This window comes from Epilithonimonas lactis, from assembly GCF_900110605.1.
GTDB lineage: Bacteria > Bacteroidota > Bacteroidia > Flavobacteriales > Weeksellaceae > Epilithonimonas > Epilithonimonas lactis.
In genome coordinates this window covers 634,385-692,055 of record NZ_FOFI01000001.1, presented here as the reverse complement: position 1 = coordinate 692,055, position 57,671 = coordinate 634,385, and the positions used below count along the sequence as shown (strand labels likewise).

The window sequence follows — 57,671 nt, the reverse complement described above, 5'->3', positions numbered from 1 at the left end:
CTGCATGGTCTGGAGCGACAGCATCTTTGTAATGCTTCTCAACCACGAGAAGTTTGCCTCCTTTGCCACAAAACCAATTGCCGATACAAAATCAGCCGTAGCAGGACTTTTCTCGCTCTCAGTAGAAAGCACCGAAGAAGTGGACCGCGTCATGGAAAACGGTTTGAAGGCAGGCGGAATAGAGCCCAACGAAATGAGAGATTACGGCTTCATGCAACAGCGAACCATAGAAGATCCAGACGGACATACTTGGGAAATTTTCTACATGGACCTCTCGAAAGTACCTACAGAAAATCCAGAAGGTAATTAAGCCTTTTCTACTTTGACCGTCAAAATTAGCGTATGACCCACCATCCAAAACCAAATCCCTGGAATTTTCACAACACCGATCATGCACTTGTCTCACCAGATCAGCTGTATCAATTGGTCTATTATGACCTGAATGAAATTGCCATGGGCGCACCGCTTGGTGGATTGTGCTATCTTGAAGGTAATGTTGAGAAATTGAAAATTCATGAATGGTGTGGCGGACCTCCGGTTTGGCACAATGAAGGCAAGCTATTGGCCATTCCGATTTGGGAAAGAACTGCTTTGGAAGGTACCGTTCAGAAAATTGGAATCGTAGATCTGGAGCATTTGGAGTTGAAAATATTCGAGAAAACCTTTCGGGTTCTTAATCTTCGTTCCTTTGAGGGAAAAGTTGTGCGTGCTGATTACCAAAATACTGACCTTTCATTTGATATTGAAGCGGAAAAAATTGAAGTTGTCCTTAAACTAAATGAATAAAAGATGGTTTAAGATTTTAAAAGATGCAAAGTGCCACTACAAATACATTTTCGATATTTAGAATGTTCAATTTGGCGTAATTCATGTTTCGGAAAACTCATTAACACAAAAGTATTTCGCAATGAAAACCGTAGCACAAAAGATGGGAATCAAGGAAGGCGCAAGAACCTACTTCGCCAATGCGCCTGAGGATGCGATCTTATCCATAGAACTTCCCAACATTGACCTGATAGAAAAGTTAAGTGGAGAATTTGACTACATCCATTTGTTTGTCATAAAAACAAAGCGAGCAGGCGAAGATCTTTCAAACATTAAAAGAGCACCTGAAACTGTATGGAATGCTGTGGGTCTCGTGGCCAAAAGGCGGACAACTGGAAACCGACCTTTCTCTCCCCAAAGTGATCAAGACCGGTTACGAATTCGGACTGGTGGAAAGTACGTGTCTGAGCATCAATGAAATTTGGTCTGGCATAAAATTCACCCATCCGAAAAAAGGAAAGACGTACAATAATAGTCATGCAGAACTGAAATCCAGAACCACGAATCGCTAGTAAGTTACGCTACTGATCACTTTCGGACTCAAATCTTTTCATAATCACAGATCTCAGACGTTCCTCATTATCGTCGCCCCAATTTCCTAAAACGGAGATCACGGGAATCAAAGATTTTCCAAAATCAGTGAGACTGTACTCCACTTTTGGCGGAACCACGGGATAAATGACTTTCGTAACCAGCTCATGCTCCTCCATTTCCTTAAGTTGAATATTCAAAACGCGTCTGGTCGCATCGGGAATTTTTCGTTGAAGTTCGCTCGGACGCAAATGTCCTTGATCGATAAACCAAAGCAAACGGATTTTCCATTTACCATAGAGCACTTCGCCGATCAGATCGAGGCCACAATTGAGGTTGGGTAAAATCTTTCTCTCATACATAGAAGCAAAATTAAGCCTATGTTCCAAATTGTGCAATAGGGGAAAAATTGTTCCCTATGTGAATCGTATTTCCGTAATTGTGCAATGTTGAAGTATGTCAGAAATTTGTACAAAAATAAAACAATGGTACAAGATCTTAATTTCAACAATGAGTTATCTGGCAAGATCGCCTTGGTAACTGGAGGTACAAAAGGCGCGGGAAAAGCAATTGCAGAAAGACTTCTGAAAGCTGGCGCCACCGTAATAATCTCCGCTAGAAGCAAACCCGAAACGGCGACAGAAAACTTACATTTCATTTCTGCCGACCTCAGCAGATCAGAAGGCACTAAAAAAGTAGCCGAAGAAGTTTTTGCTCAATTTGGAAAACTGGATATTCTCATCAACAATCTTGGTGGCTCGGAAACCAAAGGTGGCGGTTTTTCGGTTTTGACCGATGAAGATTGGGAGCAAAGCATCAATGTTAATCTTTTGGCACCAATCAGATTGGACAGAGAATTCCTACCACAAATGCTCTTGCAAAAAAGTGGCGTGATCATTCACATCGCATCTATCCAAGGAAGATTGCCTTTGTACGATTCAACGTTGCCTTATGCAACCGCAAAAGCTGGTCTCATCAATTACAGCAAAGGACTTTCTAAGGAAGTTTCACCAAAGGGCATTCGGGTTTTGACCGTTTCGCCAGGTTGGATCATGACAGAATCATCTACGAGATTGCTGGAACGCATCTCCGAAAGCTCCAATTCTACCATCGAAGAAGCTAGGAAAAGCGTGATGGATGCTTTGGGCGGAATCCCAATAGGAAGACCAGCCGAGCCAGAGGAAATTGCAGAGTTTGTAGGTTTCCTGGTTTCTCCAAGAGCCAATTATCTCACCGGAACAGAATACATTATCGACGGTGGAACCGTCCCAACAATTTAATTATTTTAAAAATCAAACCTATGAACTTACCAAACGTCATCACAGATCTAGCAAATGCTCAAAACAACTTTGACAGCATTGCTTATGCTAATTGTTTCTCAGAAAGCGCAGAAGTTTTTGATGAAGGAAAAACGCACAACGGAAAAGCAGAGATTCAACAATGGATTGAGAAAGCCAATACAGAATACAAAGCGACTATGAAACCTTTGGAATATTCTGAAGCCGATGAAATTTTGAAAGCTGAAGTTTCAGGGAATTTCCCAGGCAGTCCAATTGTTTTAGCTTATCATTTTAAGTTAAAAGACGGACTGATCGACTCTCTAAAAATCACAGGTTAAAAAATCTCATCCATAAAAAAACCGTTCTATTGAAGAGCGGTTTTTTTTAATTAAACTATTTGAAAATCTGTTGGGCAAATTCATTGAGACAACGTCTCCAAGTCAGCCATTCGTGGTAGGTTCCGGCTGAGTTGTATTGGACGAATGGATATTTGTTTTCATTCAAATAATTAGCTAATATGGTATTATATTCCGCAAACCGCTTGTCTTCTTTTTCGCCAATTCCGATGAAGAAAAATGGTTTTTGTTTTGATCTCAATAGATTTTCCACAGGCAATTCTTTGAAAGGCTGAAGTTCCGTTCCTTCGTAGATCACCGGACTGAATGAGCCAATGGCAGAAAACAATTCAGGATGATTTGCGCCGATGAACATTGCTTGATAGCTTCCTCTGGAAAGGCCTGCGATAGCTTTTTCACCACTCGTTTTATATTTTTTTTCGATGAATGGAATCAGCTCCTGAGTCACCAGCTTGTCTAGATTTTTTGTAGAAAGAACTGTTCTTTGATAATCGTCGGGTAATTTTTCCTGTTCGAGAGTTAGTGCAACGCCATAATCCATCACGACAATCATTTCGGTTGCCTTTTTATCTGCGAAAAGATTATCTAAAATATTTTTGATGTAACCTTGTCTTTCCCAACCAGTAATATCTTCGCCAGTTCCGTGATAGAGGTATAAGACCGGGAATTTCTGCGTGCCATAATTTGGTGGCAAATACACTTTAAAGTTTCGTTTTCCTTTGGTGATCTCAGAATCAAAACTGTCCTCTATAATCTCTCCGTGTTTTACATTTTTCTCAAAAAAGAAATCTTCACCAGACGGAATTTCAATCCCGCTTGTTGGCTGGCCGTAGCCGAAGTAAAGTTCTGTATTCGGGTCATTCGTCCTTTTGCCATCGACATTGAACCAATAGTAATGAAAGCCAATTTCCAATGGCCACGTTGAAAAAGACCAAAATCCATCGGTTCCTTCAGCAGCATCGTAAGAGAGGTTCTGCATTCCGTCTCCACCTTCTATCGTCACAGATTTTGCTTTCGGGAAATAGACTTTGAACTCTGCTTTTCGGTTAGCATCAATTCTAGGAAATTCTTTTCCGTCCTTTGCTGTGACAGACGTTCTAAAGTTTTGAGAAAACAACAGAGCCGAACTGAAAACAAGCGCAGCTGTTATGATTTTTAATTTTTGCATTGGACTATTTGAAAATGTTAGAAAACTATGCAATTTACAAATTCTATAAATTAATAAAACCGATTTAAATTGTCACAATATCCAGTTCCAGATCGTGGTAGAGAAGGATTTTCCACTGTTCTTCCCTCGCCTGTTTTTCCCAAAGCATTCTTTCGTCCCGTGCTTTTTTCCCGTCAAAATCTGTTTTGAAGGCGATCTGATATTTCAGATAACCCATCTGCGGAAGATTGTCTGCGCCATAGAACGCGGTCTCATTATTTTCTTTGATCCAAAAAACCTGATGAAACGGCGTGTGTCCACCTGTCACTTCGTATGAAATTTCGGGTGTGAGGTTTCCTTTGTCGAGATCCATCCAGACGATCTTGGCATTATCGATAATAAAATTCAGAACCTTCAGATCGAATGAGGGATTTCCATCTTTGGAACGGGCAAACTCCAATTCACGTTTTTGAAGATAAACTTCAGCCTCAGGGAAATTGAGCGACCAATGTTCTCCATCCTTATTCACCAATCCGTCGATATGATCTTTGTGCAGATGAGAAAGCAGGACCCTCTTCACATTTTCAGGTTTCAGACCGGCTTTTTCAATATTGAGATGGATCTTAGGAACGCCATTTTCCAGCCAGCCAAGTCCAGCATCCAACATGACCAGATCATCTTTGGTCTCAACAAGAAATGGTTGAATTGCTATTTTGAGGTCCTTCTCGTTTTCGGAATCTTCGAGATAGGTAAAATTTTTGTTTTTATCAACACTGAAATTCCCGTCTTTTAGCGGATGTATTTTCATCTTCAATCTTTTAAATTAAATAATTTTCATTTTTCTCAATGACAAAAAATAAGAAATCAAAACCACAATTCCAAGAAGCAGAATGAAGTAGCTCCAAGATGTGGCGTGGAGAAAGTAGCCGGAACCACTTCCCAAAAGCGCTGACCCAAAATAATAAAACAACCAGTACAAAGACGTGGCTGTACTTTTGGCTTCCTGTGCGTGCAATGCAACCATCTTGCTCGCCATGGTATGTGCACCGAAAAAGCTAAGCGTTAGAAGCGCCAGACCAATCATTACGATGAACAATCTCTGAGAAAGCAAAAGCAAGACCCCAATTAACATCAAAACAATACAGACCTGCAGAATCCTGCGTTGCTCCATTCTTTCTGAAAGTCGACCGACAATGGTTGTTCCCACGACACCTAAAGTGTACATCAAAAATATAAAGGCAATGAAAAGATGATTCATCGAAAATGGTGGCGACTCCAGACGGAATGTCAGGTAATTGTAAATACTCACAAAGGTTCCCATGCTCAGAAAAGCCACAAAATAAAGACGAAGCATATAAGGATCCGAAGCAAAGTTTCTCATCTGTTTTACCTTCAAAGTAAAGTCGATCTTCTGTGGTTGATGAAAACGTGAATCGGGGAAATATTTCCAAAATATCAACGCCAATATCAAGCTTCCCAGTCCAATGATCATGACTGTATTTCGCCAGCCTATTTCGCCATCCAAAACTGTCGCTATCATTCTTCCGCTCATTCCGCCAATCGTGTTTCCGTTCAGATACATACTTATCGCCAATCCAATGACCGAGGCCTGAACCTCTTCTGTAATATATGCCAATGCAACCGCTGAAACACCCGCTATCACAAAACCTTTCACAACTCCCATTGCAATCAAAAGTGGTAAACTTTCTATCCACGCCGAGGCGATGGTGAGACAAGATGACGTCAGCAATGCAAACAACATCTGCTTTTTCCTGGAAAAACTATCCGATTGGAAAGCAAAAAAGAAAAGACCCAAAGCCATTCCCAAGGTGGAAGAAGAAACCAGCCAAGAACTGTCACCAATGGAAGTTTTAAAATCTTTCGCAACGGTCGGCAACAACGGCTGGAACAGATAAAGCTGTGCAAAGACAGACAATCCTGAAAGAAATATCGTCAGCTGTATATTTCTGAATCTGCGACTCTTTTTGTCCGCTTTGTGATCGATGTCTGAAATGATAACTGAACTACTGATTGATCCCATAGATATAGCCGAAGCCTTTTTGTCCGTCTTCCAGTTCATATCCAGCGAGAATTCGGCGGTAGCCATCGCCTTCAAATTCGTCGAGAGAATACCAGTGGTTGCTCAAGTCATCAGAAAATAAAACATAGCAAGAAATATCTATCTGTTCATTTTCCGGCGCTGAGACAAATCCATTAAAACCCAGGTCGGCGCCCCAACCTTTGCTTTCTAATTTTCCGCCTTTCAATATTGCGGATTTCCATTCACCTTGGATATGACTTATTTTGTGATGATTGGGTTTTCCTGGAGCGAGTGTTCCGTAGATAATAAGTTTGTTCTCTGGTCGGTATTCTTCAAAAAAAACTCTCTGGTCGGCCGTAAGCTCATATTGGTCCAATGTTTCAACTTTAATATCTGCAATTTTAAGTTTTTGGTTCAAAGCTGAAAGGTCTGTTAATAAACTCATTCTTAAATCATTTTTCAATTGATGATACAAATTTCGGAATATATTCTAAATTTGTAAAACGCTTTATTTCGATAAAAACCATCGATAAAACCGATTTAGAATATGGAATTACGACAGCTCAAATACTTTCTCAAAGCAAAGGAACTTCTGAACTTCACTGAAGCTTCAAAACATCTAAATATCAGCCAAAGCACACTCTCCCAACAGATCAAACAGTTGGAAGAGGAAATTGGAATTCCGCTTTTCAACCGCATCGGAAAACGAATAACCTTGACGGAAGCTGGTCTGTTATTTTCTGAATTTGCCTTTCAAAGTGTTCAAAAATCCAATGAAGGTCTTATGATGATGAAGGATCTGAACAAGCTCAATTCCGGAAGTCTTTCCATCGGGATCACCTACGCATTGCGCCATCTTCTTACCAAAGCATTGATCGCCTTTTCCCGACAATATCCAAAGATCAAAATCAATATTGTCTTCGGAACGACCTCTGAACTGATAGAAAAGTTAAATACGACCGAACTGGATTTCATTCTCACCTTCAAAGAAAGCGATGAATCCGACTATGACTACCGTTCTCTATTTTTCTCGCCAATGACATTGGTCGTGGCCAAAGATTCGGAGTTTTCAAAACTTTCGTCCATCGCTTTGAAAGATATTATGAAGTTACCATTAGCCCTGCCAGCAAAGGGATACAGCACGATTCAATTTATCAAAGGCATCCTGAAGAAGGAAAAATTAGAACCGAATGTTTTGATTGAGATCAATGACATCCCAACTCTACTAGAACTCGTAAAAACCGGTAATTGGAATACGATATTGACTCAGGTCAGCGTGGACGATCCAGACTTGGCAACTATTAAGATCAGGGGTAAAAATATGTTGCGTGAAGCGACCATCATCTCGCTAAAAAATATGTATCAAAAAAAATCGGTCAAGATCTTTCAGGAATTTCTTTAAAAATTTATCGTCCTTAAATAACAAAAACCGCCCTTTGCTAGAGCGGTTTTATTAATTTAAAAAAGTTTGTTTAATATTTTCCTTCGTCCTGAACTTCCTTAGCCTGATATTCCTGAACCAATTCTATGGCATTCGTGATCACGTCGCTGAGCGCTGTGATGAATGTTCCTTCTTCGGCCAGACTCATCGCGTGTTTCAAAGCATCGATCTCTTTTGGGATGCATTCGTAGCTGATGTCTCGATTGGCTTCCTGGATTCCTTCGATGATGAGTCCATTGATCTCCTCTTCTGGTCTTCCTCGCAGATGTTTTTCGTTTCTGATGATGATGTGATCGAACATTCTTCCCGCAATTTTCCCGATCTCGCGGATGTCGCCATCTCTTCTATCGCCAACACCTGAGATGATTCCAATCTTCTTATTGGCTTCCACGCTTTTCAAGAAATCCTCGATTGCTTCATAACCAGCAGGATTATGTGCGAAATCGATCATCACTTTGAAGTTTTTGAAGTTGAAGATATTCAGTCGTCCAGGTGTCAATTGCGCACTTGGGATAAACGTTGTCAGTGCCAAAGCAATGTTTGGAATTTCGAAACCGTAAACGTAAGCGGCCAATGACGCTGCCAAAACGTTGGCAATCATAAACTTCGCTTTGCCTTCCATCGTTATTGGGATATTTTTCACCCTTTCGATGCGGATCTTCCATTCGCCTTTTTTGATGGTCACATATCCATCTTCATAAACGCAGGTAATTCTACCCTCTTTAGCAAAGCGTTTGATGTGCGGATTGTTCTCATCCAAACTAAACAAGGCCACTTTTGATTTGAGATCATCGACCAATCTCATAGAATATTCGTCATCAGCATTCAGGATACACCAGCCATCTTTTTTGACGCTGTCCAGAACCACACGTTTAACGCGCGTCAAATCCTTAAGATTATGAATATCGCTGATTCCCAAATGATCTTCTTTGATATTGGTCAAAACACCAATATCACAAGTTCCGAAACCTAACCCAGAACGCAGAATTCCACCTCTCGCCGTTTCCAGAACAGCAAATTCCACGGTTGGATCCTTTAAGATAAATTCGGCAGATTGTGGTCCGGTCGTATCGCCTTTTTGAAGCAATGTATTTTGGATGTAGATGCCGTCAGATGTCGTGAAACCTACTCTTTTTCCGTTGTTCTTAACAATGTGCGCAAGGATTCGCGTGGTCGTCGTTTTTCCATTCGTTCCCGTCAAAGCAATGATTGGAATCCTGAATTCTTTTCCTGGTGGATAAAGCATATCTACAACCGGCGCTGCAACATTTCTTGGCAAACCTTCGCTTGGCGCAAGGTGCATTCTGAAACCTGGTGCTGCGTTGACCTCCAAGATCGCGCCGCCGCTTTCCTTCAAAGGTTGCGTCAGGTTTTCTGCCATAATATCAATCCCACAAACATCTAATCCGATAATTCTGGAAACACGTTCTGCCATCTGAACATTCTCTGGATGGATCATATCGGTCACATCAATGGATGTTCCGCCAGTAGATAAATTCGCAGTTGATTTTAGATACACGATTTCTCCTTTTTGAGGAATGGTCTCTAAAGTATAATTTAATTTTTCAAGAAGTTCGTTAGTGTCTTTGTCCACATCAATTTCGGTCAAGACATTCTCGTGTCCATAACCTCTTCTTGGATCCGTATTTTCTTTATCGATGAGTTCTTGGATGTTCAACTCGCCATCGCCAACCACGTGAGCTGGAACCCTTCTCGCCGCTGCCACCATTTTATGATTGATGACCAAAACTCGGAAATCGAAACCTGTGATATATTTTTCAACAATTACTTTTCTGGAATATTGTTGCGCGTGTGTCAGCCCAACCACAGCTGTCTCATAATCATTCACATTGATGGAAGCACCTTTCCCGTGATTGCCATCTAATGGTTTGATCACTATCGGATAACCTATTTTTCTGATTGCAAGATCCAAACCTTCCTCGTCAACTACCAAACTTCCGGAAGGAACAGGAATTGCGGCATCTTCCAACATCTTTTTCGTCAGTTCTTTGTTGCAGGCGATGTCTACGGCAATGCTACTCGTGTTACCTGTAATCGTTGCCTGAAATCTCTGTTGATTGATCCCATAACCCAATTGAACCAAAGAGTTTTTCCCCAATCGGATCCACGGAATTCTTCTGGAAACGGCCTCTTCAACGATACTGCCTGTAGATGGTCCCAATCTTTCGCTTTCACGGAGTTCTTTCAGATTATGGATACATTTGTCGATATCATATTTTGTTGCAGCCATCAACGCCTCGGCGATCTTTACGGATTCTTCCGCAGCGTAAATCCCGGCCTGCTCTTCTCTATAATTGAAAACCACGTTGTACACGCCTGGTGTTTTGGTTTCGCGGGTTCTTCCAAATCCTACGTCCATTCCAGCCAGCGTTTGGATCTCCAAAGCGATATGCTCGATCACGTGCCCCATCCAAGTTCCCATCTCCACACGTTTGAAGAATCCGCCAACGCAGCCTTCGGAACATCTGTGGGAGATCAATGATGGAAGCAATTGTTCGATTCTTTCTCGGAAACCATCTATCTTATTGGTTGGGAAATGTTCTGTTTCTTCCAGATCCAAACGCATCTGTATCAATTTTTTTCTAGTGATGCTCCAGATATTCGGACCTCTTAGAACCTGTATTTTTTCGATTTTCATATTTAAAAAGTAGTTGTTAGATATTAGATTTCAGTAATTGGTCTTAAAATCAATGCTTTGAAATTTTATAATGAGTGACCTCAGACAATCAAAAACACTTACCAAAGCCGTTCCTAAATTCTAGTTTTATCAAAGATAATAGAAAAGCATTTAAATCAAGAAAATTTAGAAATAAATATTTTGTTATAAAACAGATTCTTTATCATTTTTATAAAATAATTAATGATTTGTTAATTTAAATCCGATTTTTACATTAAATAAATATTTAATAATTAAAACTTTAAATGTGAGTTCCTGATTTTAACCTTCTAAATATGACGTATATTCTATTATGATTTATTATTTTTGTTAACTATGAAATCAAAAGGAAAACTAGTCATCATTGGAGGCGCTGTAAACAAAGGTAGTTTTACAGAGACCAGTTTTGACCAAAACGTCGAAAAAAACCTCAACTTTTTTGAACGAGGAATCCTCAGAAAGATCATCGATGAATCTAAAAACAAAGAAGATTCTGTCATCGAAGTGATTACTACAGCTTCTCAGATCCCAGACATTGTGGGACCAGAATATAAAAAGGCGTTCGAGTATCTTGGCATTAAAAACTGTAACATCCTAGACATCCAAAACCGTGAACAGGCGAATAGTGACGCCATCGTTGCAAGAGCCAACGCAGCTGATGTTGTGATGTTCACTGGCGGCGACCAGTTGCGCTTGACCTCAATTCTTGGTGGAACGCGATTCCACGATGCGATCTTAACAAAATATCAGACCGAAGATTTCATCTACGCGGGAACCTCTGCCGGTGCTGCTGCCGCTTCTGAAAATATGATCTACCAAGGTTCCAGTTCTGAAGCCTTGTTGAAAGGCGAGATCAAAACCACGCAAGGTCTTGGATTTATAGAAAATGTGATCATCGATACGCATTTCGTGCAGCGAGGACGAATTGGAAGATTGTTTCAGGCCGTTGTCAACAATCCGAGAACATTAGGAATTGGTCTTGGTGAAGATACAGGTTTATTTATCGAGGATGATACAATGACCGCGATCGGTTCTGGTCTGGTCATCATTGTGGATGGACTTCAAATCAAAGATACCAACTTGACCAATATTGACCTCGGACAACCAATTTCCATTAAAAACTTGGTTGTGGACGTCCTTTCTATGAATGATACTTTTGATTTGAAATCCAGAGAAATGACGATTGTGAATTCACAGTACAACCCGATTCCGCAGGTGATTCCGAGTAATTATACGAGCGATTAAAAACTCTTCGACTCCGCTCAGTGTGACAAATTTTAGAATTTAAGATTGTCAGTCTGATGCGAAGTTTATCCTGAGCCTGATGAAGGGAAAACATATAAAAAATTCTTTTGTCAGTCTGAGGCTCTCGAAGACATAAAAAACTAAAATTCCATTTATGAAAATAATCATCCACGGCGGATTCTTTTCCGAAAGCAACCAAAGCCATGAAGTGAAAGTTGCCAAGCAAGATTCTCTGAAAGCCATTGCGAAAAAGTCCTACGATTTCCTACAAAACAATTCGGCTTTTGATACCGTTGCTTATGCCGTTTCACTGTTGGAAGACGATGATCTTTACAACGCTGGCATTGGTTCTCAGATCCAAAGTGACGGAATCATCAGAATGAGCGCGGCAATCATGGATGGAGAAACGCAGAAGATGAGCGGCGTCATCAATATCCAGAATGTGAAGAATCCAATCTTTGTGGCTAAGGAATTGATGAAAGAAGACGACCGCGTTCTCGGCGGAAATGGTGCGAAAAAATACGCCAATGAAAATGGTTTTGGAGATTTCTCAACCGAAATCCCACAGCGAAGAAAAGAATACGAAGAAAAACTGAAAACCGGCGGAAAAGGAACCGTTGGCGCAGTTGCTCTGGATAAACATGGAAAATTAGCTGTTGCTACTTCTACTGGTGGAAAAGGTTTTGAAATCCCGGGAAGAATCTCAGATTCTGCGACGGTTGCCGGCAATTATGCCAACCAATTTTGTGCGGTAAGCTGTACTGGTGTTGGCGAAGACATTGTGAGCAATGCGACCTCGGCAAAAATCGTTACGCGAGTGACAGACGGACTGACGATAGAAAATGCCTTCGACAGAACTTTTGAAGAGTTGAAAGAAATTGACGGTTTTGCGGGCGCCATTGGAATTGATTCTGAGGGAAATGTGTTCCATCAGGATTCTTATCCTACGATGGTTTTCGCAAGTTTTGATGGGGTGGATTTTGAGGTTTTTGGGTAATTTTATTATTAATCTCAGAAGATCTTCTATGAAAAATATCTTTCTTTTAGCATTTCTAATTTCATCGATGTCAACGGCACAAAATAGAGATCATAGCATTGATGTTTTGGTAAATGAAATGTGCACTAATTTTAAAGAGAATAAAAATCTCACAGATTCTACTCGAATAAAAATCCTAAACGAAAAATTCATTTGGCCTACTTTGAAGAATCAATCTGAAGACAACGCGTCTGAGATTGGTAATCAGATTTATTTTAGATTGCAGAAAAACTGTCAAGAATTCAGAGAATACTTATATCGAGTAGATCCTCCAAAGGATGATAATTGGATTCGACTTGATGCAAAGCCTTCAATTGAAATTACTGATAAACAAATTGAAACATTTAAAAAAACAAGTAAATTTTATTACTATGAATATGCTGGTGAAATAACAAAAGTTCAAACAGACAATAAATATTGGACTGAAACTTTCTCAGACGGAACTTTTTCAAAGCTCAATTATAATTGGATTACTACTAATTCATTTGAGTTGATTTTTGTTGAAAGTAATAACAAAACACGAAAAAACTTTAGTAAAAAAGGTGATCGATATAATTATCAAGTTATTAGCAAAGAAGATAATTATTATTGGGTACTAGTTGAAATTCCGAATCAATCCGAATTATTAAAGTTTAAATTATTTACCGAAGATTAAATCTTTGCTTAAGGTCAAAATACTGGTCGAAGAATATTTGAATTGAAAAGATGATCCATAAAAACCAAGAGCTCAAAAATGCAATCAGGATTGTCTGGCAAATTTCAGCAATTCTATCTATCGCAATTTTATTGGTTTTATTTTTTGTGGATGAGAAGATCATCCTTTCTACAGTTCCGATTTGTGAATACAAGGCTAATGGCGAGGAATGCTTTCTGTGCGGATCAACTCACGCTTTTATCGAACTTAAAAAACTGAATTTCAGTGGTGCTTTTGCAATAAATAAGCTAAGTCCATTTATATTTATTTTATTAATCATAAATTCGCTTGTATTTCTAAAATATCTGTTCAAAAACTATAAAACTAAACTATGAAAACATTAAGTCTTGTCTTTGGAATTCTAGCAATTTGCGGAATGTTCCTCGGATTCATTCCATGTTTGGGAGCGTTCAACTGGATCAATATCCCTTTCGCAGGAATTGGATTGATCATTAGCATCATTGCTTACGTCAAAGAAGATAATCTACCAAAGGGAAATGCCTTGGCAGGAATCCTCATGTGTGGTGCAGCCGCATTTTTTGGACTCATCCGATTATTTTTAGGCGGCGGAATCTTTTAGATTCAGAACCAACTATTATAAAAAAACAAAAAAAACCGTCCTGCAAAACAAGACGGTTTTTTTATTTATCGCTGATCATGTATTGTTGATCGTTAGTCTAGCCAACCCATTTCCTGCATCCAATCATCGTTGTAGATCTTTCCTACGTAACGGCTTCCATGATCATGTAGCAGAACGACGATGATATCATCTTTCGTGAACTGATCTTTAATCTGAACCAAAGCCGACATCGCACTTCCGGCAGAATAACCGCAAAAGATCCCTTCCTCTTTCGCCAGTCTTCTTGCATAGATTGCGCCGTCTTTGTCCGTCACTTTTTCGAAATGGTCGATGACACTCATATCGTAATTCTCCGGCAGAATATCTTCGCCAATTCCTTCTGTAATGTAAGTGTATGCGTGATTCAAATGGATCTCTCCTGTTTCGTGGATCTCTTTCAAGATAGAACCGTAGGTATCCACACCGATCACTTTGATGTCTTTATTTTTTTCTTTGAAGAATGTTCCACAGCCTGTAACCGTTCCGCCTGTTCCGGCACCTGCGACGAAGTGTGTCAGTTTACCTTCAGTTTGTTCCCAGATCTCTGGCGCGGTGCTTTCGTAATGGGCAAGCCTGTTGGAAAGATTGTCGTATTGGTTCACGTACCAACCATTCTCAGTCTCCGCAGCCAACCGTTTGGAAACCGAATAGTAAGAACGTGGATCCGTAGGCTTCACATCGGTTGGGCAGACGATCACTTCTGCACCAACGGCGCGGAGAATGTCACATTTTTCTTTGGATTGCTTGGAGTTGGTCACGAAAATACATTTGTAACCTTTTTGAATGGCGACCAAAGCCAATCCCATCCCTGTGTTTCCAGAAGTTCCTTCGATGATGGTTCCGCCTGGTTTTAGACGGCCGTCTTTCTCGGCATCCTCGATCATCTTGAGAGCCATTCTGTCTTTTACGGAATTTCCTGGATTCGTTGTTTCAACTTTTGCCAAGACCAAAGCTGGGAAATCTTCTCCCAAAACTCTGTTTATTTTGACCAATGGTGTGTTACCAATTGTTTCTACGATGTTGTTGTAATATTTCATAATTGTATAATTGATGATTGATAGTTGATAAATGATCGACGATGATTGAAGAATCGCTTAATAACTATCTGATATTTTTAATTGTGTTTTATATTTTTAATTGTAACTGGTTCTAAATGATGACAAAACCTTGTATTTATCTTGGATCTGCAGCCCGACTTGAGTGGAGCTCTTTTTTTGCATTGGGAAAAGCCTTGGCAAAAAAAAGCGGGAACGGAAGGCGGAAAAGCTGCCCAAATTACAATAATTTTTTAACTGTACTTGATGGCTCTTACTGGTGATATTTTACTGATGAGATAACTTGGCAAGATCATCGCAATCCCTGATACAATAAAGATGCCGACGGAAACCGCAATGATGTAAAGCGGATTGAGATCCACCGGAACTGTGCTGATAAAGTAATTCTCCGGATCCAACTTGATAAATCCTGTATATTTTTGGATCAACAACAAGCCTAATCCAATGATGTTTCCCGCCACCAGACCTGGAACCATGATTAGCAAAGTGTAATTGATAAAAATGGACCTGATCTGTGCGTTGGATGCGCCCATGGTCTTCAAAACACCGATGGAATTCGTTCTTTCGATGATAAGGATCAGCAGGATCATAATGACATTGATGACCACAACGATGAGCATAATGGCAATGATCAAGGAGATGTTCTGGTTGAAGATGTTGATCCAATCCAAGATCTGTGGATACTTTTCCGTGACCTTCTCGGCGTAGTTTTTATAACCGATGTATTTTTCGATCTCTGGGAAAACGTGGTCGATCTGGTCTGTATCATCCAAGAAAATATCGAGTCCGCCGACTTGCTTGTCCTCCATGTTCATCACTTTTCGGACGTGGTTGATATCGCCAATGATGTAGAGGTCATCCACAAGTTTGATATCGGTCTTGTAGATCCCTTTGACAACAAATTTTCTGTAAATCGGTTTTTGGTCTTCTTTTGAGAAAATAGTGACAATACTGTCATTCGGTTTCAGGGAAAGGTCGTTTGCGATTTTTTCTGAGAGGATGATCTCATTATTATAACCGTCTTCCTTATAATCTGGAATTGAACCCGAAATCATAAATGGCTGGAATCTGGCTTTGTCAAAATCTTTGCCTACACCTTTCAGAATAATGCCTGCGAAGTTGGTCTCAGTTCTCAGGATCCCACTTACTGAAGCGTAAGATTGCAAACCAGCAACGCCAGGAATCTTTTTCACAGCGTTGATGTCCAAACCCTGCGTTTCCAAAACGGAGGAATTGTAGGAGGAATTGGAACGTGTGGATTTCACAGAAATATCTCCGCTGAAATTTGAGATTCGGTCTTCTATGGCCTTTTTGGAACCAAGACCAGTTGATATCGTAATCAAAGAAACAATGATGCCCAACGCTACGGAAAGTCTGCCGATGTAGACGATGACCTTCGAGAGATTATTTTTGTTATCTTTGGAAAACGCTATCTTTTTCGAGAAATATAACGGAAAATTCAAATCAATGATTTTAAGCCTCAAAAATAAAACTTTAGTTTTTATCCTGCTAATTTATTTTAGTTCAATCACTTTAATGCGTTCTCAGAATGCTGCAAAAGAGCGGTTTGCGACAGCTGCCGACAGACCAGAACTGTATCTTCCACTTTTGAAGAATAAAAATGTGATCATCGCAGCCAACCAGACCAGTCTTTTGAAAGATAAAAAACATCTGGTGGACTTTTTGGTCGAGAATAAGGTCAAGATCAAATCCATCTTCGCACCAGAACATGGCTTCCGTGGAACTGCCGACGCAGGCGAACACGTGAAAAGCGGCGTGGATACAAAAACAGGATTACCAATCGTTTCCCTCTACGGCGACAACAAGAAGCCAAAAGCAGAGTATCTGAAAGGTGCAGACGTGATCTTGTTTGATATCCAAGATGTGGGCGTGAGGTTTTACACTTATATTTCGACTTTGACTTACATCATGGAAGCGGCGGCTGAAAATAATATCGAGGTCATCGTCCTCGACAGACCAAATCCACACGACGGCTACACAGATGGCCCGATGATGCGAAACCAATGGAAAAGCTTTATCGGACTTCACAATGTTCCTGTCGTTTACGGACTCACAATCGGAGAATATGGAAACATGGTGAACGGTGAAAAGTGGCTAAGGAATAATGTGACCGCAAAATATACTGTGATCCCGATGCTGAATTATCACAAGCAAAAACGATATGGCGTATTGGATAAGCCGTCTCCAAACCTACCTAATGACAAATCCATCAATCTCTATCCAAGTCTTTGTTTCTTCGAAGGCACGCAGGTTTCTGTTGGACGCGGAACGGAATTACCTTTCCAGATCTATGGAAGTCCTTGGACGAAAAGTTTTGATTATCAATTCACGCCGAAACCAACTTCTGGCGCCAAAGACCCTTTCCTCAATGGAAAACTTTGCTATGGAGAAAACCTCAGCAATTACGACAAAGACCTACGCAGTTTGAACCTCGAGTGGCTTTTAAAATCGTATAAAGATTATAAAAATCCGCAGCAAAATTATTTCCTAAAAAATCTCTTCTTCGATAAGTTAGCTGGAAGTGACGAATTGCGAAAGCAAATGATCGGTGGAAAATCTGAAAAAGAAATACGCGAAAGCTGGAAAAAAGATCTAGAAAATTTTGAAAAGATAAGACAGAAATATATTTCTTATCCAAACTAAAAAAAACCTCGCGAGTTGCGAGGTTTTTGTTTTTTATCATTCTATTATTTCAAGAAAACTGAAATACCAGCGTTTACACCGAAAGTGTTTGTTTGTACTTTCACATCGCTGTCATCATCGTACTTCCCGTTAGTTCCCATGTAAGAAACCCCAAGGTCGATACCGATTGAAGGTGTGATAAGAAAAACAATTCCACCTTTTCCTTTCCAAGCAAATCCGTTCAGGTTATCTTCGTAATTGTTAGACCCTGTTCCAGTCTGTGTGAATTTTTCTTTAGAAGTAGAATATCCTGCACTAGCACCTAAATAAGGTAAAACTTTAGAGTCTGATTTAAAGTAGTAAGTTGCAGTTGGCAAGATAGAAAATGTGGACAATGTGGTTTTTGCAGAGTAATTTGTCCCCATAAAAGTGTCCTCCATTTTTGTAGTAAGTGATGTGTAACCTAAATCAATACCAATAGCTAATTTATCGATCACAAAGTAACCCGCTGAAGGTGTGATTGTAAAAGTTGATACTTTTGGTCCATCTGTGGAGTTGTTATCATACTTATACTTTGTGTTGGCGGAATTAAATCCTAAGGTAGTAGAACCACCTACAACCCATGATCCTTTTTCTGTTTGAGCGTTCATTGCTCCGAAAAGTGCAATCGCACCTAGAACTAATAATTTTTTCATAGTTTGTTAAATTTTAGGGTGCAAAAGTATTAAAATTTATTAATACTCCAAATATTCAACAAAAAAAATGATAAAAAATTATGTATATGAAAATCAATTCTCCTCGGCTAACCATTCACCGTAGGAATTTTCGGTCTCGTGAAGTTTGAGATAGGCCAACTGCACATGGCTTGGAAGTTTTGATTTGATCTTGGAAGCAATCTCGTACAGCATATTCTCGCAAGTTGGCTGGTAATCACAGAAGATCACTTTATGACCTTGATCTTGGAGACTTTCACCAAGTGTTTTGTGCGGAGAAGCGCCATTCACCAAAACCGAATGATCCCACAAATCCACGATCTCATCCTTTACAATTTTCTTGATATCACCAAAATCCACAACCATCCCGTTCTTCTGGTTTTCCAGATCGTCAATCGGTTCTCCTTTGACCGTGACAAATAATTTATACGAATGGCCATGCATATTTTTGCATTTCCCATCATAATTGTAAAGCACGTGAGCGGTCTCGAAAGTGAAGATCTTGGTTATCCTTATCATTCTGCAAAGATAATCAAAAATCCGTTTTATTATTTTGGTAAAAGATTTGCCTTCATCTCTGCAATTGCCTATTTTTGTAACTCAAAACACAACCTATAAAATGAAAAAAACAATTTTCTTCCTAAGCTTACTTTCCTCCGTTTACTTTTATTCACAAGATTTCTCCGGCATCAATAAGATCCTTGAAAAAATCGAGGAGAAAGGCAAAAAATTAAAAGATGCTAGCAGCTACGACCTCAAAGGGAAAAAGTTCGTTTTGGTAGAAGATTTCGAAGATCACGGTGAGCGTCATGTTTTGGAATTCAATGCTGATGGAAGTTTGACATTGATCGAATTGATCGATGACAAATCAAGTGGTCAAAGTTTTTCTAATATTTTCAGTGGCGATTACATCCGTAAGAAAAATGCAGTTTCTGTCAATGCCAACTTTCTAGAAGGAAAAAAAATTGCGATGCCCTTGGTATACAATCTTTACATTATGAATGCTGGTGACATTTGGTATCTAAAAGATATCAACACCAACAAACGCTGGATCGAGAACAACAACTTGATCAAAAAGAAGAAATAATTTTTTTAATAATTCAGGGGTAAAGTTTTAGGACTTTAGAAAATCAATACACATTTCAACGGCTTCATCTAATTCCTTGGGTAAAATATCACTTTCCCATGGTTCTTTTGCGCCAAAAGTATGACCGGTTTTTTCTATCATTTTGAACTGTGAATCCTTTGTCCAATGATGTAGATTTTCGGAATGGTCGATTGCAACCGCTTCGTCATCAGTTCCGTGAATGAATAAAGCCGAAATTTTCAGATTTTTACAAGATTCTTCAATATCAAATCTTTCCCTATTATTTTCATAATCTTTGTAGAATTGAAAGTAATGAGGCATTTTTTGCTTGGTTCTGGCATTTTCGATGAAATATACGCCATCTCTTTTCCAGTTTTCAAAGGCTTCATCTTTTGGAAATCTGTCAAGCGTCGAAACACTTGCAAGCGTCATTAATTTGGTAATGCTTTTATTTTCTGAAGCTTTAACAATCGAACTTCCGCCACCTCGGCTGTGACCCAACAACGTTATATTTTCAGCGTCAACTTCTTTTTGATTTTTGAAATGATCGATGACAATTTCCAGATCATCTAATTCTTTGGAATAATTATTTTGTCCAAAAGCTTCCAGATCGCCAAAGTTGTTTGGGTCTTCGATCGTGGTTCCATTATGCGACATATTGAATTTCACAAAATAAAATCCTGCATTCGCCAACTTCTCTCCCATCAATTTCCAAGTTCCCCAATCCTTGTAGCCTTTGTAACCATGAACAAATATTATTAGTGGAAGCTTTTCTTCTGATTCCGGAAAAAAGGCATCCGCCAAGAATTCTCTTTCACCTTTTAGAACAATATTTTTTTGTTTGATCAAGTTCATTTTGAGATTGAATTAAAATAAAAAAGGAAGTTAATGAAAACTTCCTTTAAATGCTATATCGTCATCGAAAAAATCCGTGTTTCCGGTTTATTTCTCAACATTCTGAGGTCAAAGACCATCGCGACATTTCTCGTGAAAGCTCTTCCTTTTTCCGTGATCTTAATTTGATTTTTCGAAATTTCTACCAATCCATCAGATTCCATTTCTTTCAGTTTTTCAATGGAGTTTTCAATCTCTGGGAAAGAATTCTGCAGATTCCAACTGGTTTCCAGCTGACACATCAGATTTAAAATATGTTTTCTGATATTCAGATCCTCTGCATCCAAAATATGGCCTCGGAAAACAGGAATTTGTCCTTCTTCCACCAATTTCTGATATTCCTCCACCGTTTTAACGTTCTGAGCAAACGCGTACCAGGAATCTGAAATCGCGGACATTCCCAAACCAACCATCAGCTGGGTTTTGCTGGACGTGTAACCCATAAAATTACGGTGCAGTTTTTTCTGGATTTGAGATTGATAAAGATCATCATGTTCCAAAGAGAAATGATCCATCCCAATTTCTATGTATCCAAGATCTTCCAATAATTTTTTTCCGTCTTCGTAAAGTCTTCGTTTTTCGTCGCCACTTGGCAAATCATTTTCATCGAAACCACGTTGTCCAACGCCTTTTACCCACGGCACGTGCGCATAAGAATAAAATGCCAATCGGTCTGGTTTCAATTCCATTGTTTTACGGATCGTGAATTCCATGGCTTCCCAAGTCTGATGTGGCAATCCGAAGATCAAATCGTGACTCACGCCTTTGTAGCCAATTTCTCTTGCCCAATTGGTCACATTTTCGACATTTTCGAAAGGCTGAATTCTGTTGATCGCCTTCTGAACTTTCGGATCATAATCCTGAACACCAAAACTAACTCTCGTAAATCCTAAATCAAACAAGGTTTGAAGATGTTCACGAGTTGTATTATTCGGATGACCTTCAAAGCTGAATTCCTGATCTTCGGCAATTTCTACAGTATCAAAAATGCCTTGTAAAAGTGTTCTCAAATTTTCTGGTGAGAAGAAAGTCGGAGTTCCACCTCCAAGATGAAGTTCTTTCAGTTTTGGTTTGTGATCGAACAATTGCAAGTACAATTTCCACTCCTTCAAAACGCTTTCCAGATATGGAACTTCTACCGAATGTTGCTTTGTGATTCTCTTGTGACACGCACAAAACGTACAAAGCGCCTCACAAAAAGGCAGGTGAATATAAATGGAAATCCCTTCCTCAGAATTGCTTTCCGAGAAAGATCTTATTACTGATTTTTTCCAAAGATCTGCGGTAAAACCTTCCTCATTCCAATAAGGAACAGTCGGGTAAGAGGTGTAACGCGGACCAGGAATATTGTATTTGTCAACTAAAGAATTCATTGGAGCAAAGTTACAAAATTTGAGTTTGGAATGAATTTGAATTAGGATGACTTTTGATTGGTAGTTTCTATAACGGATGTCCAAATTTCTATAAAACGACAAAGTCCATAGCCCCGATAGGAACGGCATCCTTTTTTGCTTTTTGGTACAAACTTTCTTTTGATTACAAAATATGTAAAAGCAAAAAAGATATAGTGGATAGCGGGATCAAGCTCCTAAAAAGTTTTTAAAGAAAAAACCCAGCCATAATTGGAAACTATGACTGGGTTTTTATATATATCTAAGATTTTTTTATTTTATCTCAATTCTGCGTTCAATTCTTTTGTGAAGGACTTGATGAGCGAGTTCATTACTTCTGTGATGTCTTTGTCTTCCAAGGTTTTCTCCTCGTTCAAGAGTTCGAAACTCATTGCGTAGGACTTCTTGCCTTCTGGAAGATTTTTGCCTTCGTAAACATCGAAAAGGTTAATCTTCTTGAGGAAAGGCGACTTGTTCTTCTTCGCCAACTCGTACAATTCTGAGTAAGAAATCGTCTTATCCACCAACAACGCAAGGTCTCTTCTGATCTTGTTGAATTTTGGAATATCGACAAATTTCAGGTTTTCGTTGCTTCTGAAAGACTGGCAATTTTCCAGTTCGATCTCTGCGTAGAAAACGTCTTGGCTGATGTCGAAATCCCTCAACAATTGTGGGGAAACCTTCCCTAATCTTGCCAAAGTTTTGCCTTCTGCCGAGATTTCCAAAGCGTCGGAGAAACGTGGATCTTCCAAAGCGGATTCGTGAAGGTCAAGGTTTAATTTTTCCAAAAGAATTTTCACATAAGCTTTCAAATGGTAGAAATCTGTCGCGCTTTTTGGCTGAAGCCAGTTCTCTGCAACTTCTCTCCCAGTCGTCAAAATTGCTAACTGTTTTCTCTCTTCGTACTTTTTTTCCCTTTGGTCAAGATACGCTTCGCTTGATTCTTTTTTATGATAAATTTTCCCTAATTCGAAAAACTTGATGTCGGCTGATTTTCTGTTGATATTGTAGATCGCATTTCCCAAAAGTCCTTCTAACAAAGACTTTCTCATAAATGCCAGATCGTTGCTCAATGGATTCAACAACTTTACTGCATCCGTCTCGTCTTTCACAGAAGTCAGTGAATTGTTCATCACCTCGTTGAAGCCGTTTCCTTGTAAAGTCCTTGCCCAAGCGTTTTCCAAAGCGTCCTGATCTTCAAAATCCAATTTCACAGGCGTGAAGGAGATTTTCTTTGGTGCTTCGATCTTGTTGTAACCGTAGATTCTTAGAACTTCTTCGATGACGTCAATTTCTCTTGTGACATCGGCTCTGTAAACTGGAATCGATAATTCTAGTCCGTTTTGAATCTCATTAAGAATTGTAATTTCCAAAGACTTTAAAATCTCTTTGATCTTTTCTCTGTGAATTTTAGTTCCAAGAATCTGATCGATCTTCGAATATCTGAAAACGACGTAATGGTCTTTGATCTTCTCTGGATAACTTTCCAAGATTTCGCCAACCAATTTTCCGCCAGCCAATTCCTCGATCAACCGGATCGCGTGTGTCAAAGCGGTTCTTGCATTGTTCGGATCCACACCTCTTTCGAAACGGAAAGATGCGTCGGTATTGAGTCCGTGGAATTTCGAAGCTTTTCTGATTGCCACCGGATTGAAGTAAGCGCTTTCCAAAAATATCGTTTTTGTCTCAAAAGAAACGCCACTTTCACTTCCGCCAAAAACGCCGGCGATGCAAAGCGGATTGTCTTTTCCATCTTTGATGATGATTTCGGAACCGTTTAAAGTTCTTTCCACACCATCCAAAGTTTTGAATTTTGTTCCTTCCTGAACTGTTCCAACTTTCACGACCTTGTCTGCAATTTTGTCTGCGTCAAAAGCGTGAAGCGGTTGTCCAAGGCCGTGAAGGATATAATTGGTAATATCTACCACATTATTGATCGGCGAAAGTCCGATGGCTTTCAATCTTGCTTTCAACCAATCTGGAGAAGTCTTCACTTCTACATTTTCAATTACTGCACCCAAATATCTTGGTGTAAGTTCAGAGTTTTCTATTTGTAATTTGAAATCGTGAGAACCTTCGATATTTAAAACTTTGGATTCGATTTTTGTGAATTCTGATTTCAGGTTATTGGAAACCAAGAAAGCCTGCAAGTCTCTGGCAACGCCGTAATGTGACATTGCGTCGGTTCTGTTGGGCGTCAATCCGATCTCGTAAACCTCATCGTTTGTCAATTCAAAATAGTCTGCGAAATTCTTTCCAACTTCGAATTTTTCTGAATCCAAAACCATAATTCCGCCGTGATCATCGCTTAAACCCAATTCGTCTTCTGCGCAGATCATCCCTTCGGAAACTTCGCCACGGATCTTTGCTTTTTTGATATCGAAAGAAGTGCCGTCTTTTGCATAGATCTTAGTTCCAACCACTGCCACGGGAACGGTTTGTCCTTCAGCCACATTTGGTGCGCCACAAACAATCTCTAAAATTTTTCCGCCAACATCGACGGTTGTTTTGTTGAGTTTATCTGCATTTGGATGTTTTTCGCAAGTCAAAACTTTGCCAACAACGATTCCTTCCAAGCTACCTTTTACGCTTTCGAATTTATCCACGCCTTCCACTTCCAGACCGATGTCTGTAAGATACGCACTGATCTTCTCCGTAGAAAGTTCAGTTTTGATATAATCCTTAAGCCAATTATTTGAGATTTTCATTTGATTGATTTGAAATTTGAGGTTTGAAATTCAAAATTCCAGAACCTTTAAGCTTGCAAATATCGTGATTTTTTGAGAAACTGAAAAGCTAAAATTTCCACAAATACTATACTGAAAAATGATTTAATTTTATTATTTCAAGAATGTTTTATAAATTACAAAACTATTCAAAACTATAACACAAATGCTTTATTACATACACATTCAAGAAACAATTGGGGATTTTAACGAATCAATAATTTGGTTAAGAAATGTAGATTATGAGGAAGCTGTTGAACTAATCCAAAATAATTCTCCTGCATTTTGCAACAATATTTCTTTTTCAATTCCCTATCATCTTGAACCAACTATTATAACAAATGACTTAACATTAAGCCTACTATTTAGGAATGCGTTTGATTTGAACGAATTTATAAGTTATTGTGGATTAGTAATAGAGAACACAGACCGTAGACCCTTTTATTATCAACAAACAAATTTCAATTCTAAATATTCAAGATTTATCATTCAAGCAATTAATCAAATTTTAATTGGAAATTATTCCTTTGCAAGTTTAAATACTCAAAAAATTCTTTCATTCTTAGGAGATTGTGATGATGAAGAAACTCTAGATATAAATTCCTTAATTTTTAATGGTGTTTGGCTTGATAAGAATGAAAGTGAATTTAATTTTTCTGAAGATGATATTTATTTTAATAATCTATGGGAAGAGTTACCCTTAAATTGGAAAAAACTCATTATAAGTCCTTTGGGAGGTATATTTAATAATTATCAAACAACTAAAGAATTAACAAAGTCTATTTTTCAAACTGATATTTTAGATTTTGATAAACTAGAAATGGTGTATAATTCAGAATTAGATATAAATTATCTAAAATTTTTCAGTAAGCTTAAAAGTTTAATTATAAAAAGAAAGAATATTATTAACGCTCGCTATATTGAAAATTTAGAGAATTTAGAAACGATAAATTTATCAAGCTCTACTATTGATGATATTTCTTTTATAAAAAGTCTAAAAAATTTAAAAAAATTAGATTTATCCGAAGTAATAATCAGAAACCAAAATATCTTTAATGACACAAATTTTAATATGGATAAACTCGAATATTTAGACATCTCCAAATGCAATTTTGAGTCATACAACTTCTTAAAAAATTTTAAAAATTTAAGAGTTTTAAAAATTCATAAAACCAATTTCAAAGATTTTAACATACTTTTAAATTTCACAAAATTAGAAGAGTTAGATATTTCATTTACAGCTTTTAACAACTATGAATTTATCAAAAACTCTTCAAAATTAAAAACACTTGACTTATATGCTACTGAAATCACAAGTACGGAAGGACTTAGTAATTTTAAAGAATTGTCATATCTTAACATTGGTAAAACACAAATCGAAAGCATACTTCCTTTATATACAAATGATAATTTAGAAACATTAATTTGTTGTGATTGTAAATTAAAGTCATTAACACCTATGAAAAGCTTAAAAATATTTGATATGCGATTTAATAATGATATTGATACCGATGAAATATTAAATTATGAAAAATTGATTGGATATAAAATATTAGATTTTCAATGGCTATGAAAATTCAAGAATACGGTAACAAAGAAATTAAAAATGCAATTATCAAATCCTTTTTAGAAAAAGACCCAAAATATTTTATTCCATTTATACTTTCTAAAAATGTTTTTGTAGACTATTGGAATAAAACAAAATTCTATGAAGCTTTTAAATATGAAATTTTAAAATTGGAGATGAAGGATGGATTTAGAGAAATCAAACTTGAAAAACAATATTGGGATTATTATGATGACTATACCCAACTAAATATTTATGATAATTACCATCTAGCTCCTAGATTTACAATTCTATTTAAAGATGAAAATGAAAAAATATATTTAGAATTTGATCCTTTTTAAAAGTAAAAATAAAACTGGATTGAGATTCCTACGGAATGACAAATATTGCTATAAATGTATCGAAAAATAAAAATGCGACTTGAAAACTCAAATCGCATTTTTTATTTATAAAATTGATAAATAATCATTCATCAATTATCGTTTATTACTTATAAACCAATCACTGGCATTGACAGCATCAGGATACTTTCGTTCTCTTCCAATCCGTCAACTGGTTCTACGATTCCTGGTCTGTTTGGCTGAGACATTTTCATCGTCACATCGTCAGAAGCTAAAACGGATAACATCTCTGTCAGGAATTTTGAACTGAAACCGATGTTGATATCATCACCGTTGTAGTCGCAAGGAATCTGCATATCTGCCTTATTTGCGTATTCTGTATCTTCTGCATGAAGGTGAAGCACGTTTCCAGACAATTTGAATCTTACCTGATTGGTCGATTTGTTTGACATAATGGACGCTCTACGGATAGAACTCAAAAGCAGACCTCTGTTGATGGTCAAAACGTTTGGATTCTCTTTCGGGATAACAGCGTTGTAGTTCGGATATTTTCCATCAATCAAACGACAGATCCAAGTGTTGTTTCCAAAGGTGAATTTCGCCATATTGTCGCTGAACTCGATCAACACATCTTCCGTTGAATTGTTCAGGATATTTTTGAAGATCGCCAATGGTTTTTTCGGCATAATGAATTCCAAAGTCTCAGGATGCGTAACATCTGTTCTTTTGTAAACCACCAATCTGTGAGAATCTGTGGACACAAAATTGGTCTCATCTTCTTTGAATTGAAACAAAACACCCGTCATCACTGGACGAAGAGAATCGTTACTCGTCGCAAACAAAGTGTTCGCCAAAGCTTCTGCCAAAACGCCACCAGAGATGGACACTTTCTGAGACGCATCGAATTCCGGCAATTCCGGATAATCGTCCGCATTGTCTAGCGCTACTGCAAAGTTATCTTTCTCATCCAAGATCTCCAGCACGCTCCCGTTTCCGTCTTCGGAATCTTTCACGGCCAAAGTCAAAGGTTGCTCGCCGTAAGTCTTCAAGAAATCCTGAAAGATCTTCCCGGGAACTGCTATTTTTCCTTTGTCATCTGACTTCACTTCCAAAGAAGTGATTAGCGTTGTTTCGCCGTCTGATGCGGTAACAGTCAACAAGTTCTGATCTAACTCGAAAAGAAAATTCTCCAAAATCGGTCTGGACTGTGAACCGGAAATCACACCGCTAACGGTCTGTAAAGCTTTTTGCAAATCGCCACTGGCAACAATAAATCTCATAAACTGTATTTATTTCAATTCTACAAAGATAATGAATTTGATGTGATTTTAAAAGCTGTATTTATTTAGTTATTAACAATTTTTAGATTTATCTATCTTTGTTGATATTATTCCAATGAAAAAACCGCCATTTCATAAAAGCGTTCAGTTCACAATCCGTGGGATCCTGTGGATTTTGAAGAACGAGCGTAATTTCCAGATCCATATTTTGGGATTGACCATTAATCTTTTTCTGATCGTTTATTTTGGACTTTCAAATTTTGAAAGTGCGTTAATCATTCTGGTTTCGTTCTTCGTCTTGGTGACGGAAACTTTGAATACTTGTGTTGAGAAGATCTGCGATTATATCCAGCCGGAATTTGATCTGAGAATTGGAATTGTTAAGGATTTGGCTGGCGGAGCGGTTTTGCTGGCGACTATTTCTGCAATCTGTGTTGGGGCTTTGGTTTATTGGCCTTATTTGAAGTTGTATTTTTATTGATATAAATTTGTTTAACACAAAGGCACAATATTCTTTTAACATTTTACTGCTTTTAAGGCACGAGGAAAATCAGAGATTTTTATTTAATGAAATTAAACTTTGTGCCTTAAATAAATCAATAATTATAAATGATCTTGTGCCTTTGTTTTTTTTTTGATTTCATATTAAGTTTATATTTTAAAAATTAGAAAAGATTTAATCCTATTTTCTACATAAAATTTTTACATTTGTTTTCAATATAATTCTAGAATGAGCAAAAAAAACATCGCCGTCGTAATGGGCGGATATTCTGATGAATACAAAGTTTCTCTAAAAAGTGGACAATTGATTTTCGATTCTTTGGACCGTGAAATCTATAATGTTTACAAAGTGGTCATCCTGAAAGATGAGTGGTATTTCCTCGATGAAAACGATCAAAAAAAACCAATCAACAAAGCTGATTTTTCTGCCGATCTAGGAAATAGAGAAAGTCTGAAATTCGATGCTTGTTTCAATATCATCCACGGAACGCCTGGCGAAAACGGAATCCTACAAGCTTATTGGGACGCAGTTGGACAAAAATATACTGGCTGTGATTTCTATCAAAGTGCCTTGACCTTTAACAAAAAAGATACTTTAGCGGTTCTTTCAAAATACGGAATTCCATCAGCAAAAAGTATTTACTTAAGAAAAGGCGAAGATATTTCTGATGACAAAATCGTGGAAGAACTAGGACTGCCACTTTTCGTGAAGCCCAATCAAAGCGGTTCTTCACTCGGAATTTCCAAGGTCAAAGAAAAAAATGAACTGAAAACTGCACTAGAAATAGCTTATAAAGAAGATGACGAAATCCTTATTGAAAGCGCTTTAAACGGAACCGAGGTTTCTGTGGGTGTTTTGGATTACAAAGGTGAAGTCATCGTGCTTGGAATTACGGAGATCATCCCGGACAAAGAATTCTTCGATTATGAAGCCAAATATGAAGGCGCTTCTCAGGAGATCACCCCTGCAAGAATTGACGAAGAGACGACAAAGAAGGTGGAAGAGATTTCCATCAAAGCTTATAAATCACTTGGAATGAGTGGATTCTCGAGGTCAGAATTCATCATTGTAGACGGAATTCCTTATCTTTTGGAAATGAATACAAATCCTGGATTTTCGCCGGCAAGTATCCTTCCGCAACAAGCGAAAATCTATGGAATCTCCATCAAAGACCTTTGTGGAAGCGAAGTTGAGAAAGCTTTAAATAAATAATTATAAATTAGCCAGAGAAAAGTCTTTGGCTTAATTTTTTTTAAATCTGAAATAAATGAAAATTGCTGTTTTTCCCGGATCGTTCGATCCCATCACACTTGGACATTACGATATCGTAGAGCGCGCCGTTCCGCTTTTTGACAAGATCATCATCGCCATCGGAAAGAATTCTCAGAAAAAATATATGTTCTCTCTCGAGCAACGCAAGGAATTCATCAGAAAAACTTTTGAAAAATTTCCTAATGTGGAAGTCGATGATTTTGAAGGATTGACCATCGATTACTGTAAAAGTAAAAACGTGAATTTCATTTTGAGAGGCTTGCGAAATCCAGCCGATTTTGAATTTGAAAAGTCAATTGCCCAAACCAACCGAGCTTTGACAAGAGAAAACACCATTGAAACAATTTTCCTTCTGACATCTTCAGGCAAATCATACATCAGCAGTAGCATTGTTCGAGAAATCATCTCTTATGGCGGAAACTATCAGATCATGGTTCCGGATGCGGTGAGAGTGTAATTAAATTTAATTCAGAAAAAATCCACCTTTAGTCTTTTACAATCTCATAACTCAGTCAAAACTGATGGTGAGATTTGCGCAATGTGTTAGAAAATTTATTTAAGATTTTAGAAATATTCAATTGACATTTACATTGTCAAATCATATTGCGATTCAATGATTTATCAAAAAAAACATCATAATTATTTTTTATAATATTCCTTCTAATTGTTTGAAGATCGGGATGAGTGCATTTCCTTTTTCCGTAAGGTAATATTCGATGTGTAACGGCTTCTGTCGGATCACCACTTTTTTCAACAGATCTTCTTCTTCCAATTCTTTCAGGGCAATTGACAGCGACTGTTTGTTTGCGCCTTTTATTTCACGTAATATACTATTGAAGCGCAATGTTGACCTGGTCGCCAGGCTGAATATCTCCGGTTTCAATTTTCCCGAGAGCAATTTCAACAGCTTTTGTGCGGGACACATTTCTTCGTTCTCTACCGAATTAGCGGTAGTCTTCTTTTCTTGACTCATTGTGTTTTTTATTAAAAAAATGCATATTTGGAAACTACAAACAATGCATTTAATTTTTACAAATTTAGTCATTATTGATAATTTTAAGCAACAATTTATAAAACCATATGAATAAATAAAACGTATCCTTCTTCAAAACTTAAAAAGACTCACACGAAACAAAAAACACAATTATGAAAAAAAATTCTCTGCTATGCACCATGGCAGCAATGTCTTTTGCTGTATCCATTCGTGCAAATTCGAGCTCACCAACCGACACGCACAATCTGATGCGCACTGTTTGGGGCAAAATTATCGGGCACAAAAATCCTAATATTGAAAAATCAATTGATCACTTAGGTAATTTTGACACTTTGAAACTGAAATCCAATCAACAGTTACGGTCGGACTTGACGGTAAACATTGGACAAAAGAAAACGATTGAAGATTGGACCAAAGCACCTAACAGCTACATTTTCACAGGAAAAGATGATGAAGGAAATGACGCCGATGGATTGTACATTCCTGTAAAAAAGGCTTATAAGATGTGGCAAAACGACCAACTCATGGGGAATTCTGCCATCCCAACAGGAACTGTCACTGCCGATGTTTATTGGGAAGACGTTCCAGGATTGATAAAATCTGGAGAAAGCTATAGTCTTGCCATCAACGGTTCCGGAGAAGATGCAACCATAGAAGTTCCTATCAATAAGATCAAGAAAGGCAATGCTGTGATTGCTTTTAAAGTGGATGGAATCATCTATTGGTCTTGGCATGTTTGGGTGACCGACGATCCTACGAATGGACCAACCTACAAAAGCTTTGATGCTCTTAAAAGAAGAAAAAATGATGGAACCGTAGAACTCATCCCAGAATCCGATTGGAAATGGATGGACAGAAATCTGGGAGCAACCGGAAGCTCTATCACCTCTGGCAATTGGATCAAAAATGGAGGCCTCCTCTACCAATGGGGAAGAAAAGATCCCATGCCACCATTGCAATATAAAGGCAATGATTTTTATGAAGTTTCTGGATCTGTAGGCCGTGTAAGACATCCTGGCTTTATAGACCATACGAACACTGTCGTTTCACAGAAATTCAATACGTTCTATAAATATGTAAAATTATCCGAAGCCACTGTTCAAAATAATTTGCGATTGTCTGTCAAAAATCCTTTGAGCCTTTTGTACGTCAACAAAGAAGATAATTCGGGACAGGCTTACTACAAAATCCTCAATACAAATACAGATAATTTGAATTGGGCCGTCAATTGGTTCGGAGACATTCCGGGAAGCAATCCTGCCAAATTAAGCGAGCTGAACCTGTGGTCGGACAATTCTATGGGATTGGTCACAGGCCCAAATTACAACGACGATTCCAACGCAGCGCCGTATCGCAACAAATCTCCTTATGACCCATGCCCGAATGGATGGCGAATCCCTTCTATGCTAATAGCAAATCTGGGTGATGACAGAAGACTGGATTTCAGTCCGTACGGTATTAAGAATGACATTAAGCTGAATCAACTGGATTTTATTCCCAATGCTCCAGGATCTACAACTGGAACTTATCTGCATATCATAAAACCAAACGACAACAATACAGCGAATTACCTCAAAGGCTTCAAAGTATATTCCAACTTTGGAGTGGACATGACCAATGTCGGCGGTTACTATATGGGCATGTTTCCAGGTACAGGCGCAATCCTTCGAAAGTACCACGGCGGAAATTATACAGACCAGCACCATACTGGATTGTGGACCTCCACGATGTTGAAATTTGCGGATAATGATCAAGCACCTTCAATCTCTGCTGGTTTACTCTCATTGATACCAGACAAAGGACAATCATCTATTCCTGATCCAAGTTTACCGAACGTTAGCGGACAGTTCTACTACAATCCATTATCTGGAGGTATCACATCAGATGCTGCAGGTTGCAGATGTATCAAAGATCCGCTCCATATTGTAAATGATTACAATTTCCCGACACAATTTATGTATGAAGATTCCTACACGATTGGTGTCAACAATCCGAATAGCTACAATGTTGTAAAGGCTACAACCGAGACCGAGATCAGCATTCCCATCAGCAAAGCATTTTCTGTTCAAAGCCAGTTATTAGGGAACAAGGAGATTCTTTTGCCATCCAATTTCAATGATCTGAAAGTGAATATTCTTTGGAGTGACCGCAATGGTTTGATATCAAAAGTATCCCTTTCCAATCCGAATCCTGGTTCTTTGGCAGATATCTCCCACACCAATATCCTTGTAAAAGTAGCGGCCAATCAAAGCGGTAATGCGTTGGTGACTTTGCATAACGGTAGTACTTCAAATCCGGTTTACTGGAGTTGGCACATTTGGGTATCCAACACACCGTTGACCAGCGTGAATTATAACACTGAATTACCGGTAGCAGAAGCGCCGAATTATGTTAATTATATTAAGCAAGGATTTGTTTTAAAGACAGAGATCATGGATAGAAATCTAGGTGCTCAAGACCAATTTCCAGCGGTTGTAGGAACGCCTAACGCAAGTGACCTCGCTAAAATTAGAGCTTCCGGAGGTCTGCATTACCAATGGGGAAGAAAAGATCCAATCCCTCCTTTTTTCAATATTGGGCAAGGCACGTATAATATTCTCCTAGGAAGTGTAGCCGCTGACGGATCCGTGACCTATCCTACCCAGGTAACTCCAGCAGCTTACAATACCAATTATGTTGTCGAATCAAATGTTTACAGAGATCCATCTAATGCTAATGTATTAGCGGCAGACAAGATCTCTGATAAAATAGCAAAGGTGCTGGCATATTCCGTGGCCAAGCCTTTGGTCTTTATGAAACCAAGCAGCAAACAAATATACAAAGGCGGACAAACGACAGGAACAGATTGGATAAGCACAGAGGCCAATATGGCTGGAGACAGATGGGGACGCGGCGAGAACAAATCTCCTTTTGACCCTTGCCCCGAAGGCTGGAAAATCCCAGACGTTACATCGACATATTTGGCAAATACAAATTATGGCTACACACCTTTCTACAAAAAAGCGGTTAATGAGTCGGCGTACGGAAGTGTTACCGATACATTTCTTGGCCGAGTGTTTAATTACAGCGGGCATTGGGCATTCATCTATGACAACACTGCTTATAAAATCGGCAATTATCCCATTGCAGGCGTAAGGGGAATGAGGCCGGTGAGCATCAATCCTAACAGTACGATCAACTCAACGGTCGATATCGGTTTTTACAAGATCTGGATGGCAGGCCTTTCTGGTGGATACGGAAGACCTATTACGATGGCTGCCAATGTAAGCAGCAGACTTACGCAAACCTATGAAGATGATGCAGATCCCTATTTCGGTGCAAGTTGTAGATGTGTCAAAATCAAAATAGGAGACAACGGAAATGAGCAGGGAGCCATTCCAAAACTGCCCGTAACAGCTGATGGCAATGGACCACCAGATACCTTGACAGCACAAGATGTGAGCGATATGGCTAATAATAAATTAATTATTTTCCCTAATCCCGTAAAGAACTTGCTAAGTTTGGATGCAAAGGATAATAAAGAATACCATTATCAGATCTATAATATGGCTGGACAATTGATCAAGAACGGAAAGTTCAACAATAAGCAAACCGACCTTTCCGACCTTTCAACAGGAAATTATCTTATCAGGATCAATAATTCGGAACATATAATTAAGATCATAAAGCAGTAGGGCAAATAGACAAACTAAAAAAGAGCGGATCAAAACCCGCTCTTTTTATTTTACTTTAAATCTAATATTTCTAATATAAACAAAAAAACCGCCTGAAGTTAGACGGTTTTAAGTGGTTTCTCCAGGGATCGAACCAGGGACACATGGATTTTCAATCCATTGCTCTACCAACTGAGCTAAGAAACCATTGTTTTTTTGAGCAATGAACTCATTTATTAGTTTCAAAATGTCAATTGTAAAAATCAACATCTTATTGTGGTTTCTCCAGGGATCGAACCAGGGACACATGGATTTTCAATCCATTGCTCTACCAACTGAGCTAAGAAACCATCACTCGCATTGTTATTTTGAGTGGTGCAAAAATATAGTCTTTATCCTTACGATGCAAATTATATTGAAAATTAGTCAATATTTGTATGAAAATTACTGATTTTCAGACGATTTTTTTTCAGTTTGTGCTTTGAAAAAATCGCTCAACTCTTCCAAAACTGGTTTTATCGTGTCCTCCGGCAAATCACTGATTCGGATATACATCAATCCATCAATCGCATCGTTGAAGTTTGGATCCACATTAAAGGCGATCATTTTCGCATTTTGCTTAATATATTTCTTGATCAAAACTGGCAATCTAAGCTCTGGCTCCAGGTCATCAATGATCTTATCCAACTTATTAAGGTCAGCATCCATATCTTCAAAAAACAAAGCCTTATCGCGCTCTTTCATCACCACTTTGAATTCATTTTTTGGATGAATGTACTGCGCCACAGCAGAATCGTAATAATGGGAACGCATAAATTCTATCATCAATGACTTCGAAAATTCTGAAAACTTGTTGCTAATACTCACGCCGCCCATCAGGAATTTGTGTTCCGGATTTCTCAAACAGACGTGTACAATTCCTCTCCAAAGCAAGAATAAAGGAAAAGGTTTTTGTTGATATCCTACAGAAACGTAGGCGCGTCCCATCTCGATCACTTTTCGGAAAAACGGTTGAAGCTCTGGATCATACTCAAAGAGTGAACTGGTGTAGAATCCATCGATCCCAAACTTCTTCATCACCTCTGAACCCAAAGCCATCCTGTACGCACCAACCAGTTTTTTTGCGGCATTGTCCCACATAAAAAGATGGTGGTAATGGTTGTCATATTCATCCAGGTCAAAAGGCAGATTGGTACCTTCTCCAATTGCTCGGAAAGTGAGTTCTCTCTGTCGCCCGATCTCCCTCATGATGGAAGGGATCTCTTCTGATTTTGTGAAAAACACGTCGTAATCTCCGTGGGAAAAGAGCTTTTTGTTTTCTGCAGCTTTCAGGATCTCTATTTCTCTTATCAGATCCTCGGTTGGCGTTTCATCAATAATATTCTGAACGATATTATTTTGCTTCACCAATGGATTTTTGAGCGACATATTTGGGAGTTTCAGCTTTTCGGTAATGCTTTTTCTTTTTTCATAATAAGATTTGAGCATATAGACTTTGTTGTAAAGATAATCGCCCAATTCTTCTATGCTTTCCTCTTCCTGCAGCTGTTTTACAGATATAGCTTTCCCAATTCTGATCCTGATCGGTTTATCTCTCTTTCGCATCATTTCTGTCGGCAGCATCAGGGTTTGTAGGTCTGGATGCAGCTTGGCGACATTATAAAAGATTTTGCTGTTGGTCGCATGGAAATACATCGGAACCACAGGCACTTTTGCTTTCTTGATGATCTTCAAAGCGGTTTTGCCCCAAGGTCTGTCTAGGATTTCACCGTATTCATTATTTTTATTGGAGACTTCACCCGCGGGGAAAATTCCGAGACAACCACCTTCTGACAAATGTCTGAAAGTCTCTCTCATCCCGGTTGAGCTGCTGTACGCATCTTTTCTTTCTTCAAATGGATTGACGGAGATCACAAAAGGATCCATCGGTTTTATCTTAGACAGGAGAAAATTTCCCATCACTTTGAAATCTGGACGAACGCGCAAGATGATTTTGCACATCAAAATCCCATCCAATGCGCCTAGCGGATGATTGGAAACAATGATGAACGGTCCGGTTTTAGGAATTTTTGCAAGATCTTCTTCGAAGACGATGTAACTCAGTTCTTGTTCTCTTACAAATTCATCAAAAAACTCGACGCCTTTTGTATGAATCAATTTGTTATAAAGTGCATTGACCTCATTTATTTTTGTAAGATTCATGATCGCGGACGCAACGGGTCTCTTGAGAAAACCAATTTTATCGAGTCCGGCTGCTTTTATCAAGTCTTCTTTGGAAATTAAGCTCATAGTGTTTTTACATGGTTACCATTTGGAAGGTTTTTTTCGAGATCTGCTCCAGAAGTACTTTTTTGTCTTTGTAGAATTTCTCCAACTTGTCCAGTTCCGCATTTCTTACGGTGAACAAGGATACATTTTTCGTCATTTGAGTGATGAAACTCTGTTGCAATTCTTCATTGAATTCATTCGCCGTTCCAAATTTGTCTTCCAAACATAAAGCTAATGAAATTGCCGAATTCTGCATCAAAGAAACTTTAATTTTATATTTAGCCAAAAGTGTAAAGATCAAACTGATGTGATCCTCGGCTATGAAAGAAAAATCTCTCGTTTCAACATTCAGCAAAGTTTGATTTTCCTTGAGGATGTAACTTTCCACAGATTCGTTCTCTGCAGAGTTCCCCACTTTGGTTCCCGGTTCCTTTGGTTCTACAAAAGATTTTACAAAGAATGGAATATTTTTCTGTTTAAGCGGCTGCAAAGTTTTTGGGTGAATGACGGATGCACCGTAATAAGCCATCTCGATTGCCTCTTCGTAAGAAATGAAGGACAACAATTCCACGTTATCAAATTTCCTAGGATCGCCGGTCATCACACCTGGAACATCTTTCCAGATCGTCATCTCGTCTGCATTAAGGCAATAAGCGAAAATCGCAGCGGTGTAATCGGAACCTTCTCTTCCTAAAGTAACTGTGAAATTATTGGTTTCAGAACCGATAAATCCCTGAGTGACATAACAATTGATCTTATCCAACTTGGAAATATTCTGTTCAGTTTCCTGCCAGTTCACGATTCCTTCTCTGTAATTGCTGTCGGTTTTGATGTAATCTCTCGCATCCAACCAATGGTTAAAGAATTGAATTTCATTAAGATATTCGCTTAATATTTTAGAAGAGATCATCTCCCCACAACTTACAACCTGATCGTAAACGAAATTGTAATTCGGTGATTTGTTTCTTCTAAGGAAAGAGTCGATGTCATCAAAAAATAATGAGATCTCGCCAAAAACCTGATGATTCTCAGAAAATAAACCTTTGGCGATGGCGATGTGGTCGTTCTTTATCAGTTCGATCTCCTTCTGGTAATCCTGTTTCTTGAAGTAATACTCCACGACTTTTTCCAAAGCATTCGTGGTCTTTCCCATGGCAGAAACTACCAACAGACATTTTTCAAACCCTTGCGTTTCCAGAACCAAGGCCACATTTTTCACACCTTCTGCATCTTTTACAGATGCACCCCCAAATTTGTAGATTTTCATTAGATTTTTTAACCGTTAAATCAATTATAATAAGATAAAAAGACTGTTAAATTTTTATTAACCCACAAAAATATTAATAATGAACGAAATATAAAAATTGCACCTTGCTTTTTTTAATGACTCAAAATGAAACATTAAACCATATTAATAGGATTATGATAATTATCATCAATTAGTGATAAATTTTGTTTCATTTAATTAAAAAATATGATAGTTTTGTAAATCTCAAAAATAAATCCATGTCAAAACAAGCTTTGCAAACTTTAGGAGAATTCATCATCGATAAACAAGATGATTTCAAATATTCCACCGGAGAACTTTCCCGTCTTATCAGTTCTATCAGAATTGCGACCAAAATCGTTAACCGCGAAGTGAACAAAGCCGGAATTGCAGACATCATCGGGAACGTTGGAAACATGAATATCCAAGGTGAAGATCAGCAAAAGTTGGATGTTTTGGCCAATGATATCTTCATCGCCGCGCTTTCCCAAAGAGAAGTTGTATGCGGCATCGCATCAGAAGAAAGTGATGATTTCATCGAGGTGAAATGCACAGAAAATGCCCACCTTAGCAAATATGTTGTTTTGATCGATCCTTTGGACGGTTCTTCCAACATCGACGTGAACGTTTCTGTGGGAACGATTTTCTCTATTTACAGAAGAGTGTCCGATCCAGGAAGCCCAGTAGAATTGAGAGATTTCTTACAAAAAGGTGTGAATCAGGTGGCTGCAGGCTATGTGGTTTACGGTTCTTCTACAATGATCGTCTACACGACAGGAAATGGCGTGAATGGATTTACTTTGGATCCCTCTATCGGAACTTATTATTTATCTCACGAGAACATCAAATTCCCAACGATGGGAAAGATCTATTCCATCAATGAAGGAAATTATGCCAAATTTCCTCAAGGTGTGAAAGATTACATCAAATATTGTCAGGAAGAAGAAGGCGACAGACCTTATACTTCAAGATATATTGGATCTTTGGTTTCAGATTTTCACAGAAATATGTTGAAAGGTGGAATCTACATCTATCCGCAAACTTCACATTCACCAAATGGAAAATTGCGATTGCTCTACGAGGCCAATCCAATGGCTTTCTTAGCAGAACAGGCTGGCGGAAAATGTAGCGACGGTTTCAAAAGGATCATGGAGATCGAGCCAACAGAATTGCATCAGCGTGTTCCGTTTTTCTGCGGAAGTGCCGCAATGGTGACGCAGGCTGAGGAATTTATGGCAAAAGCTGTCAGCAAAAATTAGAATTAAAATTTTAAACTATACAAAAGACCGATTTTCTCGGTCTTTTCTTATTTTTGTAGGATGAAGACTGCGACATTCAACCAATACATTCTTAATTTCAAACAGCCAAGTGGAACCTCGCGAGGTATTTTGAATACGAAAGAAACTTATTTCATAGAAATTACCGAAGACGACAAAAAAGGAATTGGAGAATGTGCACTTTTCCGAGGATTGAGTTTTGATGACGACGAAGATTACGAAGCCGCTTTGGAATGGGCTTGTCGGAACATCAATTTGAGTTTGGAAGAATTGAAGGAAGAATTGGTGAATCATCCATCAATTATTTTTGGGATAGAACAAGCGCTTGCCAATTTGAAACACCAAGGCAATCTTTATTTCCCGAGTGATTTTACTGAAGGTAAAGATTCAATTAAAATCAATGGTTTGATCTGGATGGGAAATGCAGCGTTTATGCAATCTCAAATTCAAGAAAAATTAAAAGATCATTTCACTTGTATCAAACTGAAGATCGGCGTGGACTGGCAATCGGAAAAAGAAGTGATCAAATCAATAAGAAATAAATTCCCGAAAGAACAAATCGAACTTCGTGTGGACGCAAACGGTGCTTTCTCTCCGGAACAGGCAAAATTGGTTTTGGAAGAATTGGCAGAGTTAGAAATCCATTCTATAGAACAGCCAATACAAGCCGGAAACTGGAAAGCGATGGCCGAACTTTGTAAAAATACACCAACGCCAATTGCTCTCGATGAGGAATTAATAGGCGTTCTAAATATCGAATCAAAAAAAGAACTTCTGAAGGCGATCAAACCTCAATACATTATTTTGAAGCCAAGTTTGATCGGTGGTTTTTCCGGTTCAGATGAATGGATCGATTTGGCAGAAAAAAACAACATCGATTGGTGGATCACTTCCGCCTTGGAAAGCAATATCGGACTGAACGCCATCGCACAATATACTTACAACAAAAAGAATCCAATGCCGCAAGGTCTGGGAACTGGCGGATTATTTACCAATAATTTTCCAAGTCCACTGATTCTAAAAGGCGAAAATCTGTGGTTTAAAAATTGATTTTGCAAACAAAACAGCAATAAGCCTTTTCCTTTTCAAATTTTATAGTAACTATTTCTTAAATTTGATGACATATAATTTTATTAGTCATTAATTTTTCGGAAATGAAATTAAAAGTTTTAGGTCTTCTATTTGCCAGTGTTTTTGTTGGTGCTCAAAATATTCAAAACAATCCTGGGAGCAATCACGGGAATAAGTTTGAACAACTCGGCACAATCCTTCCAACGCCAAATACTTACAGGACGGCTTCTGGTGCGCCAGGAAATCAATATTGGCAGCAACGTGCGGACTACGATATTTCCGCCTATTTGGACGAAGACAAAAGAAATCTTAAAGGTTCCGAAACGATTACTTATTATAATAATTCTCCCGACACTTTAGAATACCTGTGGCTTCAACTGGATGAGAATCAGCAATCTTCTGTAAAAAATGCAGATTACCCTTCCTCTTCCACTCTACCCAAAGCAGCAAACATCGATAGATTAAAAACATCTGAACTTCCTGCAAAAGACGATGGCTACGGTGTAAATCTAGAAAAAGTGACCGACGCCAACAGTTCGCCGATCAAATATGTCGTGAACAAAACGATGATGCGGATCGACCTGGCAAAACCTTTGAAAGCTGGAGAGAAATTCACCTTCAAAGTGGACTGGAACTACAACATCCCGAACCGAATGGAAAAAGGCGGTCGTGGTGGTTACGAAAACTTCCCGGAAGATGGCAATGACCTTTACACGATGACACAATGGTATCCGAGAATGTGCGTTTACAGCGATTTCCACGGTTGGCAAAACCATCAATTTACAGGTCGTGGCGAGTTCGCATTGGTTTTTGGAAACTTCAAAGTTTCTATGAATGTTCCAGCGGATCACATCATTGGAGGAACTGGTGTTTGCAAAAATTATGACCAAGTTTTGACTTCGGCTCAATTGGCAAGATACAGACAAGCTGAAAATTCTAATGAGCCCATCGAAATCGTAACACTTGATGAAGCTAAAAAAGCAGAAAAGAACAAATCCAAGGAAAGAAAAACCTGGAAATTCGAGGCGGAAAATGTGCGTGACTTTGCTTGGGGTTCATCAAGAAAATTCGTTTGGGACGGCATGAAAGTTTTGATCCCAGAAAACAACAATAAGGTGATGGCGATGAGTTTCTACGGAAAAGAAGCTTACGGACTTTACAGAAAATTCTCTACGAAAGCGGTGGCTCACACCATCAAAACCTATTCAGAATTCACGATTCCTTATCCATATCCAGTGGCGCAGTCTGTTGAGGCTTCCAACGGAATGGAATATCCGATGATCTGTTTCAATTATGGACGAACTGAAAAAGACGGAACCTATTCTGAAGCCATCAAAAACGGAATGTTGGGCGTGATCATCCACGAAGTTGGACACAACTTTTTCCCAATGATCATCAACTCAGACGAGAGACAATGGTCTTGGATGGATGAAGGTCTTAATACTTTTGTTGAATATTTGACCGAGGAGAAATGGGACAATAAATTCCCTTCGAAACGTGGACCAGCTTGGACCATCGTAGATTACATGAAACTTCCGAAAGACGAATTGGAACCGATTATGACCAACTCAGAAAACATCGCTCGTTTTGGACCAAACGCATATTCCAAACCAGCCACTGGATTGAATATCCTTCGTGAAACCATTATGGGCAGAGAACTTTTTGATAAAGCCTTCAAAACTTACGCGCAAAGATGGGCATTCCGCCATCCAGAACCTGCAGACCTTTTCCGAACAATGGAAGATGCGAGCGGCGAAGACCTGGATTGGTTTTGGAGAGGTTGGTTCTACAGCACAGACCCTGTAGATATCGCTATTGACAAAGTTTCTATCGCAACACCAGATTACGATGCAACGCCAAAAGAAGCAACGGAAGTAAAATATAAAACCGATGCGCCAGCGCTTAACGAGTTTGAAGACATCTCGAAAGTTAGAAACAGAGATGAGAAGATCAAATTCTATGTGGATGGCGACAAAGAGGTTCAGGATTTCTATTACAGATATGACCGAGGCGAGGAAAAAGTGGATACATCTAAAGAGTATACTTTAAAAGCTCCAGCTACTGACAAACTATCACCTCAGGATAAGTCTCAAGGAATCAAAAATAATATCACTGCTTATCAAATCGATTTTAAGAACAAAGGCGGATTGGTAATGCCGATCATTCTGGAGTTCACTTTTGAAGATGGCTCCAAATTGAATGACAAAATCAATGTTCAGATCTGGAGATCCAATGAGCAGAAAGTTTCTAAAACTTATTATTTCGGAAAAAAAGTAAAATCCATCCAATTGGATCCAATGAAAGAAACCGCTGATATTGACACTTCCAACAATTATTGGGCAGCAACGTCATCCACAGAAGCACCTTCGAAGTTTCAGATTTTCAAACAAGCTCAAAGAGAGACCGCAAGAGGCGGCGCGAGCGGGAAGGTGAATCCGATGCAGGCTGCAGGAAAGAAAAATTAATTCATTAAAACTTAAAAAAGTCATTCAAAACCGAATGACTTTTTTTCTGCCAAAATTTCAGCATCAAGAATAAAACTCTGCCAAATAGAACATCCATCTTCCAACTTCCAACTTCCTTCATCATTGGCACATTCTTGGAGATGTAGGAATGAGAATAAATATTAAAAAATCAAATATAATTATGTCAGTAAATTTCAAACCATTAGCGGACAGAGTTTTGGTAGAACCAACACCTGCAGAAACTAAAACAGCATCAGGAATCATCATCCCAGACACTGCAAAAGAAAAACCTCAGGAAGGAACAGTTGTAGCAGTTGGTCCAGGAAAAGTAGATGAGCCAACCACTGTAAAAGTTGGTGACAAAGTGCTTTATGGAAAATATTCAGGAACAGAACTTAAGTTTGAAGGGAAAGATTATCTTATCGTGAAAGAGGGAGATCTACTTGGAATTATTGGGTAAAAAATTTGTAAAAAGTAAAATGTATTTACGAAAAATGATTTAAATTTTCGTGAATACAACATTCATTAATACATTGTACAAAGTACATTAATACAACAAAAAATGGCAAAAGAAATTAAATTCGATATTGAATCAAGAGACGCTTTGAAAAGAGGTGTTGACGCATTGGCAAATGCAGTTAAAGTAACTTTAGGACCAAAAGGTAGAAATGTTGTCATCGAAAAATCTTTCGGTGCGCCACACGTTACAAAAGATGGTGTGACCGTTGCAAAAGAGATCGAACTGGAAGACAGAGTAGAAAATATGGGTGCTCAAATGGTGAAAGAAGTTGCTTCTAAAACCAATGACATCGCTGGAGACGGTACAACGACCGCTACAGTGCTTGCTCAGGCTATCGTAAGAGAAGGTCTTAAAAACGTTGCCGCTGGTGCAAATCCAATGGACTTGAAGAGAGGAATCGACAAAGCTGTTTTGGCAGTGGTTGAAAACCTTAAATCTCAGTCTCAGGAAGTGGGGAACAACTCAGAAAAAATCAAACAAGTGGCTTCTATCTCTGCAAACAATGATGATACGATCGGTTCATTGATCGCTGAAGCTTTTGGAAAAGTTGGGAAAGAAGGTGTGATCACTGTTGAGGAAGCAAAAGGAACGGATACAACTGTAGATGTTGTAGAAGGAATGCAGTTTGACAGAGGTTTCCAGTCTCCATATTTCGTGACAAATCCTGAGAAAATGGTAGTTGAATTGGAAAATCCTTATATCTTGTTGGTTGAGAAAAAAATCTCTTCGATGAAAGAATTATTGCCAGTTCTTGAGCCAGTTGCTCAAGGTGGAAAATCGCTTTTGATCATCTCTGAAGAAGTTGAAGGTGAAGCTTTGGCAACTTTGGTAGTGAACAAATTGAGAGGTTCTCTTAAAATTGCGGCTGTGAAAGCGCCAGGATTTGGTGACAGAAGAAAAGCAATGTTGGAAGATATCGCAATCTTAACTGGTGGAACTGTAATCTCTGAAGAAAGAGGTTTCAACATGGAAAACATTACCATCGATATGTTGGGAACTGCTGAGAAAGTAGTGATCGACAAAGACAATACAACCCTTGTAAATGGTGGTGGCGAAGAAGCTCAGATCAAAGGAAGAGTTTCTCAGATCAAAGCTCAGATGGAGACAACGACTTCTGACTATGACAGAGAAAAACTTCAGGAGAGATTGGCTAAATTGGCTGGTGGTGTTGCTGTACTTTATGTAGGTGCTGCTTCTGAAGTAGAAATGAAAGAGAAAAAAGACAGAGTTGATGATGCATTGCACGCAACTAGAGCTGCTGTTGAGGAAGGAATCGTTGCCGGTGGTGGTGTTGCTCTGGTAAGAGCGGTTGCTGCCCTTAACTTCGAAGGTTCAAATGCTGACGAAACGACTGGTATCAAGATCATCAAAAGAGCGATCGAAGAGCCATTGAGACAGATCGTGACCAATGCTGGAGGCGAAGGTTCTGTGATCGTTGCGAAAGTAGCGGAAGGAACTGGAGATTTCGGTTACAACGCGAAAACTGACGAATACGTGAATATGCTTGAAGCTGGAATCATCGATCCAACTAAAGTAACAAGAGTTGCTTTGGAAAACGCAGCTTCTGTTTCTGGAATGCTATTGACAACTGAATGTGTGATCACTGAAGTGAAAAGTGCTGAACCTGCAATGCCAATGGGCGGCGGGATGCCAGGAATGATGTAGTAGTCAACGACAACTAAATATATAAAACCGTTCAGATTTTTCTGAGCGGTTTTTTTTGTTCTAATGATAAAATTAATTTGTAATTAAATTCACAAAATATTCGGGAGTTTTCAGCAGATTTTTTATTTTTATTAAAAATTAATAACCAATTAAATTCCTATGCTGATTCAAACTTCAAATGATTTTCGGAAAAAAGGTCAAGCCGCCATTTTTTCTATCATTCTATTCGTTATTGTTTACATCTTACTTTTCATTTCCGCTATTGCGTTGACGGCTGCTTGCGTGACTGGCGGAATCATGTTGATTGCGGCAAAACCCATGTTTTTCACTTTGATGATCGGACTTGGACTTGCCAGTTTCGGATTGCTCATCTTCTATTTCTTGATCAAATTCCTTTTCAAAAAACACATCAACGATAGAAGTTATCTCACAGAGATCACCCAAAAAGATGAACCCGAACTTTTTGCCATGATCAGCGAAATTGTGAAAGAAACGGAAACTGATTTTCCGAAAAAAGTTTACCTGAGTTATGATGTCAATGCGAGTGTTTTCTACGATTCCAATTTTTGGAGCATGTTTTTACCCATCAAGAAAAATCTGACGATTGGAATCGGACTTGTGAATGTTTGTACAAAACAGGAACTGAAAGCAATCCTTGCCCACGAGTTCGGACACTTTTCCCAACGGTCGATGAAAGTCGGAAGTTATGTTTACAACGTGAATCAAATTATTTTTAATTTGGTGAATGACGACGAATCTTACAGAAACACGATTCAAAGTTGGGCCAGCGCAAGTGGTTATTTTGCGATCTTCGCAGAGCTGGCACTGAAGTTTACCAGAGGAATCCAATGGATCCTGGCCAAGATGTATTCTTATGTCAACATCCGTCACATGGCACTTTCCAGAGAGATGGAGTTCCATGCGGATGAAGTTGCGGCCAATATTGCGGGATCAATAGCTTTGGAAGAATCACTGCTGAGAATGGATCTGGCAGATAATTCTTACAATAATGTTCTTAATTTCTACGATGCCAAGATCCAGGAAAACAAAGCCAGCAAAAATATTTACAAGGAACAGGCTTTCGTCATGGGATTTTTGGCCAAGGAAAGTGAATTGGAAATGAAACATGATCTTCCAGTCGTAAAACTTGAGGAAGCAGGAATTTTCAACAAATCCAAACTGAATATAGAAAACCAATGGGCGTCGCATCCATCCACAGAAGACCGCGTTGCCAGACTTAGAAAACTGAATATCCAAAAAGAATCTGATAATGTTCCAGCAAGGTCATTATTCAAAAACTTTGAACAAACCGAGGAGAAGTTGACCCAAAAATTATTCTCAAATGTGCAGTACGAAAGCGAACGATCCAATTTGGAATTTGATCACTTCAAAGAAGAATTTGAAGCGAATTACAACAAAGATACTTTTGACAAGATTTTCAACAACTATTACGACAACAAAAGTCCGGACCGTTTTGATCTGGAAACATCCAATCCTTCCAATGAAAATCTAAGTTTCGAAGAACTTTTTGGCAAAGACAAAGTTGAAATTGCGTACAATTTGATAGCGTTGGAAAATGACAAAAGCACGATCGAGGCCATCTCAAAAAAAGAATTGGACATTAAAACATTCGATTACGACGGGACAAAATACAAAGCTTCCGAAGCCAAAAATCTGATTCCAAAACTGGAAAGTGAGATCGCATCTTTGAAGGAAGAAGTGACTGAGAATGACATCAATATCTACCATTATTTTCTCAAGCTTTCGAAAGATCAGAACAGCGAATATGAATTCCGAACGCGCTATTCAGACTTTGCAAACTATGAAAAATCCTATGAAGACCGATTCAAATTGTATCTGGAGCTCAATGAGGCATTTTCTTTTGTAAGTATCACAACACCTTTTGATCAGATCAAAAAGAATTTTAGAAAGCACCAGCCTTTAGAATCAAAACTAAAAGAAGAGATCAAACAGATCTTGGCGGATCCTAATTTCGAGACCGAGATCACTGAGCAAAGCCGAAAAGACCTGGATTATTATTCCAAAAACGATTTGATCTATTTTAACAACAACGAATACTTCAATGATAATCTGCAGCATCTTTTTTTCGCGATCAACAATTATCAGTATTACCTCGGAAGAAATTTTTTCCTGCTGAAAAAAAAGCTCATCGACCAAATGTCTGGCTTGGAAAAGAAAAGAGTTCAGCCTGAGATTTCATCACTTTAAATTTCAAAAACCGTTCAATGATTCTGGGCGGTTTTTTTGTAGATTTTCGTCTCCGAAATAAAATCGATAATTTTAGAGTCATCATTGATCTAATTAAAAATAAAACTACCAGTTTTTTTATAATTCAATAACCAAAACTGACATTAATGAAAAAACTAAACACCAATACCATCTTCGCTTCCACAATTGCTTTGCTTGCTTGGTTTTGCGTGATACTCCAATTCTACATCACAGAGGGAACTTTTTCGAATGTGATAAGTTATTTTACAATTTTAAGCAATCTATTGGTTGCGCTTAGTTTGACTTTTTCAACATTTTTCCACGGAACGAAACTGGGAAATTTTTTCGCCAGCCTTTCCGTCAAAACAGCAATCGCGCTCTACATTTTCGTCGTTTTTGTAGTTTATAATATCGTTTTGCGTGGCATTTGGAAACCCACCGGCTGGCAATTGTTCTTGGATAATATGCTGCACGTCGTCATTCCGATTTCATATATTTTGTTTTGGATACTCTTTGTCAAAAAACAAAAATTGCGTTGGAAGCACGGATTTTTTTGGTTGATCTTTCCATTAATTTATTTGATCTATTCTCTGATCCGTGGTGCCATCGTGCATTGGTATCCCTACCCTTTTTTGGATGCTCAGAAACTTGGTTATGAACAGGTCAGTATCAATATTGTGTTGATGCTTTTCGTATTTTTAGCCAGCGGATCTGCGCTCATTGCTATTAACAATAGATTTGAAAAACATTAATTAATTTAAATTTCATCAAAATGAAAAAGAAAGATCTGGAAAAATACATTAAGAATATCGGTAATCCAAACGAATATTCTGATAGCAAATATCTCGTTTACGTCGAGCTTTACAAGGCGGACAAAAAGCTGAAGAAGATAATATCGGAACATTGCAAAGTCATCAAAGAACTGGAATTTGGATATTTGTGCGAGGCCAACCTGCAGGCGATTCCGGAAATCACAAAATCTTTGTCTCTGAAAAATCACGCGGTCTATCAGATCGTGAGATTGGTGAAACTTTCTTGATATTTAAAATCAATCTTAATGAAAAAATGATTTTGAAAATTGAAAAACGTCTTAAAAAACAAATGATCATAAATTAAAAATTACAATTTTTCTTTTTATAAAACCACCACAACTTCCAATATTCTAGCAATTTGAGAGAAAATATTTAATCAAAACCAACAATCCAGCGTTTTCTGCAGTTGCGACTTTGGATATTTTTTATTATATTGAAATTCAAAAATAAATCAAATTATGCCGAGAAGTACGAAAATCCTGCTGTTATGCTGTCTGTCAATATTTTTATTTTCCTGCAAGGAGAACGAACGCGAAAAACAGCTGGATGCAAGGGAAAAACTCTTGTCTGAAAAAGAAAATGTCTTCTCGCAAAAGGAAGCAGAATTTGATGCGCTGTTGAAAATGCGAGACAGTCTCTACGCAAAAAAAGTAGATTCCATCGTGATCCCGACTTGGCCAGAAGACATTCTCGGGAAATGGACCGGAAAGGTGATCTGCACGGAATCCAACTGCTCCGACTACGTGATCGGCGACCAGAGAACGGACATCTGGGAATTTGTGAATGATTCTTTGCAAACTTCGGTCAACGTGTACAGCAAAAACAATCTCGTGCGAACCTACGCCGGAAAGCTGGAAAACAACGAGATCAAACTCAATTTCAAAACCGATTCTACCTCTTCCAAATTGGTTGATATGAACATTTTGCTTAATGAGATCTCGCCCGAAAAGATTCGCGGCAAGAGAACGATCACCGTCAACAACAACTGTTCTGCTGTATTTTCTGTAGAATTGGTACGTCCAAAATAAAAAACACACAAATGCTTTTAAGTATTCACAACCTCAGTCTTCCATTGGAAGATCCCGTTCTGAAGTTTTTGGTGGTTCTCATCATCATTCTCAGCGCGCCATTATTACTCAACAAAATCAAAGTTCCACATCTTCTCGGACTCATCATCGCAGGCGCCATCATTGGACCAAACGGCTTCAATGTACTCTCTCGAGATAGTAGTATTGTGGTGACTGGAACTACAGGATTACTCTATATTATGTTTCTAGCCGGTCTGGAGATCGATATGGGCGACTTCAAAAAGAACAAATGGAAAAGTTTGACCTTTGGACTTTACACCTTCGTGGTTCCCTTTGTGCTTGGATTTCTGGGAGGCTATTATATTTTAGGATTTTCACTTTTAACTTCAGTCCTTTTTGCCAGTCTCTTTTCATCACACACTTTGATCGCTTACCCGCTTGTTAGCAAGTTGGGCGTTGCGAAGAATCTCTCTGTAAACATCACCGTTGGCGGAACGATGATCACCGATGTGCTTGCCCTATTGGTTTTGGCGGTTGTCGTTGGAATGTCGCAGGGTGAAGTTGGGAGCGAATTTTGGATCAAGCTTTCCGCTTCGGTTTTAGCTTTCGGATTGGTGGTTTTATTAATATTTCCAATCATCGGCAGATGGTTTTTCAAGAAAGTGGATGATAAGATCTCGCAGTATATTTTTGTATTGGTAATGATCTACCTGGCGGCACTTTTGGCAGAATTAGCGGGCGTTGAAGCCATTATCGGCGCGTTCTTGGCGGGATTGGCATTAAACCGATTGATTCCGCACACTTCTTCATTGATGAATCGGGTCGAGTTCGTCGGGAACGCGATTTTCATTCCTTTCTTTTTGATCAGCGTTGGAATGTTGATCGATTTCAAAGTCTTTTTCAAAAGTTGGGAAACTCTGCAAGTCGCGTCTATCATGTTGGTGGCTTCCATTTTAGGAAAATATGTTGCGGCCGTTCTGACCCAGAAAACATTTCGATTAACAAAGCATGAAGGAAAATTGATCTTTGGATTAAGTTCCGCCTCGGCTGCTGCAACTCTGGCCGCAGTAATGGTTGGTTATAACATAATCCTCTTTGAGAACGAAGCGGGTGAACCTGTCAGATTATTGAACGAACACGTTTTGAACGGCAGTATTTTATTAATATTGATTTCGTGTACCATTTCATCTTTCATCTCGATGGCAAGCGCGGAAAAGATCGCAGAAGCAGAAAATGAAGATACACTCACCGGAAACAATCACGAGCAGGAAAATATCCTTTTGGCGCTAAATTATGAGGGAATGGTTGATAAGACCGTCAACCTTGGATTATTGGTTAAAAATCACGCGAACACAGAGAATATGTTCGGACTGAATGTCATTAATGAAGATAAAAATGATTCCTCTATCAAAAACGCTGAGAAGATCCTGAGCTATGCCGTGAACACCGCTTCTGCAGCAGATGTCAAATTAAAACCATTGACACGCTATGACAATGATGTGATCAACGGAATCAATAATGTGGTGAAAGAACAGAAGATCACGGATCTTATTATTGGTTTGGAAGATGAGAAAGGTTTCTCCGCGTCATTCGCAGACAATCTTTATAATGGTTATCTGCAGAACAATGATATCAATATCTTCGTTTACCACGCCGCACAACCACTTTCTACAGTGAAACGTTATTTGGTGATGATTCCGGAGAATGCACATTTGGAATCTGGATTTTTCCATTCTCTGGCAAGAGTTTGGAATATTGGAAAAAACTCTGGTGCTGTGATCAGTTTCTATGCGCCTGAAAACATCATCAATGTCTTGAAAAAGATCATCAAAAAAGTCAATATTGAGGCAGATTTCATCATCACCGATTCTTGGGCAGATGCAGAGAAAAAAGCGGAAAAGATAAAGGACAATGAAGGCTTGATCTTGATCTTGGCCAAACGTGGAATGACGTCGTACTTTCCGAAGATGCGATACATTCCGGATTTCCTCAACTCAAAACTTCCGAACAAGAATTATCTGCTGATCTATCCGTATTCAAAGGTTGATGAAGAAAACACAGAGATACGGTCTGTACGAAACCACGATGACTTCGTAGAGATCGGGAATATCATCAAGAAGATTTTCAGATAGGATTCGAATCCATCTCATACCAACTAAAAAAGCCATCCGGATCGGATGGCTTTTAAACTTTAAAATAAGTTGGATCTTAGTCGATAATTTCGTATTCGATTGCGATGGTCCCTTTTCTGGTGTCGCCTATCGAATCAAATGCAGCTTTCGAGAGATCAAAGGCTCTAGATGAGTGGTATGGTCCTCTGTCGTTAACTCTAACTACAACACTTTTCCCAGAGATCAAATTTGTAATTTTTACTTCTGTCCCGAAAGGAAGTGTTTTATTCGCAGCGGTAAGTGCTTTGTTGCTGAAAATTTCCCCGCTTGCTGTTTTTCTACCGTTAAACTTATCGTGGTAGAACGATGCAAAACTTGTTTTGGCATCTGTGGCATAACTCTTGAAAGAATAAATACCAAGTGTTGAAATCATCATTATGATTACAAGAAGAATTCTTTTTATCATGTTGGATTTTTATTGGTTTTGACTCCGCAAAGATACCAGGAATGGCATTCCGAACCTCACATTCTGCGAAACCACGCATGAATCGGGCATTTTCCAAATTTTCAATCTTCTACAACTACTTACTGTAAGTCAATCGCAAGATTTGTTAAAATATGTTAATTTAATTCATATTTTGTTAATTACATACAACATGATAGTAACACTTTAAATATATAAAACGCTATATAACAGGAAATTAAGTAAATTAAGCCAATTTACAATCAATGCTTTAATTTCATATTTAATAATTCTGAATGTTTTTTAGCTAAAATAAATTAATAATTAATCATAATTGATAGTATTATAATTATACAAAAGTGATATTAATATCAAATCAATATTAATTTATACAAAAGCTTAATTAGAAGTGGTCATTATATTATAAATAATTCATTTTCAATACGTTAAATGAAAACGTCTAAAATTTTAACAGAAAACAAAAAAGCCTTCAAGATTTGAAGGCTTAATTATTAGTTAAAATTGCATTTATACTAGCTCTCCGTACAAATCAAAATCTTCTGCCGAAGTAATTTTCACGTTTGCAAATTCTCCAATGGAAATATAAACATCTTTTGCAGGAACCAAAACAGTGTTATCTACATCCGGCGAATCGTACTCCGTTCTACCGACGAAATAATCACCTTCTTTTCTATCAAAGATACATTTGAAGGTCTTTCCGATTTTCTCCTGATTCTTTTCCCAAGAGATCTGTTGCTGGATCTCCATGATCTGCTCTACTCTACTTTGCTTTTCTTCGTCAGAAATAATATCTTCCAAAACGTAAGCCGTCGTATTTTCTTCGTGAGAATAAGTGAAACAACCCAAACGGTCAAATCTCTGATCTCTCACCCATTGTTTCAACTCTTCGAACTTCTCTTCTGTCTCGCCTGGGAAACCAACGATCAATGTTGTTCTGATCGCCATATCTGGCACTTTCTCACGGAACTTATCAAGAAGTGCGTTCGTTTTTTCGAACGTCGTTCCACGTTTCATCGCCTTCAAAAGTTCTGTATTGATGTGCTGAAGCGGAATATCGATGTAGTTACAGATCTTAGGCTCAGTTCTGATGATATCCAAAACATCCTCTGGAAAGCCTGTTGGGAAAGCATAATGAAGTCTGATCCACTCGATGCCTTCTACTTTTATCAATTCCTGAAGTAATTCACCTAAAGCTCTTTTCTTATAAATATCAAGACCGTAGAAAGTCAGATCTTGAGCGATAAGAATTAATTCCTTCACGCCCTTCTTCGCCAGTTTTTGAGTCTCGATGACCAATTTTTCGATTGGCGTAGAGATGTGATTCCCTCTCATCAAAGGGATTGCGCAGAAAGAACAAGGTCTGTCACAACCTTCGGAAATTTTGAGGTAAGCGTAATGCTTTGGTGTGGTCGTCAATCTCTCGCCAACCAACTCATGTTTGTAGTCAGCACCAAGATGTTTCAACAAAATCGGAAGATCTCGTGTTCCAAAATATTGGTCTACATCCGGAATCTCACGAATAAGATCCGGCTTGTACCTTTCGGAAAGACAACCTGTCACGAATACTTTTTCTACAACACCCTGATTCTTGAGGTCTACATATTCCAGAATCGTGTTGATACTTTCTTCTTTTGCATTATCAATAAATCCACAAGTATTGATAACCACAATATCGCCTTTTTCCTCGTGCACCACTTTTTTGCCATTGGCTTCCAGCTGACCCATGAGGACTTCTGAGTCATAGACATTTTTGGAACATCCAAGGGTGACGATATTAATTTTTTTCTTACCTGTTGATTTAGTACGCATTCATAAAAATTTGAGGTTGCAAATTTAGTAATAAAAAAAGGAATCAAAATTTTGATTCCTTATATATTATATTAAAAATTTTCTTCCTTGAAAGTTGGACCAATCCTGTCTTTGTCGGATAGTACGACGTCGTCAGCTGGTAGTTGCCAGTCAATATTGAGATCTGGGTCATTCCATAGAACACTTCCCTCTGATTGTTTGTTGTAAAAATTATCACATTTGTAGGTAAAGGTCGCATTTTCACTCAGGACCACAAATCCGTGTGCAAAGCCTCTTGGAACATACAACTGCAATTTGTTTTCGCCTGTAAGTTCTATTCCAAACCATTTACCGAATGTTGGTGACTCCTTTCTTAGGTCAAGTGCAACGTCGTAAACACTGCCTTCTAAGCAAGAAACTAATTTGGCCTGTGCATGTTCTCCCTTCTGCAAATGCAATCCGCGCAACACGCCATATGTTGACCTGGAAACATTATCTTGTACAAAATGGCCATTGAAACCCGTCAATTCCTCAAATCTCCTCTCGTTATATTTCTCAAAGAAATAGCCTCTATCATCATCATAAATCGTAGGTTCTACAATATAACAATCCTTCAGCGGCGTCTCCTTTAATTTCATAAATTATTTTCTGTTTAATTTTTCTAATTCTTGGTCAAAAACAGCTTTTTTAAGTGCGGAGCTTGAGAATCTATGGTCTCTTTTGTTGTAATATATTTGAATGCCTTTCTCCTCACAATATTCTTTTCCGGTAAAATTGACATCTTTATAATCATCTCCAATGATTCTAACATCTATTACAAATGATTTCAGAATATCCATCAGATCTTCTTCTGTATTATACGGAATGATCTCATCTACGGATCGGCAAGCCTTTAATTGGATATACCTTTCAACAACGGATTGGGTGGGCCTGTTTTTAAATGGCCTATCAATGGTAGGATCGATCTGCAATCCAACGATCAAATGATCACAAATCGTCTTTGCTTCCTCGAGCATCTTGATATGTCCAGCATGCAACAGGTCAAATGCAGAAAAAGTAATCCCAATTTTGTCAGTTTTCATGATAAAAGGCTTTAGTTACTGTTCATGGTCATTACAACTTTGATGGTACGAAGAAGAATTTCGATATCCAATCTTGGCGAATAGTTTTTGATGTAATAAAGGTCATATTCTAACTTTTTCAAGTTATCATCTGGCGTAGCTTTCGGAAGATTGACCTGTGCCCAACCGGTAACACCTGGCTTGATCACGTGTCTGAGGTCGAAGTAAGCATTTTCCTCATTGGACAGATCCACAAACTCCGGTCTTTCTGGTCTAGGACCTATTAGACTCATGTCACCTCGCAAAATATTGTACAGCTGTGGTAATTCATCAATCTTGGACAATCTCAAAAATTTTCCAACGATTGTAATTCTGTCATCATTGGACGTGGTGTATCCTCCGTTATGCTTGGATTTCATCGTTCGGATCTTGTAGATCTTGAATTTCTTGGAACCCACTCCGATTCTCTCTTGGACAAAGAGTACATTTCCCGAAGATGACAACAGTGTAAGCAAGCAACCAAGGACAACAAGAGGCAAGGCAACTGGCAATATGGACAATACCACCAACAGATCGATAATCCTTTTGGATGACAATCCAGAATGGTGTTTTAGACCGATGGAAAAGATATCATCGGCTAAATATTCGTTAGAACTTAGTTTTACGAGCGGTATCCGTCTGTTGACGATCTCGTAAAATTCCTGCGCATCAAAAACCCTTACCCCACTAAGCCTTGCATCGATAATATCGTTTGTTAAGTTTTCTGGCAAATGATTCAAATTTGAAGTTTCGATTACAATTGTCTTGATATTCAAACGGTTCACATATTCCAAAATACTTTTTGTGTTGATTTCGGAATTATATCTAATCACTTTAAATGACCTTCTCAGCTTCGTCCCTCGGAAAAGTTTCAGAGAGATATCACTTACATTTATGAAAAGGCATCTTTGTACAGGATTGGATACTTTCAAATAAGTTTTCACTATCATAAAACTTTTATTAAATAATCGAATCCTAAGTTGTTAGTTTTTTGTTTCATTACTCTCACTTGTATTTTGTCTGCAAATATATTATTTTTTTAACAGTTATTCTAAATAATACATCTTGAACTTTATGCACTCAATAGTTTGATCAAAAGAATCTATCATCAATATTGATAAAAAAATCACTTAAGATTATTTTTTTTCCGATATTAGTTAAAAACAAGTCATGTTAGTAATAAATCTGCATTTTTTGAGTTCATTTTTAAATTACACAAATATTAGTGGTTTGCTTCTTCGTAGAGTGAAAAATAATTGTTGTACATCTGATCAATTGTAAAATGACTTTCATAAGTGTCCCTAGCATTTGCGCAAAATTGTTCATATCTGCCTTCGTCCAGGAGAACATGCTTTATTTTCTCTACGAACAAATCCGCATCATTTTCTAAAGCAAAGCCATTTTTCCCGTTAAGAATTTCTGAAACACCTCCAACATTGGAGGCAATCACTGGTTTTCTATACGCTAATGATTCTATGATCGAAATCGGAAGCCCTTCATAATTACTTGGTAAGATAAACAGATCGGCGTAACGTAAATAATCTTTTGCATCTGAGATCTCGCCAAGCATCATGATATTGTCACTTAACGGCCTTACATCTTCTTTGTTACCAATCCAAACAAATTTTAACTTCTCGCCTCTCATTTTTTCCGCGATCTCACAAAACAGGTCGAATTTCTTTTGAGGACTAAGTCTGGCAATACACATCACGATCTTGTAGTCCTTTCTCAACGTTTCAAAATCAACTGTCGGAGATAATTTCTTACCCGCATCGATGTCCTGAATACCATTATAAATCGTTACGACGGACTTGTCTATACCTTCTTCTTTGAGAATCACCTTATCATATTCACTTACGGCTACAATCTTTTTCACCCTGCTTTTCAAAAGCTTCTCGATGATCAAAAATTTTGGGTTCGCAAGTCTCACAGAGTCAAAACCGTGTACGGTAAATATTATTTTTTCTTTTGGAAAGGCCAAACGTCCTAGCGCTCCTATCTTGGAACTGTGGAGATGGATAACATCTGGTTTGATCTGGCGGTAAATTTTCTTAAGAGCCAGGTATGCTTTAAAATCATTGACCGGGCTAATGCTTCGCTGAAGCTCTTTAACTTTTATCTTGCGAACTTTCGGGGAAAGAAGGTCCCACATTGCACCATTTTCCTCGGAAACCACATACACATCGTGTCCATCTTCAACGGCTTTATTGGAAAGGTTGATCAACACGCTTTGTGCTCCACCCAGATCTGCTAAAGTAATAGCTTGTAATATCTTCATGTTTTTTTAATAATTGCGAAAGTTACCATTATTTTGGCAAAATTATTTTTTGACCTTCACCAAAAATGGAATCGAAAAACTATTTTTTGCTGTAATCATAGTTGTCCCAAGAGAATGAGCCACTTTGCACGGCGTCCGCCCGTCCATTCATAAGGTTGCTTACATTGTCCAAAAGGCCGTCAAAACGCTCATTGCCTTTGATAATCTTTGTATTGCTAATATTGATATTCGCTACCGACCTCAATAATAATTTTCCATACAGAGTACAGTTGAGGATATTGATATTGGAAAACAATTTGGTCTTGTTCTTTTTATTTTCAATTGTGCTACTGAAGACCAAAGAGAAGTATCCAGTAGGATTTTTGACGCCAGCATCTATTTTACAATTATCAAGCGTAATGTTTCCACGATTTATGAACTTGTTGTTTCTGCTATCTGTAATATCGTAGAAGACGATGCCTCCTCCCATATTTTTAAGGAATTCTGTATTTGAAATTTTGATATTTCTCATCCCTGACCCAAGCCCGTAGCCTTCCATATCCCAACCATTGCCATAGAGGTTACCATTGTATATAGCACCTATGTCGCCCTCCTGCTTTCCTCCATTGATGGTCAATCCATTGCTATTGAATCTGCAATTCTCCATGATCAATCCATCGATTGATTCTCCAGAACCGCCATGTCTTCTGTTGTTGGTGCATGTCACATTTCTTAGGGTAACATTTCTGATGGCGAAGATCTCTTTACCAGAATCTAAGTTGGTGTGCAATCCCCTATATAGCGAAATACCATCTGTTGCACAGTTTTTAATATTAACATCTACAATCGTAATATTTGTTGCAAAACCTTTGACCGCTATTCCATGTTTTCCTCCATCCCTATCTTCAACAGCCAATTTTTTCTGAAGAGAGCGGTTGCCATCTATGGATATATTCTTGATGGTTATATTTTTAAAACCTCCATTGTTACGCGATGTTTCAATACTTGTTCTTGCGACCGAGGATTTGTTGAATGTGTTTGTCTCCAGATCATTTCCAACATTGATGACACTTACATCTGAAATAGAAGTGGGAATGGACACCAGCTTCATATTTTGTATCGTCATATTACTTTTCAACCATAATGCTGTAACGTAGTATGTTTTATTTCCTCCATCCAAAACACCATTATTCCCAAGAGTATTGATCTTGTTTTGAAGAAATTGTGTATCATCTTTAGCCGCCACCTTTATAGATGTTGGTAATGAGGTGCAGTTCACAAATACGATTGTAATGACGAGTAGTACGGAACCTATTTTC

Annotated in this window: 54 protein-coding genes and 2 tRNA genes (3 of these 56 only partly in view); 29 read left to right on the top strand and 27 right to left on the bottom strand. The window is 38.4% G+C overall.

Annotation, left to right across the window (positions count from 1 at the left end):
• The 3 genes from BMW39_RS03230 to BMW39_RS03220 all read left to right on the top strand — a co-directional run.
• Positions 1–310: the 3' portion of a VOC family protein gene (locus tag BMW39_RS03230; RefSeq protein ID WP_034977165.1), read on the top strand. Its footprint begins 113 nt before the window's first position; only the last 310 of its 423 coding nucleotides appear in the window; its start codon lies beyond the left edge, outside the window; its stop codon occupies positions 308–310.
• A gap of 32 nt (positions 311–342) precedes the next feature.
• Entirely contained in the window at positions 343–786 is a 444-nt protein-coding gene (locus tag BMW39_RS03225; RefSeq protein WP_034977163.1) for a hypothetical protein, read from the top strand.
• Between the two features lie 121 nt (positions 787–907).
• Entirely contained in the window at positions 908–1,243 is a 336-nt protein-coding gene (locus tag BMW39_RS03220) for a hypothetical protein (protein WP_221406043.1), read from the top strand.
• A gap of 103 nt (positions 1,244–1,346) precedes the next feature.
• Here the strand turns inward: BMW39_RS03220 and BMW39_RS03215 are convergent, their stop codons facing one another.
• Positions 1,347–1,718 (bottom strand): winged helix-turn-helix transcriptional regulator, encoded by a 372-nt coding sequence (locus BMW39_RS03215; protein WP_034977161.1) that lies wholly within the window; start codon positions 1,716–1,718, stop codon positions 1,347–1,349.
• 123 nt (positions 1,719–1,841) lie between these two features.
• Here BMW39_RS03215 and BMW39_RS03210 point away from each other — a divergent pair, with 123 nt between their 5' ends.
• Positions 1,842–2,636: an SDR family oxidoreductase gene (locus BMW39_RS03210; protein ID WP_034977933.1), complete on the top strand. Its 795-nt coding sequence runs from the start codon at positions 1,842–1,844 to the stop codon at positions 2,634–2,636.
• A 20-nt stretch (positions 2,637–2,656) separates the two neighbouring features.
• The gene (locus BMW39_RS03205) at positions 2,657–2,974 is read left to right on the top strand and encodes a hypothetical protein (protein ID WP_034977159.1); all 318 of its coding nucleotides are present in this window, start codon (positions 2,657–2,659) and stop codon (positions 2,972–2,974) included.
• Positions 2,975–3,029: 55 nt separating this feature from the next.
• Here BMW39_RS03205 and BMW39_RS03200 read toward each other — a convergent pair whose 3' ends face one another.
• From BMW39_RS03200 to BMW39_RS03185, 4 genes are all read right to left on the bottom strand, one after another.
• Positions 3,030–4,160: an alpha/beta hydrolase-fold protein gene (locus BMW39_RS03200; protein ID WP_034977156.1), complete on the bottom strand. Its 1,131-nt coding sequence runs from the start codon at positions 4,158–4,160 to the stop codon at positions 3,030–3,032.
• A gap of 64 nt (positions 4,161–4,224) precedes the next feature.
• Positions 4,225–4,947: an MBL fold metallo-hydrolase gene (locus BMW39_RS03195; protein ID WP_034977154.1), complete on the bottom strand. Its 723-nt coding sequence runs from the start codon at positions 4,945–4,947 to the stop codon at positions 4,225–4,227.
• 15 nt (positions 4,948–4,962) lie between these two features.
• The gene (locus BMW39_RS03190; RefSeq protein WP_245750441.1) at positions 4,963–6,246 is read right to left on the bottom strand and encodes an MFS transporter; all 1,284 of its coding nucleotides are present in this window, start codon (positions 6,244–6,246) and stop codon (positions 4,963–4,965) included.
• A complete protein-coding gene (locus BMW39_RS03185; RefSeq protein WP_083391873.1) occupies positions 6,164–6,625 on the bottom strand; it encodes a gamma-glutamylcyclotransferase family protein in 462 nt (153 codons plus the stop codon). The genes BMW39_RS03190 and BMW39_RS03185 overlap by 83 nt, the downstream gene beginning before the upstream one ends.
• A gap of 102 nt (positions 6,626–6,727) precedes the next feature.
• On the opposite strand from BMW39_RS03185, the gene BMW39_RS03180 reads away from it, so the two are divergent.
• A complete protein-coding gene (locus BMW39_RS03180) occupies positions 6,728–7,582 on the top strand; it encodes a LysR substrate-binding domain-containing protein (protein WP_034977150.1) in 855 nt (284 codons plus the stop codon).
• A gap of 70 nt (positions 7,583–7,652) precedes the next feature.
• Here BMW39_RS03180 and cphA read toward each other — a convergent pair whose 3' ends face one another.
• Positions 7,653–10,280, bottom strand: coding sequence for a cyanophycin synthetase (gene cphA, locus BMW39_RS03175; protein WP_034977148.1), 2,628 nt, complete (start codon positions 10,278–10,280; stop codon positions 7,653–7,655).
• Between the two features lie 354 nt (positions 10,281–10,634).
• On the opposite strand from cphA, the gene BMW39_RS03170 reads away from it, so the two are divergent.
• The 5 genes from BMW39_RS03170 (at position 10,635) to BMW39_RS03150 (ending at position 13,853) form a co-directional block, all read left to right on the top strand.
• Complete coding sequence (locus BMW39_RS03170; RefSeq protein WP_034977146.1) at positions 10,635–11,543, top strand: cyanophycinase; 909 nt, start codon at positions 10,635–10,637, stop codon at positions 11,541–11,543.
• Positions 11,544–11,697: 154 nt separating this feature from the next.
• Positions 11,698–12,540 carry an isoaspartyl peptidase/L-asparaginase gene (locus tag BMW39_RS03165; protein ID WP_034977144.1) on the top strand — a complete coding sequence of 281 codons (843 nt, stop codon included), beginning with the start codon at positions 11,698–11,700 and terminating at the stop codon, positions 12,538–12,540.
• A 67-nt stretch (positions 12,541–12,607) separates the two neighbouring features.
• Positions 12,608–13,234, top strand: coding sequence for a hypothetical protein (locus tag BMW39_RS03160; protein ID WP_139175273.1), 627 nt, complete (start codon positions 12,608–12,610; stop codon positions 13,232–13,234).
• Positions 13,235–13,284: 50 nt separating this feature from the next.
• Positions 13,285–13,608, top strand: a complete 324-nt coding sequence (locus BMW39_RS19695; RefSeq protein ID WP_034977141.1) for a DUF2752 domain-containing protein — start codon at positions 13,285–13,287, stop codon at positions 13,606–13,608.
• Positions 13,605–13,853, top strand: a complete 249-nt coding sequence (locus BMW39_RS03150; protein WP_034977138.1) for a hypothetical protein — start codon at positions 13,605–13,607, stop codon at positions 13,851–13,853. The genes BMW39_RS19695 and BMW39_RS03150 overlap by 4 nt, the downstream gene beginning before the upstream one ends.
• Positions 13,854–13,945: 92 nt before the next feature.
• Here BMW39_RS03150 and BMW39_RS03145 read toward each other — a convergent pair whose 3' ends face one another.
• Positions 13,946–14,929: a PLP-dependent cysteine synthase family protein gene (locus BMW39_RS03145; RefSeq protein ID WP_034977136.1), complete on the bottom strand. Its 984-nt coding sequence runs from the start codon at positions 14,927–14,929 to the stop codon at positions 13,946–13,948.
• Positions 14,930–15,180: 251 nt separating this feature from the next.
• On the bottom strand, positions 15,181–16,410 hold the full coding sequence (locus tag BMW39_RS03140) for an ABC transporter permease (RefSeq protein WP_034977134.1): 1,230 nt from the start codon (positions 16,408–16,410) through the stop codon (positions 15,181–15,183).
• A gap of 4 nt (positions 16,411–16,414) precedes the next feature.
• On the opposite strand from BMW39_RS03140, the gene BMW39_RS03135 reads away from it, so the two are divergent.
• Positions 16,415–17,611: an exo-beta-N-acetylmuramidase NamZ family protein gene (locus BMW39_RS03135; protein WP_034977927.1), complete on the top strand. Its 1,197-nt coding sequence runs from the start codon at positions 16,415–16,417 to the stop codon at positions 17,609–17,611.
• A 44-nt stretch (positions 17,612–17,655) separates the two neighbouring features.
• On the opposite strand, the gene BMW39_RS03130 is transcribed toward BMW39_RS03135, so the two are convergent.
• Together BMW39_RS03130 and queD are read right to left on the bottom strand one after the other, a co-directional pair.
• On the bottom strand, positions 17,656–18,285 hold the full coding sequence (locus BMW39_RS03130; protein ID WP_034977131.1) for an outer membrane beta-barrel protein: 630 nt from the start codon (positions 18,283–18,285) through the stop codon (positions 17,656–17,658).
• Positions 18,286–18,378: 93 nt separating this feature from the next.
• Positions 18,379–18,822 carry a 6-carboxytetrahydropterin synthase QueD gene (queD, locus tag BMW39_RS03125; protein WP_034977127.1) on the bottom strand — a complete coding sequence of 148 codons (444 nt, stop codon included), beginning with the start codon at positions 18,820–18,822 and terminating at the stop codon, positions 18,379–18,381.
• 100 nt (positions 18,823–18,922) lie between these two features.
• On the opposite strand from queD, the gene BMW39_RS03120 reads away from it, so the two are divergent.
• Positions 18,923–19,390, top strand: a complete 468-nt coding sequence (locus BMW39_RS03120; RefSeq protein ID WP_034977123.1) for a hypothetical protein — start codon at positions 18,923–18,925, stop codon at positions 19,388–19,390.
• Positions 19,391–19,417: 27 nt separating this feature from the next.
• Here BMW39_RS03120 and BMW39_RS03115 read toward each other — a convergent pair whose 3' ends face one another.
• The 3 genes from BMW39_RS03115 to pheT all read right to left on the bottom strand — a co-directional run bounded on the left by BMW39_RS03115 (position 19,418) and on the right by pheT (position 24,383).
• Positions 19,418–20,245 (bottom strand): alpha/beta hydrolase family protein, encoded by an 828-nt coding sequence (locus tag BMW39_RS03115; protein WP_034977119.1) that lies wholly within the window; start codon positions 20,243–20,245, stop codon positions 19,418–19,420.
• 53 nt (positions 20,246–20,298) lie between these two features.
• The gene (gene hemN / locus BMW39_RS03110) at positions 20,299–21,657 is read right to left on the bottom strand and encodes an oxygen-independent coproporphyrinogen III oxidase (protein ID WP_034977117.1); all 1,359 of its coding nucleotides are present in this window, start codon (positions 21,655–21,657) and stop codon (positions 20,299–20,301) included.
• Positions 21,658–21,953: 296 nt separating this feature from the next.
• Positions 21,954–24,383 (bottom strand): phenylalanine--tRNA ligase subunit beta, encoded by a 2,430-nt coding sequence (gene pheT / locus BMW39_RS03105; RefSeq protein ID WP_034977114.1) that lies wholly within the window; start codon positions 24,381–24,383, stop codon positions 21,954–21,956.
• A 184-nt stretch (positions 24,384–24,567) separates the two neighbouring features.
• On the opposite strand from pheT, the gene BMW39_RS03100 reads away from it, so the two are divergent.
• Positions 24,568–25,974 carry a leucine-rich repeat domain-containing protein gene (locus tag BMW39_RS03100; RefSeq protein WP_034977110.1) on the top strand — a complete coding sequence of 469 codons (1,407 nt, stop codon included), beginning with the start codon at positions 24,568–24,570 and terminating at the stop codon, positions 25,972–25,974.
• A complete protein-coding gene (locus tag BMW39_RS03095; protein WP_131474342.1) occupies positions 25,971–26,309 on the top strand; it encodes a hypothetical protein in 339 nt (112 codons plus the stop codon). The genes BMW39_RS03100 and BMW39_RS03095 overlap by 4 nt, the downstream gene beginning before the upstream one ends.
• Before the next feature lie 149 nt (positions 26,310–26,458).
• Here the strand turns inward: BMW39_RS03095 and dnaN are convergent, their stop codons facing one another.
• On the bottom strand, positions 26,459–27,589 hold the full coding sequence (dnaN, locus tag BMW39_RS03090) for a DNA polymerase III subunit beta (RefSeq protein ID WP_034967199.1): 1,131 nt from the start codon (positions 27,587–27,589) through the stop codon (positions 26,459–26,461).
• A gap of 115 nt (positions 27,590–27,704) precedes the next feature.
• Between dnaN and BMW39_RS03085 the strand changes: the two genes are divergently transcribed.
• The 3 genes from BMW39_RS03085 (at position 27,705) to coaD (ending at position 29,820) form a co-directional block, all read left to right on the top strand.
• Positions 27,705–28,070, top strand: coding sequence for a diacylglycerol kinase (locus tag BMW39_RS03085; protein ID WP_034977104.1), 366 nt, complete (start codon positions 27,705–27,707; stop codon positions 28,068–28,070).
• Positions 28,071–28,319: 249 nt separating this feature from the next.
• Entirely contained in the window at positions 28,320–29,303 is a 984-nt protein-coding gene (locus tag BMW39_RS03080) for a D-alanine--D-alanine ligase (RefSeq protein WP_034977102.1), read from the top strand.
• Positions 29,304–29,358: 55 nt separating this feature from the next.
• The gene (gene coaD / locus BMW39_RS03075; RefSeq protein WP_034977099.1) at positions 29,359–29,820 is read left to right on the top strand and encodes a pantetheine-phosphate adenylyltransferase; all 462 of its coding nucleotides are present in this window, start codon (positions 29,359–29,361) and stop codon (positions 29,818–29,820) included.
• 189 nt (positions 29,821–30,009) lie between these two features.
• On the opposite strand, the gene BMW39_RS03070 is transcribed toward coaD, so the two are convergent.
• On the bottom strand, positions 30,010–30,336 hold the full coding sequence (locus tag BMW39_RS03070) for a winged helix-turn-helix transcriptional regulator (protein WP_051879990.1): 327 nt from the start codon (positions 30,334–30,336) through the stop codon (positions 30,010–30,012).
• A gap of 173 nt (positions 30,337–30,509) precedes the next feature.
• Between BMW39_RS03070 and BMW39_RS03065 the strand changes: the two genes are divergently transcribed.
• Positions 30,510–34,031: a T9SS type A sorting domain-containing protein gene (locus BMW39_RS03065; RefSeq protein WP_083391872.1), complete on the top strand. Its 3,522-nt coding sequence runs from the start codon at positions 30,510–30,512 to the stop codon at positions 34,029–34,031.
• Between the two features lie 113 nt (positions 34,032–34,144).
• On the opposite strand, the gene BMW39_RS03060 is transcribed toward BMW39_RS03065, so the two are convergent.
• The 4 genes from BMW39_RS03060 to BMW39_RS03045 form a co-directional block, all read right to left on the bottom strand.
• Positions 34,145–34,217 (bottom strand) — tRNA-Phe (locus tag BMW39_RS03060).
• A 70-nt stretch (positions 34,218–34,287) separates the two neighbouring features.
• A tRNA-Phe gene (locus BMW39_RS03055) sits at positions 34,288–34,360 on the bottom strand.
• A 94-nt stretch (positions 34,361–34,454) separates the two neighbouring features.
• On the bottom strand, positions 34,455–36,299 hold the full coding sequence (locus BMW39_RS03050) for a lysophospholipid acyltransferase family protein (RefSeq protein WP_034977094.1): 1,845 nt from the start codon (positions 36,297–36,299) through the stop codon (positions 34,455–34,457).
• A 7-nt stretch (positions 36,300–36,306) separates the two neighbouring features.
• Positions 36,307–37,545 carry an aspartate kinase gene (locus BMW39_RS03045; protein ID WP_034977092.1) on the bottom strand — a complete coding sequence of 413 codons (1,239 nt, stop codon included), beginning with the start codon at positions 37,543–37,545 and terminating at the stop codon, positions 36,307–36,309.
• A 239-nt stretch (positions 37,546–37,784) separates the two neighbouring features.
• Between BMW39_RS03045 and fbp the strand changes: the two genes are divergently transcribed.
• The 10 genes from fbp to BMW39_RS02995 all read left to right on the top strand — a co-directional run bounded on the left by fbp (position 37,785) and on the right by BMW39_RS02995 (position 50,744).
• The gene (fbp, locus tag BMW39_RS03040) at positions 37,785–38,804 is read left to right on the top strand and encodes a class 1 fructose-bisphosphatase (protein WP_034977088.1); all 1,020 of its coding nucleotides are present in this window, start codon (positions 37,785–37,787) and stop codon (positions 38,802–38,804) included.
• Between the two features lie 60 nt (positions 38,805–38,864).
• On the top strand, positions 38,865–39,872 hold the full coding sequence (locus tag BMW39_RS03035; RefSeq protein ID WP_034977085.1) for an o-succinylbenzoate synthase: 1,008 nt from the start codon (positions 38,865–38,867) through the stop codon (positions 39,870–39,872).
• A 104-nt stretch (positions 39,873–39,976) separates the two neighbouring features.
• Positions 39,977–42,358: a M1 family aminopeptidase gene (locus tag BMW39_RS03030; RefSeq protein ID WP_034977082.1), complete on the top strand. Its 2,382-nt coding sequence runs from the start codon at positions 39,977–39,979 to the stop codon at positions 42,356–42,358.
• A 181-nt stretch (positions 42,359–42,539) separates the two neighbouring features.
• Complete coding sequence (locus BMW39_RS03025) at positions 42,540–42,818, top strand: co-chaperone GroES (protein ID WP_034977079.1); 279 nt, start codon at positions 42,540–42,542, stop codon at positions 42,816–42,818.
• 102 nt (positions 42,819–42,920) lie between these two features.
• The gene (groL, locus tag BMW39_RS03020; RefSeq protein ID WP_034967137.1) at positions 42,921–44,543 is read left to right on the top strand and encodes a chaperonin GroEL; all 1,623 of its coding nucleotides are present in this window, start codon (positions 42,921–42,923) and stop codon (positions 44,541–44,543) included.
• Between the two features lie 159 nt (positions 44,544–44,702).
• Positions 44,703–46,772, top strand: coding sequence for a M48 family metallopeptidase (locus BMW39_RS03015; protein ID WP_034977076.1), 2,070 nt, complete (start codon positions 44,703–44,705; stop codon positions 46,770–46,772).
• A 146-nt stretch (positions 46,773–46,918) separates the two neighbouring features.
• Positions 46,919–47,524: a Pr6Pr family membrane protein gene (locus BMW39_RS03010; RefSeq protein WP_034977073.1), complete on the top strand. Its 606-nt coding sequence runs from the start codon at positions 46,919–46,921 to the stop codon at positions 47,522–47,524.
• A 20-nt stretch (positions 47,525–47,544) separates the two neighbouring features.
• Positions 47,545–47,811: a hypothetical protein gene (locus BMW39_RS03005; RefSeq protein ID WP_034977070.1), complete on the top strand. Its 267-nt coding sequence runs from the start codon at positions 47,545–47,547 to the stop codon at positions 47,809–47,811.
• Positions 47,812–48,042: 231 nt separating this feature from the next.
• Complete coding sequence (locus BMW39_RS03000; protein WP_034977067.1) at positions 48,043–48,612, top strand: hypothetical protein; 570 nt, start codon at positions 48,043–48,045, stop codon at positions 48,610–48,612.
• Between the two features lie 11 nt (positions 48,613–48,623).
• Positions 48,624–50,744, top strand: coding sequence for a cation:proton antiporter (locus tag BMW39_RS02995; RefSeq protein WP_034977065.1), 2,121 nt, complete (start codon positions 48,624–48,626; stop codon positions 50,742–50,744).
• Positions 50,745–50,820: 76 nt separating this feature from the next.
• Here BMW39_RS02995 and BMW39_RS02990 read toward each other — a convergent pair whose 3' ends face one another.
• Positions 50,821–51,189, bottom strand: a complete 369-nt coding sequence (locus BMW39_RS02990; protein WP_034977062.1) for a septal ring lytic transglycosylase RlpA family protein — start codon at positions 51,187–51,189, stop codon at positions 50,821–50,823.
• A 525-nt stretch (positions 51,190–51,714) separates the two neighbouring features.
• Positions 51,715–53,016, bottom strand: a complete 1,302-nt coding sequence (rimO, locus tag BMW39_RS02985; RefSeq protein WP_034977061.1) for a 30S ribosomal protein S12 methylthiotransferase RimO — start codon at positions 53,014–53,016, stop codon at positions 51,715–51,717.
• A gap of 71 nt (positions 53,017–53,087) precedes the next feature.
• The gene (gene rfbC, locus BMW39_RS02980; protein WP_034977060.1) at positions 53,088–53,633 is read right to left on the bottom strand and encodes a dTDP-4-dehydrorhamnose 3,5-epimerase; all 546 of its coding nucleotides are present in this window, start codon (positions 53,631–53,633) and stop codon (positions 53,088–53,090) included.
• Between the two features lie 3 nt (positions 53,634–53,636).
• Positions 53,637–54,077: an adenylyltransferase/cytidyltransferase family protein gene (locus BMW39_RS02975; RefSeq protein WP_034977058.1), complete on the bottom strand. Its 441-nt coding sequence runs from the start codon at positions 54,075–54,077 to the stop codon at positions 53,637–53,639.
• Positions 54,078–54,088: 11 nt separating this feature from the next.
• Complete coding sequence (locus BMW39_RS02970) at positions 54,089–55,045, bottom strand: sugar transferase (protein ID WP_086045785.1); 957 nt, start codon at positions 55,043–55,045, stop codon at positions 54,089–54,091.
• A gap of 272 nt (positions 55,046–55,317) precedes the next feature.
• Positions 55,318–56,373 carry a glycosyltransferase gene (locus tag BMW39_RS02965; protein WP_034977057.1) on the bottom strand — a complete coding sequence of 352 codons (1,056 nt, stop codon included), beginning with the start codon at positions 56,371–56,373 and terminating at the stop codon, positions 55,318–55,320.
• A gap of 79 nt (positions 56,374–56,452) precedes the next feature.
• On the bottom strand, positions 56,453–57,671 hold the 3' portion of the coding sequence (locus BMW39_RS02960) for a glycoside hydrolase family protein (RefSeq protein ID WP_131474341.1). 20 nt of this gene lie beyond the right edge of the window; 1,219 of the gene's 1,239 nt are visible here — the last part of the coding sequence; its start codon lies beyond the right edge, outside the window; it ends in the stop codon at positions 56,453–56,455.
• Positions 57,664–57,671, bottom strand: partial view of a glycosyltransferase family 2 protein gene (locus BMW39_RS02955; protein ID WP_034977055.1) — the 3' portion only. Its footprint extends 805 nt past the window's final position; the window shows 8 of its 813 coding nt (coding positions 806–813); its start codon lies off the right edge, out of view; its stop codon occupies positions 57,664–57,666. Before BMW39_RS02955 ends, BMW39_RS02960 begins: the two co-directional genes overlap by 28 nt.

Bases quoted from the DNA above. Each gene is read 5' to 3' on its own strand.
- BMW39_RS03195 (WP_034977154.1), bottom strand. From the start codon at position 4,947: ATGAAAATACATCCGCTAAAAGACGGGAATTTCAGTGTTGATAAAAAC.
- BMW39_RS02965 (WP_034977057.1), bottom strand. From the start codon at position 56,373: ATGAAGATATTACAAGCTATTACTTTAGCAGATCTGGGTGGAGCACAA.
- BMW39_RS03005 (WP_034977070.1), top strand. From the start codon at position 47,545: ATGAAAAAGAAAGATCTGGAAAAATACATTAAGAATATCGGTAATCCA.
- BMW39_RS03180 (WP_034977150.1), top strand. From the start codon at position 6,728: ATGGAATTACGACAGCTCAAATACTTTCTCAAAGCAAAGGAACTTCTG.
- BMW39_RS02990 (WP_034977062.1), bottom strand. From the start codon at position 51,189: ATGATAAAAAGAATTCTTCTTGTAATCATAATGATGATTTCAACACTT.
- BMW39_RS03205 (WP_034977159.1), top strand. From the start codon at position 2,657: ATGAACTTACCAAACGTCATCACAGATCTAGCAAATGCTCAAAACAAC.
- BMW39_RS03130 (WP_034977131.1), bottom strand. From the start codon at position 18,285: ATGAAAAAATTATTAGTTCTAGGTGCGATTGCACTTTTCGGAGCAATG.
- BMW39_RS02970 (WP_086045785.1), bottom strand. From the start codon at position 55,045: ATGATAGTGAAAACTTATTTGAAAGTATCCAATCCTGTACAAAGATGC.
- rfbC (WP_034977060.1), bottom strand. From the start codon at position 53,633: ATGAAATTAAAGGAGACGCCGCTGAAGGATTGTTATATTGTAGAACCT.
- dnaN (WP_034967199.1), bottom strand. From the start codon at position 27,589: ATGAGATTTATTGTTGCCAGTGGCGATTTGCAAAAAGCTTTACAGACC.
- BMW39_RS03200 (WP_034977156.1), bottom strand. From the start codon at position 4,160: ATGCAAAAATTAAAAATCATAACAGCTGCGCTTGTTTTCAGTTCGGCT.
- BMW39_RS03030 (WP_034977082.1), top strand. From the start codon at position 39,977: ATGAAATTAAAAGTTTTAGGTCTTCTATTTGCCAGTGTTTTTGTTGGT.
- BMW39_RS03165 (WP_034977144.1), top strand. From the start codon at position 11,698: ATGAAAATAATCATCCACGGCGGATTCTTTTCCGAAAGCAACCAAAGC.
- BMW39_RS02975 (WP_034977058.1), bottom strand. From the start codon at position 54,077: ATGAAAACTGACAAAATTGGGATTACTTTTTCTGCATTTGACCTGTTG.
- BMW39_RS03225 (WP_034977163.1), top strand. From the start codon at position 343: ATGACCCACCATCCAAAACCAAATCCCTGGAATTTTCACAACACCGAT.
- BMW39_RS03145 (WP_034977136.1), bottom strand. From the start codon at position 14,929: ATGAAATATTACAACAACATCGTAGAAACAATTGGTAACACACCATTG.
- BMW39_RS03025 (WP_034977079.1), top strand. From the start codon at position 42,540: ATGTCAGTAAATTTCAAACCATTAGCGGACAGAGTTTTGGTAGAACCA.
- pheT (WP_034977114.1), bottom strand. From the start codon at position 24,383: ATGAAAATCTCAAATAATTGGCTTAAGGATTATATCAAAACTGAACTT.
- BMW39_RS03080 (WP_034977102.1), top strand. From the start codon at position 28,320: ATGAGCAAAAAAAACATCGCCGTCGTAATGGGCGGATATTCTGATGAA.
- cphA (WP_034977148.1), bottom strand. From the start codon at position 10,280: ATGAAAATCGAAAAAATACAGGTTCTAAGAGGTCCGAATATCTGGAGC.
- groL (WP_034967137.1), top strand. From the start codon at position 42,921: ATGGCAAAAGAAATTAAATTCGATATTGAATCAAGAGACGCTTTGAAA.
- BMW39_RS03150 (WP_034977138.1), top strand. From the start codon at position 13,605: ATGAAAACATTAAGTCTTGTCTTTGGAATTCTAGCAATTTGCGGAATG.
- BMW39_RS03135 (WP_034977927.1), top strand. From the start codon at position 16,415: ATGATTTTAAGCCTCAAAAATAAAACTTTAGTTTTTATCCTGCTAATT.
- BMW39_RS03120 (WP_034977123.1), top strand. From the start codon at position 18,923: ATGAAAAAAACAATTTTCTTCCTAAGCTTACTTTCCTCCGTTTACTTT.
- BMW39_RS03095 (WP_131474342.1), top strand. From the start codon at position 25,971: ATGAAAATTCAAGAATACGGTAACAAAGAAATTAAAAATGCAATTATC.
- BMW39_RS03220 (WP_221406043.1), top strand. From the start codon at position 908: ATGAAAACCGTAGCACAAAAGATGGGAATCAAGGAAGGCGCAAGAACC.
- BMW39_RS03010 (WP_034977073.1), top strand. From the start codon at position 46,919: ATGAAAAAACTAAACACCAATACCATCTTCGCTTCCACAATTGCTTTG.
- BMW39_RS03115 (WP_034977119.1), bottom strand. From the start codon at position 20,245: ATGAACTTGATCAAACAAAAAAATATTGTTCTAAAAGGTGAAAGAGAA.
- BMW39_RS03065 (WP_083391872.1), top strand. From the start codon at position 30,510: ATGAAAAAAAATTCTCTGCTATGCACCATGGCAGCAATGTCTTTTGCT.
- BMW39_RS03185 (WP_083391873.1), bottom strand. From the start codon at position 6,625: ATGAGTTTATTAACAGACCTTTCAGCTTTGAACCAAAAACTTAAAATT.
- BMW39_RS03000 (WP_034977067.1), top strand. From the start codon at position 48,043: ATGCCGAGAAGTACGAAAATCCTGCTGTTATGCTGTCTGTCAATATTT.
- BMW39_RS19695 (WP_034977141.1), top strand. From the start codon at position 13,285: ATGATCCATAAAAACCAAGAGCTCAAAAATGCAATCAGGATTGTCTGG.
- BMW39_RS03070 (WP_051879990.1), bottom strand. From the start codon at position 30,336: ATGAGTCAAGAAAAGAAGACTACCGCTAATTCGGTAGAGAACGAAGAA.
- BMW39_RS03215 (WP_034977161.1), bottom strand. From the start codon at position 1,718: ATGTATGAGAGAAAGATTTTACCCAACCTCAATTGTGGCCTCGATCTG.
- BMW39_RS03170 (WP_034977146.1), top strand. From the start codon at position 10,635: ATGAAATCAAAAGGAAAACTAGTCATCATTGGAGGCGCTGTAAACAAA.
- queD (WP_034977127.1), bottom strand. From the start codon at position 18,822: ATGATAAGGATAACCAAGATCTTCACTTTCGAGACCGCTCACGTGCTT.
- BMW39_RS03015 (WP_034977076.1), top strand. From the start codon at position 44,703: ATGCTGATTCAAACTTCAAATGATTTTCGGAAAAAAGGTCAAGCCGCC.
- BMW39_RS03210 (WP_034977933.1), top strand. From the start codon at position 1,842: ATGGTACAAGATCTTAATTTCAACAATGAGTTATCTGGCAAGATCGCC.
- BMW39_RS03050 (WP_034977094.1), bottom strand. From the start codon at position 36,299: ATGAGCTTAATTTCCAAAGAAGACTTGATAAAAGCAGCCGGACTCGAT.
- BMW39_RS03085 (WP_034977104.1), top strand. From the start codon at position 27,705: ATGAAAAAACCGCCATTTCATAAAAGCGTTCAGTTCACAATCCGTGGG.
- fbp (WP_034977088.1), top strand. From the start codon at position 37,785: ATGTCAAAACAAGCTTTGCAAACTTTAGGAGAATTCATCATCGATAAA.
- BMW39_RS02995 (WP_034977065.1), top strand. From the start codon at position 48,624: ATGCTTTTAAGTATTCACAACCTCAGTCTTCCATTGGAAGATCCCGTT.
- BMW39_RS03190 (WP_245750441.1), bottom strand. From the start codon at position 6,246: ATGGCTACCGCCGAATTCTCGCTGGATATGAACTGGAAGACGGACAAA.
- rimO (WP_034977061.1), bottom strand. From the start codon at position 53,016: ATGCGTACTAAATCAACAGGTAAGAAAAAAATTAATATCGTCACCCTT.
- coaD (WP_034977099.1), top strand. From the start codon at position 29,359: ATGAAAATTGCTGTTTTTCCCGGATCGTTCGATCCCATCACACTTGGA.
- BMW39_RS03045 (WP_034977092.1), bottom strand. From the start codon at position 37,545: ATGAAAATCTACAAATTTGGGGGTGCATCTGTAAAAGATGCAGAAGGT.
- BMW39_RS03100 (WP_034977110.1), top strand. From the start codon at position 24,568: ATGCTTTATTACATACACATTCAAGAAACAATTGGGGATTTTAACGAA.
- BMW39_RS03035 (WP_034977085.1), top strand. From the start codon at position 38,865: ATGAAGACTGCGACATTCAACCAATACATTCTTAATTTCAAACAGCCA.
- hemN (WP_034977117.1), bottom strand. From the start codon at position 21,657: ATGAATTCTTTAGTTGACAAATACAATATTCCTGGTCCGCGTTACACC.
- BMW39_RS03160 (WP_139175273.1), top strand. From the start codon at position 12,608: ATGTCAACGGCACAAAATAGAGATCATAGCATTGATGTTTTGGTAAAT.